This window comes from Bacillus cereus group sp. RP29 (assembly GCF_040459765.1).
Classification (GTDB): Bacteria; Bacillota; Bacilli; order Bacillales; family Bacillaceae_G; genus Bacillus_A; species Bacillus_A paranthracis.
In genome coordinates, this window is record NZ_JARVHN010000001.1 from 2479353 (window position 1) to 2537023 (window position 57671).

Here is a 57671-nt window from a genome sequence, read left to right on the forward strand (position 1 = left end):
GACAACTCTGAGAATGCGTTGTTTTTATCAATATAGTTTAAAAGCTTAAATGTTTGGTACAGTGCGAAGTAATAAGGTATTGCTGTCGCGTATAAATTGATAAATACAAGATATTTAATATATGCCATTTCGGGATATAATTCAGCAGCGAAATTCCCTATTTTAGGGACTAAAAAAATGCACATAGCAAGAACAGGGATACCCATTAGAATCACAGCTGTCTTTAAGAAAAGTGTTGATCCTTGTTTCATAAAAAGCACCTCATTTATTTAATATCTTATTAATTTACCATGAAATTTATTGTTTAACAATAAATTTTTATTTATTTTAATTGGGGATTTGTTGTTAAACAAGTTAATGATGGGAAATCTTTTTTATAAGATAGATGAACTATACCGACATGTAATGAATGAGAAAGTTACTATTGTTAGCTTTAGAAAAATTGGGAACTAATAAAACATATGTAGGCAGTCAGAATTTTGTATGTAATGAATGTGAAACTAATGGAGGCGCAATCATGTTTGTATTGGGTTTAAAGATGAAGAAGTTACTGTTAGTAGGAACGATAACACTAAGTATGTTATGTACTGAAAGTATGATGGATGATCATACGGTGGAAGCGAAAGTGAAAAAAGTAGAACGCCAACCGAAAAATGTAATCATAATGGTTATGGACGGAACAAGTTCTTCAGCAACCACATTAGCTCGCTTGTATAAAGGGAAACCACTTGCATTAGATGAAATTGTAACAGGAGGAGTTCGTACATATTCGGCGGAATCAGCTATAACAGACTCAGCTCCAGCAGCTACAGCATTAGCGACGGGGAATAAATCGAATTCAGGATATGTAGGGGTATTACCTACTATTGTGAGTTCACCTGGCTTAAAACCAATAAAAGAAGAGGACAAATTACGTCCAGTTGCCAATGTTTTAGAAGGTGCGAAACGTACTGGTCGCGCAACTGGAATTGTTGCCACAGCTGAAATTCAGCATGCTACTCCTGCTGGATTCTCCGCTCATCATGTGAATCGTAACAATTTTGAAGTGCTCGCGGAGCAACAAGTATATCAAAATATAGATGTCGTATTAGGCGGGGGAAAAGCAGCACTTCTACCTGAGACAGATAGTGGGATTCGAAAAGATGGTGAAGATTTAGTAAAAGTGATTCAAAATAAAGGCTACGACTTTATTGAAACGAAAGAGGCATTATTGAAATCTAAATCTAATAAAATTTGGGGCTCATTCTCACATATTGCCTTAGCATTTGATATGGATCGTGAAGCAATAAATCCGGAGCAACCAACACTTTCGCAAATGACGGAAAAAGCCATTCAAACGTTATCAAAAGATAAAGATGGGTTCTTTTTATTTGTGGAAGGAAGTAAGCCAGACTGGGCAGCACATGTGAATGATCCAATTGGGATGATTAGTGATGTGTTAGCATTTGATCATGCAGTTGCAGAAGCATTAAGATTTGCAAAAAAAGATGGTAATACGATGCTAATCGCCGTAGCGGACCATGGTAATAGCGGTATTTCTATTGGCAATATGAATACGACAAAAGGTTATAATACTACGCCGGTCTCTGCATATATTGATCCATTGAAAAAAGCGAAAATGACACTTGAAGGGACTATCAATAATTTGAAATCTGATCTATCCAATGTAGAAGAGGTAGCTAAATTATACGGGTTGGACAATTTAACTTATGATGAAAAAGAAAGGTTAAAAGTGGTTAAAAAGAAAATAGACGTAGGTCCAATTTTCACTACATTATTGGCTAACCGTGCGAACATAGGCTTTACAACAGGAGGTCATACTGGTGAGGATGTATTTTTATATTCATACGGCCCTCAAAAGCCAGTTGGTTTGATTCAAAACACGGACGTTGCAAAGACAATAGCGAAAGCGATGGGCTTTAATTTAGAAGAAGTAACAAACAAATTATTTGTAGAGAGTGAATTAGCCTTTAAGCAGAATGGTGCAACTGTAACAATAGATAAAACTGATGTAGCGAACCCTGTACTCATAGTAAAACATAATAATGTAACAGCTCAATTATTTGTTAACAAAAATATAATTCGTATTAAGAATAAAGATTATGAACTAGGAAGTGTTGTTGTAGAAAGTAATGGAAAGGTTTACGTACCAGAAGAAGCAATTCATCTATTTAGAAAACATTCTCGTTAAAAGATTGCCAACCACTTACCTTAATTAGGAGGAGTGGTTGGCAATTTTTTGTTTATTAAACGTAAGCAATTTGTAAGGAGTGAGTAAGAAAAAAGAGAATTTTATAGTATATAATAATATTTATTACATCTACTTTTAACACCTGATACTAATAGTATGCTATAATATGAATTAGCAACAAAAAGGAAAGGAATTAGTAAAATGACATTAGAAAATACTAAAAATTTAAAAAAACAAGTTGCTCCATATGAAAAATCAACAATTAAAAAAAGTGTGTGGCAACTTATTAACACAGTCGTGCCATTTGTTGTTTTATGGTATCTCGCTTATAAAAGTTTGTCTGTTTCTTATCTGTTAGCATTAGTTCCATCTTTGTTAGCTGCTGGTTTTATGACGCGAATTTTCATAATTTTTCATGATTGTACCCATTATTCATTCTTTAAAAGTCGACGTGCAAATAGAATAGTAGGTACATGTATGGGTGTGTTAACGTTATTCCCATTTGATCAATGGGGGCATGAGCATGCGATTCATCACGCTACAAGTGGTAATTTAGATAAGCGAGGTACAGGAGATATTTGGACGCTTACAGTCGATGAATATGTAGCTGCACCATTTAGACTTCGTTTAGCATATCGTTTATATCGCAATCCATTCGTTATGTTTGGATTAGGTCCGATTTATGTTTTCTTGCTTAAAAATAGATTTAACCGAAAAGGTGCAAGACAGAAAGAACGTATGAATACGTATTTGACGAATATTATTATCGTTGCTGTAGTAGCTATACTTTGCTGGGCAATAGGATGGCAATCGTTTCTATTAGTACATGGTACGATATTCTTAATTGCAGGTTCAGTAGGGATTTGGCTGTTTTACGTACAGCACACTTTTGAGGATTCTTATTTTGAAGAGGATAAAGATTGGGAATATGTAAAAGCGGCAGTAGAAGGAAGTTCATTTTATAAACTTCCAAAAATCTTGCAATTCTTAACTGGTAATATTGGATTTCATCATGTTCACCATTTAAGTCCAAGAGTACCTAATTATAAGCTAGAAGAGGCACACAATAATACGCTTCTGTTAAAAAATGTACCAACAATTACACTTGCTACAAGCTTACAATCACTACGTTTCCGTCTTTGGGATGAGAAAAGTAACAATTTTGTTAGCTTTAAAGAAGTCAAAAATATAATTAAAAATAATGTTTCTGTCCGGGTGAAATCGGAATTATAATTTCATCGGCTATAAAACTCCCCTTAATCATTTTCGATTTAAGGGGAGTTTTTGTTATATATAACGGATATTGAGGACGTGGAATACTCATATGTAGGTATAAATTCAAGGATATGATAATAATATTATGTAAACAAGATAAAACATCATTTTTTTTATTATTGTGAAGGATATCATACATATATAATGGAAAGCAGAAGGTGGATGAGAGTAATGATGAGAATAGAAACAACGTAATAAAATAATTCTTTCAAAAGGAAGGGGAAATGAAAGATGTTGAAATTACAAGGAAAATACAATGAAGCGAAAGTATTTACGAATAACGTTGATGAGACTGCGACAGGGCAGATTATTGATCTTTGTAACCAAGAATTTGTAAAGGATAGTCAAATTCGTATTATGCCAGATACACATGCGGGAGCAGGGTGTACGATTGGGACAACAATGACAATACAAGATAAAATTGTTCCTAATCTTGTAGGGGTAGACATTGGTTGTGGTATGGAAGTTGTTGTAATTGATAAGAAAAAAGAAGAAATTAATTTCGATTGTTTAGATGAAACAATTCGTAAATTCGTTCCAAGTGGTTTTCGTATCCGAGATAAAGAACATCGATTCTCAAAAATGATTGATTTTGATGGTGTGAGAGCTCCATTTACATTACAACGCGCTCAAAAAAGTATTGGTACACTTGGGGGAGGAAATCATTTTGTCGAATTGAATGAGGACGATAAAGGGAATGTATATATTGTCATTCATAGTGGTTCTCGTAATTTAGGTAAACAAATAGCAGAGTATTACCAAAACTTCGCATATGAACAACTCATTGATGTTACATCAATGAAAGATGAGATTATTAAGAGATTAATGAAAGAGGGGAGAGAAAAAGAAATACAAGAAACTTTACGTGGAATAAAGAAGCCTAATATTCGAAAAGAATTAGCTTATTTAGAAGGACAGGGATTCAAAGATTATATGAATGACATGAATATTGCTCAAAAGTATGCTGAGTTAAATCGTAAAGCAATGATTGATGAAATTGTTACGAAAATGGACTGGAAAGTAACCGATCAATTTACTACAATACATAACTATATAGACATAGAAAATATGATTCTACGAAAAGGTGCTATTTCAGCTCAGAAAGATGAACGAGTCATTATTCCAATTAACATGAGAGATGGTTCAATTATTGCATTTGGTAAAGGTAATCCAGACTGGAATTTTTCTGGTCCGCATGGGGCAGGACGTATCATGAGTCGTAAGAAGGCTAAAGAATTATTGAGTCTAGAGGACTTCCAAAATACGATGACAGAAGTTTGGACTACATCGGTAGCAGAGAGCACAATTGATGAGGCACCAATGGTATACAAGCCAATGAATGAAATTATCGAAAATACGAAAGAGACAATAGATATAAAGCATATTATTAAGCCGTTATATAATTTTAAAGCGAATTAGAATGATAAAAGACCGCACATAAGGTAAAAGCTATGTGCGGTCTTTTATATATAAGTATAGTATTACATAGTCTCGCTAATTTTACTTTCACTACGAGTGTTAGTAGCAAGTCTTTTCTTAACTTTAAAGTGATAGTACGTGTAGCAAAAGATGATAAATGGTACAGTGCAATAGATTCCTAGACGTTGTTCTGGGATAAAGATTAGACTGATTAATATAATGCCATACAATCCAAAACCAAGTATTGGTACAAGTGGATAAAGTGGCGTTTTGAACTTTAAGTCTTCTAATTTTCCGCCGTCTGCTACATAATGTTTACGGAAAAAGAATTGAGAGACACAAATTGACATCCAAACAATGATTGTTATAACTCCAGAAATGGAAATGAGCCATAAGTAAACCGTTTCAGCAGCTACAACGCTTGTTAAAAGAGAAAAAGCAGAAATAGCAATTGTCATAATTAAAGCGTTTAAAGGTATTCCTCGTGATGATAATTTCTTTAAAAAGGCTGGAGCCATTTCATTTTTGGATAATGACCAAAGCATACGAGTTGCCGCGTATAGTCCTGAGTTTGCGACAGAAAGAACAGCAGTAAGAATAACAAAGTTCATAATATCAGCCGCATAGGGAATACCGATATTATCAAAAACGGCAACGAACGGGCTTTTTGTTAATCCTGCTTCTTCCCAAGGAATTAAAGCAACAAGAACAAAGATTGCTAAGACGAAGAAAAACATCGTACGCCATATAATATTTCTAATAGAACGAGGTAAAGTTTTTGCTGGATCTTCACTTTCACCTGCAGCGATTCCAACAAGTTCTGTACCTTGGAAGGAATAATTGACTGTAACCATTGTTAATAGAATAGCTGCAAGTCCATTTGGAAATAAACCACCATGATTCACGAAATTTGATAATAGCGGAGCTGGTTCGTCGCCTTTTAAATCAATAAAACCGAACATAGCGGCGCCACCAAGAATAATAAAAGCGATAATGGCAGATACTTTTATACTTGAAAACCAAAATTCTGTTTCTGCATAACTACGAGCAGATAGTGCGTTAATCGTGAAGATTGTAACTCCAAATATTAAACACCAAACCCAAACAGGAATATCAGGAAACCAGCGCTGCATTGTAATGCCAGCAGTTGTAAATTCAAGGCCGGTCGTATTCGCCCAGCTTAACCAATACAACCATCCGATTGTAAAGCCAGTTGCAGGATTGATAAACTTAGTGGCATATTCCTGGAAAGACCCCGAAACAGGCATGGCTACAGCGAGTTCACCAAGACATAGCATAACGAAATACATTAATAATCCACCGGCCATAAAGGCAAGTACGGATCCACCAGGTCCAGCCTGACTTATAATAAAACCAGATCCGTTAAATAATCCCGTTCCAATCACGCCACCGAGTGCAATCATGAATAAGTGTCTACTTTTCATCGTACGTTTTAATTCATTGTTTGTATTATTTACTTGCGCCATTGTTTTCCTCACTTTCGTAGTTGATAGCATAAATTTTGATGTTTTTCCGTATTGTGGAATATATTCCGTGATGTGAAATCTTGTTATAATTTTCAGATAATTAAAAAGAAAAGTCAATATTTTTTTGTTTGCGCTTTCAAATTATTGTTCGCAACATATTTTTATTTTTAGAAAATTGAATAAATAGATTGATTTCATTTCGAATGTTTGTTAAATTGATAGGTAATTGAGCGTGCTAACATATTACAAGTGAAGTAGAGGTGAGTTATGGTACAGTCCATTGATCGAGCGATAAGTATTATAAAGTTATTAAATTCTACTAATGAAAAAGAGTATTGGGCCATTTCTGATATAGCGGACAGAACACATCTCCCAGTTAGTACAGTACATAGATTACTTAACTCTCTAATCGAGCATGGGCTAGTTACACAAATTTCAGAGACGAAACAGTACAAAATTGGACCAATGTGGATGGAAATAGGATTACGACAATTGGAGAAGGTAGACTACAGATCAGTCGCAAGAGAAGTAATGAAACGATTGGCCTATGAAGTGGAAGAAAGTGTTTATTTGAACATTCCAAATGGAACACATTCTATTATTATTGAAAGAATGGATAGCCCTTTAAAAATTCGAGTTATTGATAACTTAGGGGAACAGATTCCTCTTTCAATTGGTGCTGCAAATAAAACGATGCTTGCCAATATGAAACAGAATGAAATGGAATATATTGTTGAGCAACTACTTTCTGCTTTACCAGAACAAAAGCAAATTCTTCTTGATCAAATAAAGCAAATAAGAAACGAAGGATATGCTGTCAGTTATGGAGAAAAAACAGAAGGGACAGCTTCAGTAGCTGCACCTATTATCGGATTTAATCATAAAGTAGTAGGAGCATTAAGTGTTGGGTTAATTAGTCATCGCATTAATGATGATCGACTATCTTTTCTTATTAGTAAGGTAAAACAAGCAGCACATGAAATATCAATAAAAATCGGCAGTACATCAGAACTATAATTTTGATAACTGTCGTCATTTTTTATTCATATACTGGAATTCATTTTCATAATGCGGAAAAATAGGGGGATTTATATGTCAAAGTGGCAATCAAAAGAACAATTGATTCAATTATTAAGCGGTCTTGTTGAAATTCCTAGTATTACAGGTACAGAAGCTGAAGTGATATTGCCAGACTTCGTTGTGGAACAATTATCTGATTTACAGTACTTCAAAGAAAATCCGCACCATTTGCAAAAAAATCCGACAGGGGACGGAAGATATTTTGTTACAGCACTAGTAAAGAAAAGCGATCGTACAAAAAATACCGTAATTTTAGTAAGTCATTTTGATGTTGTAGATGTACAAGATTATGGAGTGTGGAAAGAAGATGCATTCAATCCTAAAAAGTTAACGTCTATGTTTTATTCTCATAAAGATGAATTACCAGACCATGTACGTGAAGATATAGAACATGGAGATTGGCTGTTTGGTAGAGGAACAATGGATATGAAATGCGGCCTCACGTTACAAATGGCAATGATTGAGCAAGCTTGCGAAGGAAGGTTTGATGGGAATGTTCTTTTATTGGCTGTACCAGATGAAGAAGTAAACTCTGTAGGGATGAGAGCTGCTGTCCCAAGATTATTAGATTTAGCAAGAGAACATGATTTAGATTATAAAACAGTACTAAATTCAGAGCCTATGTTTTCAAGGCATCCTGGTGACCAAAAGAAATATATTTACACTGGTTCTATTGGTAAAGTGTTACCTGGTTTTCTTTGCTACGGAAAAGAGACACATGTAGGTGAACCTTTTGCAGGTTTAAATGGGAGTTATATGGCTTCATTAATAACAGCAGAATTAGAGTTGAATACAGACCTTTGTGATATTGTAGAAGGGGAAGCGAGTCCTCCGCCAACTAACTTACTTCAAAGGGACTTAAAGGAGGAGTATTCTGTACAAATTCCGCATCGCGCAGTCACATTATTTAATTTGTTTTTACTAGAAAAATCAATGACAGATGTCGTTTCATTGCTGCGTCAAAAAGTAACGAAAGTAGCAGAAAAAATAGAAGAATCATATGAGAAGCAAGCTTATCGTTTTTCTAAATATAATCCATTTATACCACCTAACCTCAAAGTAAATGTATTAACATATGAAGAGCTTATCGCTTATGCAATTGAACAACACGGGCAAGAGAAAATAGATGATATTCAATCTAGCATTATTAAAAATAGAGAAGATAAAGATGATCGTGCGGTAACGATTGATTTAGTAGATAAACTAGCTATTTTATGTAAAGAAAAGGCGCCGATGATTGTACTTTTCTTCGCTCCGCCATATTATCCAGCTGTAAGTTCACGCAACAACCAGTTAATTAAAGAAGTAGTCGGAGAAATGGAAAGGTATGCACACTTCAATCATAATATTACATTTGAAAACCAAAACTATTTTGGAGGAATTTCAGATTTAAGCTATGTGGGCTTACAAAATCCATTACATTCAATGAGTTCACTTGTAGATAATATGCCATTATGGGATAAAGGTTACTCAATTCCACTTCAGGAACTAGAAGAATTTGACGTTCCAGTTTTAAATATGGGACCGGTAGGGAAAGATGCACATCAATGGACAGAACGTCTAGATGTAAATTACGCATTTGAAACGCTATTAGATATGTTACCGATTTGCATTGAAAAATTACTTGTTTCTAATAAAATTACACAAGCGTAGTAGAGAAGGGGAAAATGAAATTATTTTAATATAATTAACAACTAAAACGGCCAAACTCAAGTAAATTCGAGTTTGGCCGTTTATCATGTAGTGCATTTCTAATTACATTCATGTGAATTTATAGTTTTACTTTTTCGTTTGACCAGATAGTTCGACAGACTTTTGTGTACAACGTTGCATAGCTGAAATGATAGCTGTTCGTAAGCCTTTTTCCTCTAAAGTTGCTACAGCTTCTATCGTTGTTCCGCCGGGAGAACAAACCATATCTTTCAATTCACCTGGATGTATTCCTGTTTCTAGTACCATTTTTGCAGAGCCTAACACAGCTTGAGCAGCGAATTTATATGCTTGATTTCTTGGCATGCCATCTAGTACAGCAGCATCTGCCATCGCTTCTATTATCATATATACGTATGCTGGTGAAGAGCCACTTACAGATGTTACAACATCCATTAACTTTTCACTTACAATCTCTGATTGACCAAAACTATTGAAAATGTTTAGCACATCTTCTAAATCTTTTTCTGTCACCATTTCATTCGGACATAATGCTGACATTCCTTCTCCAACAAGAGCAGGGGTATTAGGCATTACTCGTACAACTTTTAATTTTTTATTAAAGGCATTTTCAGTACTTTCAATACTTTTACCAGCAGCAATCGTAACGATGATAGCATCGTTTTTTATTACTTCTTTAATTTCGTTAATTACTAATGAGTATAAGTCTGGTTTAATTGATAAAATTAAAATATCAGCATTTTTAGCGACTTCATTGTTGTCAGTAGTTATAGTTATTCCGTACTTTGTACTAGCATTTTCTAAATTCGTCGTGTTTAAATCTGAACACATGATTTTATTTGAAGACACTATCTTTTTGTTTAGCATCCCGCCAATGATAGCCATCCCCATATTTCCGCATCCGATGAATCCAATTTGTTTATCCATAATAATTCAATCTTGCTCCTTTTTTAATAAATTATATCATTTTGAAATTGTTATCTTAAAATAACAATAACATCTCCATGCAATATAAAGAAACATTCTAAGAGAATATTTTCCTTTTTGCAACACCAAAAGATAAAAAATCAATTATATTCGACATTCTGTAAATATATACACTATAATGTAAGGTATTATGTTTATGAATATGAGTTGTAGTTATATCAATTTGTATTTTCATTCAGTAGAGCAATCTTTTCATGCAAGTAACTTGCTCCTCTATTTATTTTTAAAAATACCTCTTGACACCAAATCGAACTATATCGCATAATATAAAAAAATTAAACCGAAAATCGTTGAAGGGAAATAGTACATATGTCTTCTTGCGAAAGAGAGTGGAATTCACCGGCTGAAAGATTCCTCGTATAGAATATATCGAACCTATCCCTGAGTCTTAAATGAAAGTTTAGGCGTTCGCCTGCGTTATAGGCACCAAGTGGATATCTATGTATATCAATTAAGGTGGTACCGCGGAACAATGACCGTTTCGTCCTTTTTATTTTATGAAGGGCGAAGCGGTCATTTTTATTTTGCTCTTAAATAGGCTACGTGCAGCACTCATAAGAATAGAAATCGCTGCGAGCTGTATGAATAGAAATGTAATGTATAAAAAACTTTGATTTTAGACTTGGGGGATAAAAAAGTGAAGAAACAGCGAATAGTTGTAAAGATTGGGAGCAGTTCTTTGGCGGATAGTCATGGAGGCATTTCTAAAGAACAACTTTCAGATCATGTTGCCGCATTAGCTCGATTGAAAGAGGAAGGGCATAAAGTGTTGTTAATTACATCTGGGGCCGTTGCTGCAGGTTTTTCTGCTCTAGGATACCCTAGCAGACCTGTAACAATTAAAGGGAAACAGGCTGCTGCGGCTGTCGGACAAAGTTTGTTAATGCAGGCATACACGGAGGAATTCCGTAAATACGGTATCGTTACTGCACAACTATTGCTGACGAGAAGTGATTTTTCTAGAAAAGAACAATATAGTAACGCTTACGCTACGTTAGGAGAGTTATTAAACCGTTCTGCTCTTCCAATTATTAATGAAAATGATTCCATCTCTTTAGAGGAGTTAACGTTCGGTGATAATGATATGCTGTCAGCTTTAGTAAGCGGACTTGTTTCGGCAGATATGCTTATGATTTTTACAGATGTGAACGGTTTATATGATAAAAATCCTCAAAAAAATGAGGATGCGAAAAAATATTATTTCCTTCCTGAAGTTACAGAAGAAATTGCTTCTCTTGCTGGAGATGCTGGCTCAAAACTTGGGACTGGCGGTATGAAATCAAAAATTGATGCTGCAAAGACGGCGCTATCTCTTGGGGTAAGTGTATTTATCGGTACAGGACGTGGACAAGAGAAATTTGTTGATGTTTTAAAGGGGAAAGGTGACGGGACGTATGTCGGAAATGCCCCTCAAAAAGAAATGAAGATGAACAAGCAATGGATTGCCTTGCATTCGGTTGTTAGCGGTCAAATTGAAATAGACGCCGGAGCAACTACAGCTATCATTCAGCATGGCAAGAGTCTTCTTCCTGCGGGTGTTACAAATGTGTCAGGATTTTTCAAAGTTGGCGATGTTGTAGAAGTCATGACGCAACAAGGGCGCGTAATTGGAAAAGGACAATGCACATATAGCGCAGAGGAATTAAGAGAGATAAAAGGTATGCAAAGCCAACATATTCAAGCAAGAGGCGAAAGGCATAGTTATGAAGTCATCCATAGAGATCATTGGGTTTCACTTTAAGAAGAGGGATCAAAAAGGAGGAAATAAAAATGAATGAAGTGTTAGTAAAGGGAAAAAAAGCGAAAGAAATCGCTGGAGAACTTGTGCTTAAAAATACGGATCAAAAAAACGAAGCACTTGCTGCAATTGCAAATCAATTAATAAGTGAAACAGCTTATATTTTAGAGGAAAACAAACGCGATATAGAAGAAGGTAAGGCAAAAGGATTTTCGGATTCACTCCTTGATCGTCTTATGCTAACTGAAAATCGTATTATTGATATGACAGAGGGGATTAAGCAGCTAATTGAATTACGTGATCCTGTAGGAGAATGTGTAAGTGCATGGGAAAGGCCAAATGGACTATCTATTCAGGAAATGCGTGTACCACTTGGTGTTGTTGGGATGATTTACGAGGCAAGACCGAATGTAACAGTGGATGCTGCTACTATTTGTTTGAAGACAGGAAACGCAGTCATATTACGTGGTAGTTCTTCTGCTATTCATTCTAATAAAGCCATTGTTGCCGTTATTCACAGAGCGCTCAAACAAACAAGCTTACCAGAAGAAAGTGTACAGCTTATAGAAGATACAACGCGAGATAGCGCGAAGCAGTTATTTACAATGAATGATTATTTAGACGTTCTTATTCCAAGAGGTGGCAAACAATTAATCGATACTGTTGTGAGGGAAGCGTCTGTTCCAGTACTTGAAACAGGTGCGGGGAATTGTCATATTTTCATTGATGAAACAGCGGGTAAACAAATGGCATTTGATATTATTATAAATGCAAAAACGCAGCGTCCATCTGTATGTAATGCGATTGAAACGATTGTACTTCATGAGAAGTGGGCAGAGCAATATGGTAGCGAGTTGTTTTCTTCTTTGAAGGCAAGAGGCGTGGAGCTACGTGGTGATCAAAAAGCATTGGCAATTGATTCATCAATTGTACTTGCTTCAGAAGAAGACTGGGGGACAGAATTTTTATCTCTCACGCTAGCAGTTAAATTAGTTTCTTCTATAGAAGAAGCGATTCACCACATAAATACGTATGGATCTATGCATTCTGAAGCGATTATTTCAGAAAACGAGGAAAACGTCAGCAAATTTTTCGTATCTGTTGATGCTGCTGCGCTGTATCACAATGCATCAACTCGTTTTACTGATGGATCTGAATTCGGATTCGGAGCTGAGATTGGCATCAGTACACAAAAGCTACACGTAAGGGGACCAATGGGGCTTCCTGCATTAACTTCTACAAAATACGTCATTCGTGGAAATGGACAAATTCGAAAATAAAAATAAAAGACACTCAATTCGTTTGGGTGTCTTTTATTTTAAAAATTATTTACCATACAAAAAGCCCAACAAGCATAGCGCTTAATAAGGAAACAGCCATTCCGCTCACAAGAAGCTTCCAAACATTTTTCCCGATGACTGATGATTTTTCGCCGCCAAATAATGAATTGTAAGTTCCATAAATCATACCTACTGTACTAAAGTTAGCAAAAGAAGCTAGAAATGTTGTGGCAACCGCAACCGTATGCGGTTGTAAAGACTTTAAGTTTGATTTTAAATCCATCATTGCAACAAATTCATTCGTCGTTATTTTGATCCCCATTAGTTCAGCTACATACATAGCATCACTGCCCGATAAACCGAGTAAAAAAGCGAAAGGACTAAAGATAATAGAGAAGATTTTTTGAATTGTTAAACCCGTTACAAAAAATCCTAAAATCCCATTTAAACATGCTGTTAAAGCTACATATCCAATTACCATAGCTAAAATAACGATAACCATATTCATCCCGACTAACATACTGTTGGAAATAGTAGAAAAGAAATCCTTTTTTTCATGTTTGGAAGGTGAATAAACAACATCTTCTTCTTTCGAAACTTCCACAGGATTTAATACATTGGCTAAAATTAATGCGTTAATACAGTTTAATGGGATTGCGCTGAAAATATATGTTGCTGGAACCATTGATAAATAAGCACCAAGAATGGATCCGCTGACGCTACTCATACTCATAATTCCAAAAGTCAGCAGACGATTTTCTTTTAAAACAGATAATTGATCCCGAACAACCGCAAGCGCTTCGGTGTTCCCTAAAAACATCATTTGAATCGAAAAGAAGCTTTCTAACTTTGGTAAACGAGAAATCTTTGAAATAATTGCACCTACTTTATCAATCATCCAAGTTAAGATTCCAAAGTAAGACAGAATATCAAAGAACGTGATAACAAAAATGATAGGAAGTAATGCGCTAAAGAAGAAATCAATTGTTTGATTTTCCATAGCAGAAGGAAATGCAAATCGAATTCCTTCATTCGCACATGCCAGTAGCCAACTGAAAAATGAAGCAATTTTATTAATGATAATACTGCCTAGCTTTGTGCCTAACATAAACCACGTAATAAAAAGCTCCAATATGATGAGAATTACAATTGGTCTCCATTTTATATGTTTTTTATTAGGCGAACATAAGTAAACAATTAATATGACAACGAAAATCCCTAACATATTCAATATGAAATACATGTCAACAACTCCTTGAGGCTTATTATTTGTATATAAAAAAGCTCCTATTCTCCTTAATTTAGAATGAATGTATTTCAACTAAAATTTTGTTGATTCTAAAAATATAGAAGGTAAAATTCGATAAAAATAGAATTTAATATATAGCAAACAAGGAGGGATAAAAATGGAGGTCTATCACATAACGAGTAGAAAGAGGGAAACTTATAACGTTCAAGTGAAATATTCGATACTTTTCGAATGTGCTCTTGGAATTGCAGCAATTACTCATAAGAGGTTAATTGATACACTTGAAAAGAGTCAAAATGAATGGGAAGAAATTAAGAAATCATTAACAGAAGAAATGAGAGAGCATTTACAATTTGTCAAAGAAAATAATACGTGGAAAGCATTGCTTCAGTTGTTGTATGAAGAAGATTTTCACGATGTATCGCAGTTTCACGCTAAAATTGATTCACTTTCAGAAGAAGATTTGAAGTATATATGTTTACCGTTTTTAGGAGAGAAGTACCAAGAAAAAAGAATTTTAGCGGCAAGTGGAAACGTAACTGCAATACATGAACTAATGGAACTGACACAAGAACATCAGTTTTTCTCTACTTATATTCGTTTTATATGCGATGTTGATGTACAAGTGCTAAAATCCCATTTAATTGCTGTTATGACAGGATGGTATGAGAGCGTTATTCAGAAAGAGGAAGAAGAAATACTTTCTATATTAAAACGAGATTATGAAGCAAAGAGTGAAATGAATAAAAAGATGAAACCAGAAGAGTTTGTCGAGTGGGCTACAGGTGGCGTTCATTATATGCCAGAACCAAGTGTTCATCACGTGCTTCTTATCCCGCAAATAACGTACAGACCGTGGAATATTGAGGCGGATGTTGAAGATACGAAAGTATTTCATTATCCAGTTGCAAACGAAAGTATCCATCCTGAAGATCCATATGAACCGAACTATTTTTTAGTTCAAAAACATAAAGCTCTTGGAGATGAAGCGAGGTTACGCATTGTAAAAATGTTGTTCGAAAAAGAACGAACATTGCAGGAAATTACAGAAAGATTGCAACTTAGTAAATCGACTGTACACCACCATTTGAAATTGTTACGTGCAGCGAAGTTAGTGGATATACATGATGGGAAATATGTATTAAGAAAGAAAGCAGTACAATCGTTAGCGAAAGAATTAGATGCGTTTTTAAATAGATAATATACAACAAGAATGTACATAAAGGGAGGAATATAAAAGAAAAGTTGGTGTGTGAAATTGAAAAATGTATTGAAAAATCGTTCGTTCTTTTTTATGTGGATTGGTAGTGCAATCTCAGAATTAGGAGGGGGGTTCGGAACGTTATGTAATTCAATTCTAGTATATGAGTTAACAGGATCGGAAATGGCTTTAAGTAGTATGTGGCTATTATATTTCATCCCATCACTCATACTGCAATTAATCAGTGGCCCATTTATTGATAAATGGAGTCGGAAGTGGATTATGATTTTTTCACAATGGATACGAGCGTCCGTATTCTTATTACCTTTGATAATGTTAGTTTCCGGTAGTTTAGAAGTTTGGCACATTTATGTTGTTCAAATTGTAGTGGGACTTATTACACCACTTTATACACCTGCAAGTCAAGCAATTACACCGAGCATTGTAGGGAAAGAACAACTTCAAGATGCAAATGCGTACATTGATGGAATGACTCGTCTTATGATGTTTCTTGCGCCAGTATTAGGTGGAGTAGTCATTCATTTGATTGGCACAGAACTTGCGTTATCTTTCGTATGCATTTGTTTATTTGTTAGTGGCACTTTCTTACTTTATATAAAAGAAAATAGAACGTCGCAACCTATTCGGAAAACGTGGCTAGAACAGTTTCTTCACGGTTTTACATATTTTTTCACAAAACCAATCATCGTTTGGCTCGGTATATTTCTAACTTTTGTTCAATTTGGAGTAGGAGTAACAATGGTCACAAACCTTCCTTATATAAAAGATGAGCTATCAGCGGGATATGCGGAATTTGGTTATTTTATGGCCGGATTCCCACTTGGCTATGTAGTTGGATCTATACTAGTCGGAAAAGTAACATATAAAAGCCGGCGTATACTTATGCTTGGAGGATTGTTTATAGGGGGGCTCACATACATTTCGCTAGGGTTCAATCATAGTATTATCATTGCAATAATAGTTGAAGTAATAGCAGGGATTTGTATTGCATTTTTCAATGTTCATAACACAACGATATGCCAACAGTCAGTTCCGAACAATATGATAGGACAAGTATTTTCAGTGCGATTATTTTTCATACGATCCGCTATGCCGTTAGGTGTGTTAGTAGGGGGAATATTGAGTGAAATGTGGGGAGTAAGAGCGCTATATTTAATCATCGGTGCAATTATATGTGTCACCTCTTTAATAGGAATGTTACTTCCGTATTTCAAGTTTTTAGATGAGGCGATAGAAGAGAAAACAGCATAATTCGAAAAATCTAAACTTTATAATTGAAAATAATTATCATAATCAACTATAATAGAAGTATAGTAGTATTCGTATTAGAATGAAGGAGTGGGATATATGTTTATCGAAACGAAAACATTTACAGTAAAAGAAGGTACATCAAATATAGTTGTAGAACGTTTTACTGGAGAAGGTATTATTGAAAAGTTTGAAGGTTTTATTGATTTAAGTGTTCTTGTGAAAAAAGTAAGACGCGGCGACGAAGAAGTAGTCGTTATGATTCGCTGGGAATCTGAAGAAGCATGGAAAAACTGGGAAACAAGTGAAGAGCATTTAGCAGGTCATAGAGCGAGCCGTGGTAAACCAAAACCAGATCATATTATTAATGTAGATCATGCAGTTTATTATGTAAAATCATCGAAAGCGGCTTATCAACAGTCGTAATATATATGTAAAGGTAGAGGATATTTGTTTATTAATAAACAAATATCCTCTTTTTTTGATTTATAGTAAAATATGGATGTGATAAATGTTTATTTGATAAAAGTGGTGACTTAAAAAAACTAAAAGAAATAGCTATATCTGAATTTGAAAACTATCGTGTTTCTAGCGACAAAGTGAAAGGCATTTCTCATTGGTTACAGAGTTCGTTAATTAAAATTCAATCTGCTTTGAAAGCAAATGATGAGTTAAAGGCTTCATACATAGTTCAAACTTCAACTTGGACATTGTTAGAAGGAATATGGGCTATTAATAATAAGCCAGTACCGCCAGCGGGATCTGTGTTGAAGTATATTCAAACGTTACCGAATAAGCCAATTCATTTAGATGCGTTACTTAATAAACTATTTTTAGATGATACGAAGGACCGTATTAAAGCAGCAATTGAGTTAATTGAGTGGGTGCTTCATAAATAATATTGTTGGTAAATCGATATGTTGTGTTGAATCGTCGATATATCGAGAAAATCGTTGATATAAATTTCATATACTGTATAAGTAGCAACTAAAAGAGTGTAATCTAGTTAAATTTTTAAAATGAAGTTTCATAACAAGGTCTATTTTGCAAAGGAATTGCTTATGCATAAAATAACAATAATGTATCTTAATGCAAAAAAACTAGAGAATCTAGCAGGTTTCCCATAGGGTACAGTACGAAACGATTATAAGTAGTACAGTGATATAAATAGGAGGTTATCGCTATGACATCTGAATTTAAAGAGATGGCGTTCCAGCTGAAAACGGAACGACTCGACCTGAATATGTGGGAGGAATCCGATGCAGTCTGGCTTAGAGAACTAGTTGGTGAACGTGGAGTGGAAATGCCAACCGTTGAATCTGTACGTAACGATCTTATTGAGAAGCGCAAGATAGCAGCTGAAAATGGTATTTCTCTTCTCACGATTCGTAGACGAGATGAAGGCGATTTCATCGGTTACTGTGGCTTAATTATCGGTCGTTCCACGCTTGAAGAGCCGGAGATTGCATACGAGTTGTTCCGCAGTGCTCATCGCATGGGTTATGCGACAGAGGCAGCATCAGCGGTATTGGAGGCTGCGATTGCTACGGGGCGCAAAAGACTATGGTCTACTGTAGGCGCTTGGAATACTGCGTCTTTTCGGGTGTTAGAGAAGTTAGGATTTAAGCGACATCATAGTACGTTTGGCGAACGCGGTGAGATTGTTTGGAATGTGCGCGATCTATAGATTAAATTCAAAACAATGAAAAATGTAAAAGAAAGCCCATATGTTAGATTACTCAGTAATCTAGCATATGGGCTTTTCCTTTAAATGCAATAGTTTGTTTTAATTTTTTACATCCTCATATAATTGGAGTGCCTCTTTCACATTCAACCCATTTTTCACAATCCCATGTATCGCTTGAATCATCGCAGCTGGATGTTCGGATTGCCATATGTTGCGGCCCATATCTACGCCGATTGCACCTTCTTGCAGTGCGTTATACGTAATGTTTAATGCGTCTTCAATTGAATCTAGTTTTGGGCCGCCCGCGATAACGACTGGGGCAGGGCAAGTGCTTGTGATTTTTTCGAATCCTTCGCAGTAATACGTTTTAATAATGTCAGCACCCATTTCAACGCATACACGGGAAGCAAGTGCTAAAAAGCGAGCTTCACGTTTTTGCAGTTCTTTTGCAACTGCGGTAATGCCAAGTACTGGCAGACCATAATCATGAGCTTCTGAAACTACATTTGCGAGATTTGTAACTGTTTGTGTTTCATAGTCTGATCCGACGAAAACAGATACACCGACGCCAATTGCATTTTGTTTTACTGCTTCTTTTACAGGGGTAACAATTGTTTCATTCGCTAAGTCTTTACCGACGACAGTAGCTCCGCCTGATACGCGCATAACCATCGGTGTACTGCAATTTTCAGGAATGCAGGAGTTAAGTACACCTCGCGTTAAAAAGAGGGAATCTGTGTAAGGAAGCAAGTTTTTAACTGTTTCAAGTGGTTGTTCAAGCCCGTGAATTGGTCCTAAAAAGTAGCCGTGATCTATCGCTAACATAACCGCTCTACCATCAGGTAAAATTGTATTTAATCGATTTTTAAATCCCCAAGTCATTCAAAATCACTCCTTCGTTAATGTTGGATTTTCCGTTTGAACAGTATCTTTATTTGGTAAATGTGGTGACTTTATAAAAACCGCTTTAAAAGGTTTGTCAGAATGGTTAATAAGATAGTGAGATTCATGAGGACGAACTTGCAGGACGTCACCTTGTTTCATTGGAACTCTTTCGTTATTTACATAGAAATCTATTTCACCTTCTAATGCATAAAAGACCTCTTCGCACGTCGTATGATAATGGTTTTGAAACTCCTGCCCAGGCTGAATGACAACAAGGCCAAGATCAATATTCGGACCTTGTATTAAATATTTCGGCCCGTTATCACCGAAGCGATAGGAGAAGTCATTTTCATTCGCTTTTAACATACATTCCACTCCTTTATGTAATGTGTTACAGTGCACCAGGCGCAATCCACATATGTGAAGTGAGTCCTTTATCAGCTAAAGCGAGCTGACTGTCATATACAGTTTTCCATGTTTCATAGAACTCTTTATATAGTTCGTGATTTTCAGTTACTGGTTCGAATGTTTGCTCCCACTGTACAAACTCTTCGGCAGTCTCTTCCATAGATGCATATATGCCAGCACCAACTCCTGCAGCAATTGCAGTTCCTAAAGCAGCTGCTTCTTTCACAACAGGTACTTTTACAGGAATACCAAGGACGTCTGATAGAATTTGTGGCCATAGTTTTCCTTTAGCGGCACCACCAGCAAAAACGACTTCAGAAGGGAATGTCCCTGTGAGATTTTCTATTAATTTTAAGTTTCCAAGTGTAACGAAGGCGGCATTTTCTTCAATAGCACGGAACAGTTCTTTTTTTCCACATTTGTCAGCGTCTAAACTTAAATTTAAAAAAGATGGTGCGGCATGACGCCAAGAAATGTAGTTCATAACGTTTGAAAAAGTAGGGATAATGCCATGTGAGCCGACAGGTACGTCTTTTGCTTGTTCTTCTAATAATTCATAAGCATCTACACCGAGTTTGTCAGCAAGTTTCTTTTCCTCTTGGCAAAAAGCGTCTCGAAACCAGCGCATAACGAGGCCTGGGAAAAAGGCAATCGTTTCATATTGCCATAGGTTACGTACGACGTGACAATTTATACGAATCGCAGCATGCGGATCTGGTATTGGCTCAGTAACATTCACTTCTTGTTGCCAAAAACTACCTCCGCATATTAATGTTTGATGTGGTTTCACGACTCCAGTTCCGAGTGATGCCATTTGAGCATCTCCGCCCCCGGCTACAACAGGAATTCCTTCACGTAATCCAGTTAATGCTGCACATTCTTTTGTAACATTACCAATCACAGTGCCAGCTTCATTTACTTTTGGTGAAAATGGTAAAGTTATACCACACTCTTTAGCTACATCGTTATCCCAATTTCTATTTTGTAAATCAAAGATTCCAGACGTACAACCGTTTGAAGGATCAATTTGCAGCACGCCGCTTAGTTTATATAAAATCCAATCGTTTAACATTGTAAAAGAGTGAATAGAATTATAGACGTCGGGTTCATGTTTTTTTATCCAAAGTAGGCGAGGTAAAGCACCTAATGAAAAAGTTTGACCAGACTTTGTATATAAATCTTTTTCAAGATGTGACCGAATTTCTTTTAGTTCACTAACCTCCGCGGATGCACGCCCATCAACATTTGCGCACGCCCATATTTCTTGCCCATCTTGATTATATAAAACAAATCCTTCCCGCATACTTGTAGCGCTAATAGCAAGAATAGAAGAGGCAAGAGTATTGCTTTTTTGAAGAACCTCTTTCGTGCATTCTTGTACCAGCTTCCAATTTTCTATTACATCAAAGTTCATAGAACCAGGGTAACGTGGGTCAGATTTATGAATCCATTCTTTTTGACTTACTGCAATTTGATTACCCTGTAAATCAAAAAGAACTGCTCGTATGCTTCCTGTACCAGCATCGAAAGCTAATAAATTGGACATTAACAATCACCATCCTTTCGTAATAAGGAGAGGGCAGTTTCCTCATCGGTAATTAATGTATGAATAAACTTTCCTTTTAAGGCACCATAAATTGCATCTATCTTTTCTATACCTCCAGCAACACCGACGACATGATTCATATTGCGCAAAATAGAGAGAGGCGTGCCAATTAGACGATTGTGATGCGAGAGCTCTAATAAATTGCCATTTGTATCATAAAACTGTCCTAAAATATCGCCAGCACCGTTTTGACTACGAATATATGTCATCTCACGTAATGTTAATTTTTCTTTTTTTACAATCGTAGCGTCTTGAGATAGTCCTCCAATACCGACAACAGCCGTATGAGCAAGTGAAGCGACATGAAGCATATCTTTTACACTCGGTTCTGATAGAATACTTTGTGCCATTTCGGTTGTAGACGCTAGAAACGGCGTAGGGATAATGTGAAGATCACCTTGCATGTAATGTAAATAGTTTTGTTTTCTCGGGAGATAGTGATTTACTCCGCCTGTTAACGTTACGATTGAGAGATTAATAGAACTTTCGAAATGAATGTTTTCTAGCATTTTGCTAATTGTTTCTCCCCAGCCAATACCGAGTAAATCTCCTTGCTGGAGCTGAGTTTCTAAATATTGTGCAGCAGCTTTTCCGAGAGAATCGTGATAATTGTTTACTGGGGTCGGGATAATAAAAGCATCTTTTAAGTAGAACTTTTTCATTAAGTCACGCTCAATACTTAAACAGTGCAAACCAGTCCCTTTTACGTGAAATGTAACGATACCTTCACTCCGCGCCTTATCTAATAACCGGACGACTTTATTTCTTGAAATATGAAGAAGTGAAGCGATTTCCTGTTGTGTTAATTGGTCCTTATAATAGTACCAAGCTACTTTCGTTAATAAATTCTCTTCAAAGTTCAGCTGAGTCATACTCTTCATCCCTTTCAACAATTGACCACAGCTTAAACATATGTACCATATATTTTGTTTATTCCAGTTGAAGCGATTAATAGTACGTAGAAAAAAGTGTTCTAGATATAAAAAAAGGAATATACAATGCTACAAAACAAGTAGAACAAATAATCATTTTCTCAAAAAATGTTCTGTATAAAGGCAGGTGACATCATGTGGAGAACGCACCTTTATTACAAGTAAAAAAAATGAGTAAGGCGTTTTTAAATCAACTTGTATTAAAAGAAGTGAACATTCAAGTAGAGCGCGGAGATATATACGCATTAGTTGGAGGGAATGGTGCTGGGAAATCAACATTAATGAAAATATTAACGGGGTTATATTCGTATGATGATGGAGAAATATATGTAAAAGGAACGAAGCAACAGTTTTCAAATCCGTCAGAAGCACACCGAAAAGGTATGTATTTAATACCGCAAGAACCGCTCATTTTTCCGCATATGACTATTGAAGAAAATATATGTATCGGGTTAAAAGAAAAGAAAAAGAAACTAAGAGTACAGATTGAGCAATTGATTAACAGTCTAGGGTGGGATATTGACCTTAATGAACTAGGAGGATCATTATCGATTGCGCAACAACAGTTAGTAGAAATTGTGAGAGGATTAATACGAGAAGCCGAGATTCTTATTCTAGATGAGCCAACATCGACATTAACAACTCACGAAATTAAGAGTCTTTTTGTGTTGATGAAAAGTTTACAAGAAAAAGGAATAGGGATGATTTATATTACGCATCGTTTTCCAGAAATCTTTGAAATTGCCAACAAAGTAGCAATATTACGAGATGGAATGATTGTAAGTCAAGGAGATGTATGTGACTATACATATGACATGCTGATGGAGGGGCTATTGCCAAAAGGGTATAAACAGAAAGAGAAAATAGAAGTAGTTCAAGAGACCACAAGGATGAAAAAAATATTAGAAGTGATTGATATAAATGGTCACGCATTCGAAAATATTTCATTCACTGTACATGCTGGTGAGATTGTAGGTATTGCTGGCATTGTTGGATCGGGCAGAACGGAATTAGCAGAAGCGATATTTGGATTGAAAACTGTAAAAACAGGGTCTATTTTATTAGATGGGAAATCAATTGATACATGTTCTTTGCATAAAAGGCTAGACGAAGGACTAGTTTATGTGCCAGAGGATAGGGCGAGGAATGGCATTTTCTCAATTGCTTCTGTTAAAGAAAATATTGCAGCAGCAAGTTTACAGCAAAATAATCGTTTTTTTATAAATCAAGAAAAAGAAAGCGTTTTAGTTAATTCGTTTATAGAACAGTTCCGAATTGTTGTACAGGATATGAATGAAGAAATGGCATCTTTATCAGGAGGTAATCAGCAGAAGGTCGTGCTTGCAAAGTATCTCGCATGTAATCCTAAAGTTATTATTCTTGATGAGCCGACTCGTGGAATTGATGCGAAAGCAAGGCTTGAAGTGTATGAGACGATCGAAAAAATGAAAAGGGAAGGACTCGCAATTTTATTAATCTCTTCAGATGTTGAAGAAATTGTTCAATTAGTAAACCGTGTATATGTAATGAGAAATGGACGATTTGTTTCTCATATGGAAAAAGAACAACTGAGTGTGAATGAAGTTACACGCCTTGCATACGGAGGTGTAGCGGAATGAAACGCATGCTAAAAATGCACGAAACGTCTATCATAACGTTACTACTAATTTATATAGCTATTGTAGGAATGATAAATCCTAGTTTTATCCAATTTAACTCGTTATCTTTAATGGTGAAATCAAGCGTTATTTTAGTCGTGTTAGCAATTGGCCAGTCGTTCGTCTTATTTACGAAAAATATAGATGTATCAGTTGGTTCAAGCATGGGGCTAAGTGCAGTAGTTTGCGGAATGTTGTTAACTGATGGATATCATGCATCTCTGTCCATACTTGCTGCTATTATACTTGGCGCTATTCTCGGTTTTATAAATGGAATTGGTGTTGCAAAGTTTCGGGTACCGGCCATTATTATGACATTAGGCATGTTAGGAATTATTAGGGGTGCCATGTTAATTTTTACAGGCGGGAAGTGGATTGAAGATATTCCAAACGATTTTAAGCAGCTGTCATCTATCGTCATTTTTGGTTTACCTATAACTGTATGGTTCGTTCTTATTATTTTACTACTACTATACTTCTTTTTAAGGAAAGTGCCATTTGGAAGATACTTTTATGCGGTAGGTGATAATGAAGATGGCGCGAGACTTATTGGTATACCTGTTAATAAAGTGAAAATATGTGCGTTTATGATTTCAGGCATAAGTGCTGCGCTCGCTGGTTGCATATTTGTTATGAATATCGGATTCGTTCCTAATCAAACAGGAACTGGGATAGAACTACAGGTTATCGCAGCTGCTGTACTAGGGGGGGTTCATTTAAAAGGAGGAACAGGTTCTATAGTTGGAGCTGCATTAGGAGCGATATTTTTAGAGGCGATAAGCAGTTCACTCGTCTTTTTAAAAATACCAGCATTTTGGAATAATGCTATTTCAGGTTTCTTATTATTGCTAATCGTCATATTAGATAGCGTTATGAAAAAGTGGAAGGCAGAAAGGAGGATGAATCTATGAAGTATGTATACAGATGGGAAGGTGTTCTAATTGTATTGCTTCTTATAGAATTCATTCTCTTTAGTTTAATCAATAGTGATTTCTTAAATATTAGTAATCTCCTTTTTAGTACAAATGATTTCCTATTTATCGCAATTGCGGCGATACCAATGACTTTCGTTATAGTAACAGGAGGAATTGATGTATCGGTCGGCTCAATAATGGGTCTCACTTCGATCTTGATCGGTGTACTTTGGATGAACGGAATATCTATTTTGTTTGCTGTCATAATAGCCCTAATAATTAGTTGTTTAGCAGGCGCTATAAATGGACTTATTATAAAAATGACAGATGTAGAACCACTCGTCGTTACACTCGGCACGATGTTTTTATACGGAGGAATTGCACTCGTCATTTCAGGAGGAGCAGGTGCTTCTGGGTACGAAGGAATAAGCGGTTTACCTGACACATTTGTACAACTGGCAAACGGTAGTTTTATAGGAATACCGAATTTATTATGGCTACTGATCGTATTAACAGTTTTATGTACTGTATTATTTCACCGAACTATATACGGGCGCCATGTAAAATTAACAGGTGCGAACGAAAATACAGCAAAATACACCGGGATTAAAACGAAAAAAGTAGTCATAATCGCTTACATGCTTTCCGGGTTAGGAGGTGGATTAGGGGGGACTTTCTTAACTGCCTATTTCGGTTCTGCACGTGCTGATATGGGAAGTGAAACAATTTTACCAATCATTACGGCAGTCGTATTAGGCGGGACACTTATTACAGGGGGAAAAGGAAGCATTATCGGTACTGTACTGGCGAGTATTTTCATTGGACTCATGCAGTATGGCTTGCAAATGACGGGTTTAACAAATGAACAATCCAACGTAGTAATTGGTATTATCCTTATTCTTTCAGTTATTATGAGACATTTCAAATTACATCAATTCACACTGGGGAAAAGAAAGAATTTGCATAAGGAGGAAATGTCATGAAGAGAAAACTAGGGATTGTATTCATTGTATGTATGTGTTTAATCGGTTTAATCGCCTGTTCTAGTCAAACCGCAGATAAGAAAAAAGCGGATGATGTGAAATTTGCATTTATCCCGAAATTAACAGGAGTTGGATTCTTTACATCAGGTGGTGAAGGAGCAAAAGAGATGGGAGATAAACTAGGCGTACAAGTGAAATATGATGGACCGTCTGAAGCAAGTGTATCTGGGCAAGTAAAATATATAAACAATTTCATTAACCAAAACTATGATGCACTTATGGTTTCTTCAACGTCAGTTGATGGTTTATCGCAATCACTGCAACGTGCTAAGAAAAAAGGGATGACGGTGTTAACATGGGATTCCGATGTGAATCCGAAAGATCGTTCCTTTTATATAAGCCAAGGAACACCAGACCAACTTGCTAATTTATTAATAGAAATGACTTCCAAGCAAATTGGAGATAAAGGGAAAGTAGCATTTTTTTATTCTAGCCCAACAGTAACAGATCAAAACCAATGGGTAACGAAAGCAAAAGAAATTATTAAAGAAAAATATCCGAACTGGGAAATTGTAACGACGCAGTACGGTGAAAATAATGCGCAAAAGTCTCTGTCAGTAGGGGAGAATATTTTAAAAACGTACCCTGATATTAATGCGGTCATTTGTCCAGATGCAACGGCACTTCCGGCAATGGCACAAGCAGCTGAAAATTTAAAAATGGATAAAAAGGTTGTCGTAACTGGCTTCTCTACACCAAACGTTATGCGTGATTACGTAAAACGAGGAACTGTACAACAATTCGGATTATGGGACGTAAAACAACAAGGTGCACTCGCAACGTATGTAGCAAATGAAATTGTTGTAAAAGGGAAGAAGTTAAAAGTAGGGGATAGCTTCGAAGTAAAAGGAATTGGAAAAGTGAAAGTAGAGCCAAACTCCATTCAAGGATATGATTATGAGGCAGAAGGAAACGGAATTATCGTATTGCCAGAGCGAGTTGTATTTACAAAGGATAATATTGAAAAATATAATTTCTAGTAACGAAAAAACGTCCGAATGTATCGGACGTTTTTATTTCTTCATTAATTATGAACTGTTTCTTTTTCATTTAATCCAAGGGTACGACCTGTAGAAGTGTGAAGGTCTTGGAATAATCTTGGATTTTCTGTTAATGAAATGCCGTAAGAAGGAATCATTTCTTTTATTTTTCCTTCCCATTCTACCATTCGACTTGGGAAACATTTTTCTAATACTTCAAGCATAACATGAACGGCAGTAGAAGCACCCGGTGAAGCACCTAGTAATGCTGCGATTGATCCATCAGCCGCACTAACAACTTCTGTACCGAATTGAAGTGTTCCTTTACCGCCAGCATCAGTATCTTTAATTACTTGTACACGCTGACCAGCAACTACAATATCCCAATCTTCACTTTTTGCGTTCGGAATGAATTCGCGTAATTCTTCCATACGTTTTTCGTGTGATAACATAACTTGCTGAATTAAGTATTTTGTTAGTCCTATTTCTTTTACACCAGCAGCTAACATCGTTAAGACGTTATTTGGTTTTACAGAACCAATTAAGTCAAGGTTTGAACCAGTTTTTAAGAACTTAGGAGAGAACCCTGCGAATGGTCCGAACAGTAAAGCTTTTTTGTTGTCTATATATCTCGTATCTAGATGAGGTACAGACATTGGCGGAGCGCCAACTTTAGCTTTACCGTATACTTTCGCATGATGTTGCTCTACAACTTTTTGGTTTTTACATACCATAAATAGTCCACTTACCGGGAATCCACCAATATGTTTTGATTCAGGGATACCAGTCTTTTGAAGTAGGGGTAGGCTACCGCCACCGCCGCCGATAAAGACGAATTTAGCAGTGTGATGCTCAATTTTACCACTATTCATATCGTGTACTTTCACTTCCCACAAACCATTTTTCGTGCGTTTAATGTTTTCGACACTATGTTTGTAGTTTAGCTCGACATTTTTCGTTTTTAAGTAATCAAACAACATTCGTGTTAATGCACCAAAATTAACATCTGTTCCAGAGTCAATTTTCGTTGCCGCCATAGGCTCATTAGATGTACGACCTTCCATAATGAGTGGAAGCCATTTTTTTAATGTTTCAGGAGAATCGGAAAACTCCATTCCTTGAAACAGCGGATTTTTTGAAAGCGCTTCAAAACGGTTTTTTAGAAACTGCACATTTTTTTCACCTTGTACTAAACTCATATGAGGTAGAGGCATAATAAAATCTTGTGGATTACGAATTAATTTGCTTTTTACAAGATATGCCCAAAATTGTCTTGAAAGCTGGAATTGCTCATTCACTTTTACAGCCTTACTAATATCTATAGATCCGTCAGATTTTTCGGAAGTATAGTTCAGTTCGCATAGCGCAGAATGCCCTGTACCTGCATTATTCCATTCATTAGAGCTTTCTTCCCCGGCACTTGCGAGTTTTTCAAAAACTTTAATTTCCCATTCTGGTGCTAATTCTTTTAGCAATGAGCCTAACGTTGCACTCATAATTCCTGCACCAATTAAGATAACGTCTGTTTTTTGCTGCATGTTGCTCATGATAATCTCTCCATCCCCTATATTGGCAAAAAAGAGTAGGTGTTTACTGTGTCTAAGCCGTAAAAAGAAAACACCGCCTAGGCCCCACCTAGGTATTTACCTTTTTTGTCTCAATTATATAACCATCTCATACTCTATTATAATAATTAATAGACTAAAATATCTAGTGTTATCTGATAATTTTAAACTATTTAACGTTTTATTCGCCAAAAATCTTATTTAACAAGCTCTTTTAAGGTGATAAATAGAAAAAAATTACAGTTTGAAATTATCTCGAAAAAGCTTACGTATCCAAAAGTGGGTAGAAAGGATACCTTTTTATGGGACTTTTTTCAAAACCTATTGTATGATTATTCTGAAAGTTAAAAGGAGGGATACACATGCGTACACAAGAACAAATCGCAAACTTATTTCGAAATTTTTCAATAAAGGAATGTAAAGGGTCAAGTGACTTATATGAATATTTATCAATGAAAATTGCTGAAGATGAGGAAGTACTTACACTATCGTCCTATGCTCAGGTAGGTCAACCAGTCCCAAACTTATTATTAGGTGCAGTACATTATTTATTGTTAGCAGGGAAAGAACATCATGTAAAAACGTATTATAGTAGCTTAGTTGAACATGCTAATACGGATTTAGATCAAGCTTTTAATCATTTTAAAGATTTCTGTAAAATGTACAGAGAAGAAATGATTAATTTATTACAAACGAAACTCGTTCAAACGAATGAAGTAAGACGATGTGCGTACTTATATCCAAGTTTCAGTTACATATTTAACAAAGTGAATAAACCGTTGGCGTTAATAGAAATTGGGACAAGTTCTGGATTACAATTATTTTGGGACCAATATAGCTATTCGTACGGTACAGATGAAACATACGGAAATATAAACTCGAATGTACATGTAACTTCTGAAATAAGAGGGGAGAATGTGCCTCATTTATTAAAAGAAAGTCCACCTGTCGTAGAAAGAATTGGACTAGATTTACATGTAAACGATTTACATAGTGATGAAGATTATTTATGGCTACGTGCACTCATTTGGCCAGAACATAAAGAAAGGCTTGAACTGTTTGACAAAGCTGCATCTTTAGTAAAAAATAAATCTGTTCAATTAATAGAAGGAGACGGTGTAGAGTTATTACCATCTATTATTGAACAAATAAGTGAAGATGCTGTTATCTGCATTTTCCATACACACGTCGCCAATCAAATACCAGAACAAGTAAAACGTAAGCTGGAAAAACAAATCCAAGAAATCGGTGCAAAGCGTGATGTATTCCATCTTTATAACAACATGTGGGACCGGGACCTTCATATTGATTATTATATTAACGGAAACGAATATCGTGAAACGGTTGGAGAAACAGAAGGGCATGGGAGATGGTTTAGCTGGAAACTTGGGAATGAGATGCTTTGTTAATATTTGAGAAATTTTTATTTTCAAGAAATTAGATAATGAAATTCCAGAAAATGAAAGTGACTAGTTACTTTCATTTTTCTTTTGTGATAATATGTTAGTAATTACTTACTTACATATTGAATGGAGGAATAAAAATGGGGAAATTAACAGCACGAGAAAAAGTTATGGAAGCTGCTACGCTATTATTCGGGGAAAAGGGGTATACAGCGACAACCATTCGTGAAGTGGCAGAAAAAGCAGGAGTAAGCGAATTAACGATATTCCGTAATTTTAAAAATAAGGAAAATCTTTTTAGGGAGAGTATTATTTTACGGACGACACCAGTTGCTTTGCTAGAGGAAATAGAAGAGCAATTTACTGGTGATTTACATAAGGACCTTACGAAAGTGGCGGAAACATATATTCAAACCAATTTACCAAAGCTAAATTATATTTGGGCTGCGTTAATAGAATCAAGACAAAATAGTGAAATGAAAGCATTACTACATGAGTTGAATTCACATCTAGTGAATCACTTAGAAAGATATTTAAAGCAACTTGGTGAGAAGGGACACATTTCCAACTGTAATTACCGTTTGATAGCGAATATGTTTTATGGACAACTGTTTTTATACATTATGAATGTAAGTATATCGGAAGAAGAAATTCAATTAGAAGAGTATATAGAGACATGTGTAAATTTATTTATGAATGGGATTTTAAATAAATAAAACGAATAAGGGTGGCAGAAATGAGGAATATATTTGCATTAATAGCTTTAATTGCAGGTTTTTTTATGGCAATTTTAGATTCGAATATTGTGAATATTGCATTACCAGAAATGACAAAGACATTTCATACTTCAATTGATACAATTTCTTGGGTTGCTAATAGTTATAATGTTGCCTTTGTATCGTTTGTATTAATTGCAGCACGCCTGGCGGATCAGTTTGGTCGCAAGAAACTGTATATTATTGGTTTATTGGGGTTTTCTGTTAGTTCATTTATGTGTGGTATAGCCAATTCTTTTCATATATTAGTAGCTTTTAGGATAATACAAGGAATTTCCGCCGCAGTTATCGTACCAGTTGCTATGCCATTAGGCCTTAATTTAGTACCGAAAGAGAAACAAGGTATGATAGGAGGCATCATGGGAGCTTTTGGGGGATTAGCAGCGGCAATTGGCCCTTCACTTGGAGGTGTTTTAACTGACAAATTAAATTGGAGTTGGGTGTTTTTTATTAATATACCAGTGGGTATATTATCTTTCATCTTCGTGATTCTTTGTATTAAGGAATCGTATGATCATGCTACAAGCTCTAAAATAGATTGGGCAGGGATGATTACTTCTGCATCTGCACTATGCTTACTCGTATATGCACTCATACAAGTAAATACAAATCATTTAAGCACGATAAGATTAATACTTCTTTTTATGCTCTCATTCATAGGTTTTATATTATTTTTTATCATTGAAAAGAAAAGTGAAAATCCAATGTTGCCATTAAGAATATTCACAAATAAAGAGTTCTCAATCTCGAATTTTTCTTTATTCTTTGTTGGAATGGGACTAATGAACTTTTTATTTATACTTGCTTTTTATTTTGTTCAAGTAGAAGGTATGTCTGAATTACAGTCAGGTTTAATAATTAGCACGCTAGCGATTGTTTCGATGCTTGTTACAGCAATAGTAACACCACTTGCAGCAAAGCGGGGAAGTTCATTAATAGGTAGTATAGGGCTATTAACATTTATCGTAGCGTCATATTTATTTAGTCAAATAGATTCAAACTTTACTACATGGGATTATATTTGGAGGCTAATAATCGTTGGAATTGGAACTGGGTGCACATTAGCACCATATACAACAACGGCAGTTTTAAGTGTGCCTATTGAAAAGTCAGGTGTTGCTGCAAGTATTTGTAATATTTCAAGAACAGTTGGAAGTATTGTTGGGGTTGCGATACTTGTGATGTTTCTGAATCATCAATTGTTAGTTGAAAAAGAGAAGGTAAATAGGGAAGTAGTAACTGTGATTAAAAAAAGTGATTTGTCAAATTTAGAAAGGGGGGAAGTACTGCAAGCGGTAAATAAAAAACAGCAAATCATCTTAAAATCTGATGGAGAGCGAAAAATTTACAAACAAGTAAAGGAGGAATATCAGCAAGGAATAATTCGTAGTTATAATTTAGCATTTTTAATGGGCGCAACTATATTTTTTATCGCATTTATTTTTAATATAGGAAGAGTCTTATTAGAGAAGAAAAGAAGAGGATCGTTTGAATAAAGAAAAAGGCTGTGCGTCATATAGAGCACAGCCTTTTTATAGTGATATGTATTTAATCAAAACCCAGGTAATCCATCAACCTCACAAATTTTCTTGGATGTAAAACTTATATTTAGTAAAATTTTGCGCGAGGGGATGTTGTTCGGACCAATAATTACAATATAGTTTTGGCATAGTATTCCTCCAAACTAAAATTTTTTTTGGTCGTCAGAAAAGATTGTCTTTAACACTATTACTTACACTACCATAACCGTTGTTTTCAGTAAAACACGCTCCATCTAATGTAAGATTCCCTGAATGTTGTAATGTATTAAAAGTTCATTGGTACGCTCATTACTAAGTCGTAACATGTCATATATGTATTTTTGGCTATATTGAGGATAGGTTGGTTTTATATATGTTTTAGTAATTGAAAGAAAACTATTAAGTATGAAGAAGGGGATAAAACGTTTATAGGGGATATAGAAAGTTATAATATATAGAATTAGAAATAAGAATTTGATAGTATTGGAGTAAGGAGTTTTAATAACAGTATATTAAGTCGTATTAATATATCTGTTGCGAATGCTTTCATTAAATCTCTTATTTTAATGGGAGTATTTGATAGAATTCAAAAAATATAATGGAGGTTAATATGAAAAAAGTAATTGGCGCAGCAACAGCAACTGTTTTCGGATTGGGAGCATTTACTACAACTGCTACTGCAGAAACGATCGTAACAGCAGATGTACTCAACGTACGTGAAAAACCGACTACAGAATCAAAAGTGGTCGAAAAAGTAAAAAACGGGGAAGAGTTAAAAGTCATCAATACCGAAGATGGCTGGTCAAAAATTGAGTTAAATGGTAAAGAAGTATTTGTAAGCTCGGAGTTTACGAAAGATATTTACCATGTAACAGCAGATTTGTTAAATGTACGTTTTGAATCAAACACAGAATCAAAAATTCTTGGCAGACTGAAAAAAGATGATGTAATTGAATCAACGAAGCAAGTAAAAGACGGATGGCTACAATTTGAGTATAAGGGAAAAACAGCTTATGTAAATGCTTCTTTCTTATCAAGTAAAGCACCAATTGAAAAAAAGGCTGACGAGAAAACGAAGCAAGTAGCGAAAGTACAAAAATCGGTGAAAGCTAAGGAAGAAGCTAAAACACAGAAGATAACAAAGGCAAAAGAAACAATAAAACCTAAGGAAGAAGTGAAAGTGCAAGAAGTAGCGAAACCTAAGGAAGAAGTGAAAGTGCAAGAAGTAGCGAAACCTAAGGAAGAAGTGAAAGTGCAAGAAGTAGCGAAACCTAAGGAAGAAGTGAAAGTGCAAGAAGTAGCGAAACCTAAGGAAGAAGTGAAAGTGCAAGAAGTAGCGAAACCTAAGGAAGAAATGAAAGTACAAGAAGTAGTAAAACCTAAGGAAGAAATGAAAGTACAAGAAGTAGCGAAACCTAAGGAAGAAGTGAAAGTGCAAGAAGTAGTAAAACCTAAGGAAGAAGCAAAAGTGCAAGAGATAGCCAAAGCTAAGGAAGAAGCAAAAGTGCAAGAGATAGCCAAAGCTAAGGAAGAAGCAAAGGCACAAGAGATAGCAAAGGCTAAGGAAGAAGCAAAAGCGCAAGAAATAGCCAAAGCTAAGGAAGAGGCGAAAGCACGAGAAATAGCAAAGGCTAAGGAAGAAGCGAAAGCACGAGAAATAGCAAAGGCTAAGGAAGAAGCAAAAGCGCAAGAAATAGCCAAAGCTAAGGAAGAGGCGAAAGCACGAGAAATAGCAAAGGCTAAGGAAGAAGCGAAAGCACGAGAAGCACTAAAGGCAAAAGAAGAGTCTAAAAATAACGCGCAGTCTGCTAAACGTGAATTAACGGTGGTGGCGACAGCATATACTGCTGATCCGAGTGAGAATGGTACATATGGTGGACGCGTTTTAACTGCGATGGGGCATGATTTAACGGCTAATCCAAATATGAGAATTATCGCAGTAGATCCGAAAGTAATCCCATTAGGATCTAAAGTATGGGTAGAAGGTTATGGAGAAGCAATCGCTGGAGATACCGGAAGTGCAATTAAAGGTAATCGCATTGATGTATTAATGGGTTCAAAAAGTAAAGCGATGAATTGGGGAAGACAAACAGTTAAAGTGAAGATTTTATAATAAATCTAGAATATAACATAATGAAAATAAGACTGACATATTCTGTCGGTCTTATTTTCATACCATCACATCATTAAGAATTGCATCAAATATATCTTTTTGTGTGAAGTTATCTGTAAAAATAGTTTCTCTAGTAACTTCAATTGTATCGTGCGGATTATACCATTTTTGTAGGGAGTCCTCACCAAATTCATGCCGCTTTTCCCTTGTGTTATGTCGTCGAATCGTTTCTTTTAACGATAAATCAAAGTAATATGTATACGCGTTTCCTTCAAAAAAATGTATTAATTCTTTCAGCATATCACCGTATCTACGACTGTTTAAAATACCTTCTAAAATAACAAACTCACATTTCCCTTTTCCGTACTTTGTAATTTCAAATAGTAAATTGTGTGATAAATTACCGATCGTGTCGTGTACTCTAAGCATATCTCTACGTACAACATCCTGTGATACTAAAAGTGTGCCTTGTCCGAAATGTTCTTGTAGTTGCTTTGCGATTGTTGTTTTACCACTTGCGGAGTTTCCTCTAAGGATGATTAATGTTGATTTTATAGGATTAGACATAATGTATTCCCCCAACGTGAATGATTATATAGAAAATTTTAACAAATGAAACGTAGAAAGTGTATAATTAATATGATGTAAATAAAAAAGGTGGGGCGAAATGGAAGCGAATTTAAATAAGGCGCAACCAATTTGGAAACGAACATGGTTTCGCTATCTTGGGGTATTTATAATTTTACAATTGTTGTTTATTATTTGTGAAGTAACTGCATGGGCACCAAACTTTAGACCTGGCGGAGAATTTTTTAATAGAGTATTAAATTCTCAATTTTTCACAGAATGGTTCACTCCATATGAAATTCCTCATTTTAATGTGTTTACAGCATTTTTTGCGATTACATTGTTACCATACGCACTAATAGGTGCAATGAAAGATTTCACTACAAGAAAAATATAAAGAATTAAAAAGAGGTACTATATGCTATTTCAAAAAGATAATGTATCGGTTAGGTACGTAGTAGAAGAGGATGCACCAATCATTTCAAAATGGTTAACAGACCAAGAAGTACTTCAATATTATGAAGGACGAGATAACCCGCAATCAGTAGAAATGGTACTGGATCATTTTATACATAATCCAAATAGTCATGAAAAAAGATGCTTAATAGAGTTTGATGGTGTGCCGATCGGTTATATTCAAATGTATCCAGTTGATTCGGAGTGGAAAACTTTATATGGCTATGAAGCATCACAAAATGTATGGGGGATGGATCAATTTATTGGAGAACCAACTTATTGGGGAAAAGGAATTGGAACAAAATTTGTTAAGGCCGCAATTACATACATTTTGAGCGAAATAGGAGCAGAAGCAATCGCAATGGACCCGAAAGTAAATAATGAACGTGCAATAAAGTGTTATGAAAAATGTGGATTTAAAAAGGTGAAGATTTTAAAGGAACATGAACTACATGAAGGGGTATTAGAAGATTGTTGGATGATGGAATATAAATAAAAGGGAGCGGCGCAATATGAAAAAAGCATTATTAGTAATTGATGTACAAGCAGGTATGTATACAGCAGGAATGCCAGTACATAATGGGGAAAAGTTTTTAGAGACATTACAAGAGCTTATTGGGGAATGCCGTTTAAATGATATACCGGTTATTTATGTACAACATAACGGACCAAAAGATCATCCGTTAGAAAAAGGTACAGATGGCTGGAAGATCCATGTGGAAATTGCACCACAAGAAGGGGACAGTATCGTTGAAAAAACGACCCCAGATTCATTCCACAAGACGAACCTAAAAGAAGTATTGCAAGACAAGGGAATCGATCATGTTATCATTTCAGGAATGCAAACGGAGTACTGTGTGGATACGACAACGCGCAGAGCGTTTAGTGAAGGGTATAAAGTAACGTTAGTGAGCGATGCACATAGTACGTTTGATACAGAGGTGTTACTTGCTGAAGACATTGTGAAGCATCATAACGTAGTGTTTGGAGCGTTTGCTAATGTTGTTACGTTAAAAGATTTGAAAGAAACTGTCTCTAAATAAGAGGCAGTTTTTTATTAGAGGAAATCGTGTCAAATAATGTCGGTAAGTCGATATCCTTTGTTGAAACGTCGATATATTGCAATAATCGTTGATATATTTGAAAAATCGTTCATATAATTTCACGTACCATAATAAAAACACAAAAAAGAGCACCACATAATTAAAAAGGGCGCTCCTGTATCAAAATATTACTTCTTCTTATCTTTATCCAATATATTCTGTTCTTCCGCAAACTCCGTACCATATGCGAAGCGACGATTAATACGAATATTATCGTTGTGGTGCTTTGTGTGAGAGTTAGAGAAGCGATGAACGATTACTTCTGATAATGTGAAGACAATTGCGGAAAGGATGCTTCCCCATGCAATTTGCATATAGTTGTCTAATAAAATATTACCGAAAATCCATACGCTTAAATACGTTAGTAAGAAATCCGACATAATGGCACCGGTATTACCGATTCGATTTAATATGATTTTATCAACGAACATATAAGATACGATTGTAACAAAGAGACTGAACGAAATAATTTGGACGAACGTTGCTGGGAAAAATAAAGCGAGTCCGATACTAAATGCGATAATGCACGATATAAACTTGATAAGCACTACTGTGAAATCATTCAAAATTTACACCTCCGTTTTATCCATAGTTTTGCAATAAATATAGGAGTTCATACATTGTAACGAATATATTTACATAAAACTTTTTCATGTCAATTATTTGTCTAAATATTAAAAAAACAAAAGGAAAATGTTATAGTAAAATGAGAGTATATGACATTTTTAGGTAAGGGGGAATCCTCGGTGTGGATTACTTCAGAAGTAGAAATTCCAGACGAGTTAATTGATCATCTTGAAAAAGGAAAGTTAGTGCTATTTGTTGGAGCGGGAGTTTCTATGAAAGGGAAATCAAACTTACCAAATTTTGATGATTTAGTTGATGAAATTGCAAAAACGTTATATGTCGAAAAACGTGAAATTACAGAACCGCATGATTATTATCTTGGTAAAATTGCGAAAACAAAAGATGTACACCAAGTTGCAAGAGATTTAGTTCATATTGAAAAGTCAAAGCCGAATCCGCTTCATTATGCGATTCCGAGGTTGTTTCCTTTAGATACAGAAGTCCGCATTGTAACAACAAATTTTGATCGACATTTTACAACTGCGATAAAAGAAATGAATAGAGAATTAAACGTATATTACGCACCTGCGTTACCTACAGGTAGAGCGTTTAAAGGACTTGCTTACATACATGGCAATATAGAACAAGAAAAAGAAGCGTTAATTTTAACAGATGGTGATTTTGGAAGGGCTTACTTGACAGAAGGATGGGCAAGAAGGTTTTTAGTTGATTTATTCTCGAATTATACCGTTTTATTCGTTGGATATAGCCATAATGACCCAGTAATGAAATATTTAGCAACTGGTTTACCACCAAGTACAAGACGTTATGCATTTGTCGCACAAGGGGAAAATACGTACCACTGGGAGCATTTAGGAATACGGCCGATTGTATATCCGAATAAAGGTAATAATCATCAATCTCTCGTTAAAGCAGTAAAACGATGGGCGGAGTTAATGGGGGATAATTATATTACAAAACGAATGCGAATTCGTGACATAGTAACAGTACCGCCGTCAGTAGAGCAGGAACAATTATCATACATAAAACAATCTATAAAAAAAATTGAAACAGTCCGCTACTTCGTTGAATTTGCTCACGATTATGAATGGGTGGAATGGCTTGAAGCGGAAGGGAAATTACAAAATTTATTTTTAATTACATCAAACTATAATGAGGTAGATGAATTACTTGCAAAATGGTTAGTGGAACAATTTCTTTTTAGTCATCAAAAAGAATTATTTCAATTGATTTTTAAAAATCATTCTAAACTATCTCCGTTATTATGGAGAACAATTTGTAGCTACTTAAACGAAACGAAAATGAAAATGGACCCGTTGTTGTTTGCAAGGTGGACACTGCTTTTATTAGAAACAGCTGAAAAAGATAGTAAATCGATCGAAACAATTGCTTACTTACTGCAAAAATGTTCTTTTCCTGAGCATAAAGAAATCGCTTTATTGTTACTAACGTTTATTTTGGACGGCAAACTTAAGTTGAAGCGTGAAAGAAAGTGGGGAAATGATACCGGGGAATCAATAGAACTTGAGGAATCGAGTCGTTTACCCGTGTCTACATTTTCTTTTGTGGAGCAAATTTGGAATGAAAAGATGAAACCGCATATTTCCTATTATGCCGTTCCAATTATGATGATGGGAATAGAGAAGATGCGGATGTTATCACTAAGGCAAGCGGCACTGAAAAAAAGGGATAAGGAAAATGTGGAAAAAGAGTTTCAGCAAAATGATCTAGCGTTTTTAATTCAAATTGTAAAAGAATGTTTAACCTATCTATGTGAAAACGATGAGAAAAAAGCAAATTATTATATTACAGAAATGATAGAAGCAAACAGCGTACTTCAAAATCGAATTGCAATTGATGCGATGAATAAAAATGTATTTGTTAGCGCCGATGAGAAAATGAAATGGTTGTTACAGGAAGGAATTCTTTTAGACGTCACGTATAAACACGAAGTTTTTCAACTTATAAAAAATCATTACGCACTCTCTTTAGAAAAAACAAAGGAAGAAGTCATTCAAATTGTATTAAAGGACCTTGCGGAGGAAAGAGCATTTGATGTTTGTTTCGTGTTGGATTTATTATTCACTTGTGATTCGAATAGTCCATCTACGGCAAAAGGTTACGAGTTAATGAAGCAAAAACATCCTCATTTTCATTCTGAGCGATACAGTGTACAAAAGAAAGAGGCGGCAGAACAAAGTATTACTTGTAATGTGACAGCTGATGGATTATTGCAACTAAAAGACGATGAAATTATGAAGCAAGTTCAGCAATTTTCTCAAGATGGTGTTTTTGAACAACGTCATTTTTTAGAGATGTTATCGAAAGCATGTAAATTGAATACAGAATGGAGTATTTCATTTGCATATCAATTAGTTGGAATGCACGAAATAAGTAATGAAGTATGGTTTGTTTGTATTAGGGAGTGGCGAAATAACCGAGGACTGACAAATGAACAAATACAAAAAGTTATTCCTCTATTACAGAAATTCGTTAGAAATACAGCTTTTCATTGGTTAATTAGTAGCTTTCTATATGAAATTAGTAATCGATTAGAAGAGTTAGAGGAAAATAGTATACGCAATGTAAAGCGGTTTGCTTTTTCGGTATTCCCTCAAGTCATGAAAAGTGACACGGATTTTAAGCTGGCAAAACAAGATTTTTACAATGAATCGATTCAGCATCCTGTTGGGAAAATGACAGCAGTATTATTAAAACTGTTATCATATGATCATTTATACGATCGTAATGTGTATGAATATTTATTTTTGTTTGAAGAACAAGTAAGAATTAGTACAGAACGAACAAATTTTATGATAGCTCGTTTAGTAGCAGATATTACATTTCTTTATCATATTGAGAAGCAATGGTGCCGAAAATATTTGTTACCGTACTTAGAGTTAAAGAAGGAAAATGAGATTACGAAATATGCATGGGCTGGCCTATGTTACACACAAATCAATTTACCTTTATTTACAGAAATGAAGCGATTTATTAAGTATGCGGTAGAACATTTGAAAGTATTACATCCGCATACGAGGGAAGCTTTCTTAAAATGGCTCAGTTTTGTATTTATTAAATGTGTACTGTATTGGGAACAAAAAACAGACTGGTTATACCCTTTACTTATACGAGAAAATGAAGAAAATAAAATTAAATTTATGCAGTTCTTATGCTATTATGTCAAAACGTTAAGTGCAAAAGAACAACAAAAATTTTGGGCAGCTTGGCTCAGTATATTTTTGCGAGAGCGACCGAAAATGGGGGGAATCACAGCTAGAGAATATGTAATGCTTTTACGTATTATTTTATTTATGGATGAAATAGTAGAAAGAGGATTATCTATCATTTGTAAAACATTTTTGGACGTGGGTGGAAAAGGGAATCAAACGGAGTTAAAACAGTTATTTCATGAAATACTTGAGAAAACAGAGAGTATAAAAATGTATAAAGAGTTGTATGCAAACGTATTTTTCACTTTACTGCAAACGCTTCAGGAAGCTAATTTACTTGAAACGGAAATCATTCAAATAAAAGAATTATTAATTGGATATAGAGTAGAAAAATGTGTAATAAATGCAATAGATAATGAGATAATTCGCATCGGAATTGTTCTGGAGAATTTACAAGAAGAAATGTAGGGCAAAAATGTAATTTAAAAAAATATATAAAAAGTTGTTGACAGTGTTTTGAAAAGCGTTCTATAATACGAATCATACTTATTCAATTTCAAAAAACATTTGAATAAACAAAGTGCAATGAAGAGATCACAGTAGTGGTTAGTCTTACTGTAACAGAGAGCTGGTGGTTGGTGTGAACCAGTACAGAGATAATCATGAATTACAGTCTTGGAGCATCTTTTTCGTAGTAAAGATAGTATTGTCTTTATGAAGAAAAAGCGGTCAATTGATCGTTAACAGTGAAGAGAGGTAGACGGAAAGTTAGTCTACAACTAGGGTGGTACCGCGATAAATATCGTCCCTACTGATTTATTCAGTAGGGACTTTTTGTATTTTAGTGGCCCAACTTGAAAATTAAATATGTATGCGTTGAAAGGAAAAGCAGTAGTTGTTGTTTCCCTGTAACAGAGAGCTGGTGGTCGGTGTGAACCAGTACAAAAACAAGAGCGAATTACAGTCCTAGAGCATCTTTTTTGTAGTAAAGATAGTATATATCTTTATGAAGGGAAAGACGGTCAGATGATCGTTAACAATGAAGAGAGGTAGACGAAAGAAGTCTACAACTAGGGTGGTACCGCGATAAATATCGTCCCTACTGATTGCATCAGTAGGGATTTTTTGTACAAAAAAAGTGGGTTTTTAACTAGTAGAGAGTGTCTTTGTACGAATGATTAGTTTAAAATAAGAAGAGGTATCGATTCCACTTTAAATTTGTATAATTGACCAGTTCAGAAAATAGAGAATTTTTCATTCTCTTACTATACTTTTAAAACATTAGAGGAGGATTTCCAAATGGCAAATCATGAATTAGATCAATTACGTAAACAGGTAGATGAAATTAACTTACAACTATTACACCTTTTAAACAAACGTGGTGAAATCGTTCAAAAAATTGGGGAGCAAAAGCAAGTACAAGGTACGAAACGTTTTGATCCAGTACGTGAGCGTGAAGTACTTGATATGATCGCTGAGAATAACGAAGGACCATTCGAAACGTCAACGGTTCAACATATTTTCAAAACAATCTTCAAAGCTAGCTTAGAATTACAAGAAGATGATAACCGTAAAGCATTACTAGTATCACGTAAAAAGAAACAAGAAAACACAATCGTTGATGTGAAAGGTGAATTGATTGGTAACGGCACACAAACGTTCATCATGGGACCTTGTGCGGTAGAAAGCTTAGAACAAGTTCGCCAAGTAGGGCAAGCGATGAAAGACCAAGGCTTAAAATTAATGCGCGGTGGTGCTTTCAAACCGAGAACATCGCCATACGATTTCCAAGGTTTAGGAGTAGAAGGATTACAAATTTTACGCCAAGTAGCAGATGAATTCGACTTAGCAATCATTAGTGAAATTTTAAATCCAAATGATGTTGAAATGGCATTAGACTACGTTGATGTAATTCAAGTTGGTGCACGTAACATGCAAAACTTCGATTTACTACGAGCTGTAGGTAAAGTTAACAAGCCAGTATTATTAAAACGTGGATTAGCAGCAACAATTGATGAGTTCATTAATGCAGCAGAATACATCATTGCACAAGGTAACGACCAAATTATTCTATGTGAGCGTGGTATCCGCACATACGAAAGAGCAACACGTAACACATTAGACATTTCAGCAGTACCGATTTTAAAGAAAGAAACACATTTACCAGTTGTTGTTGACGTAACGCATTCAACTGGACGTAGAGATTTATTATTACCAACAGCGAAAGCGGCTCTTGCAATTGGCGCAGATGCAGTAATGGCTGAAGTACATCCAGACCCTGCAGTTGCATTATCAGATTCTGCACAACAAATGGATATTCCAGAATTCCATAAATTCATGGAAGAGTTAAAAGGATTCAAAAATAAATTATCTTAATTCCATATCATATATGCGCTGAAGAGGAAACAGTAGTGCTTATCTCACTGTTAAAGAGAGCTGATGGTTGGTGTGAATCAGTACAAAGGTAAGCATGAATTACAGCCTTGGAGCATCTTTTTCGTCAAGTTTTGATGGGAAAGACGGTCTAATGATCGTTAAAGAAGAAGAGAGGTAGACGAAAGAAGTCTACAACTAGGGTGGTACCGCGATGAACATCGTCCCTACTGAGCGCTCAGTAGGGACTTTTTTGTACAAAAAAATAGTAAAGGGGCAAGAGAAATGAGATACATTACAGCTGGAGAATCACATGGACCGCAGTTAACAGTTATTTTAGAAGGTGTACCAGCAGGTTTAACGCTGGCGGCGGAACATATTAATAAAGAATTATTAAGAAGACAAAAAGGGCACGGACGCGGAAGACGTATGCAAATTGAAACAGATACAGTTGAAATTGTAAGTGGTGTTCGTCATGGGATGACACTTGGCTCACCCATTACGTTAATCGTAAAAAATGATGATTTCAAACATTGGACGAAAGTAATGGGTGCAGAGCCAATTTCGGAAAAAGAAAGTAAAGAAATGAAACGTACAATTACGAAACCACGTCCAGGACATGCGGATTTAAACGGGGCAATTAAATACGGTCACCGTGATATAAGAAACGTACTAGAGCGCTCATCTGCAAGAGAAACGACAGTTCGTGTAGCTGCTGGTGCAGTTGCAAAACAAATTTTAAAAGAATTAGGCGTAGAAATAGCAGGGCATGTACTTGAAATTGGTGGAGTAAAAGCAAAACATATTTCAAACTTGTCAATTGAAGAAATTCAAACAATTACTGAAAATTCACCAGTTCGATGTTTAGATAAAACAGTAGAACAAGAGATGATGGATGCGATTGATAACGCAAAAAGTAGCGGAGATTCAATCGGTGGTATAGTTGAAGTTATTGCAGAAGGTATGCCAATTGGCGTCGGTAGTTACGTTCATTACGATCGTAAATTAGATGCAAAACTTGCTGGTGCGATTATGAGTATTAATGCATTTAAAGGTGCTGAAATTGGCGTTGGTTTTGAAGCGGCAAGACAGCCAGGAAGTAAAGTGCATGATGAAATTTTATGGGATGAAGAACAAGGATACACGAGAAAAACGAATAATGCCGGCGGTTTAGAAGGCGGTATGACAACGGGAATGCCAATTGTCGTAAGAGGTGTAATGAAACCAATACCTACATTATACAAACCGTTAGCAAGCGTTGACATTGATACGAAAGAAGCATTCCAAGCGAGTATTGAAAGATCTGATAGCTGTGCAGTACCAGCAGCAGGTGTAGTAGCTGAATCTGTTGTAGCATGGGAACTTGCACATGCATTAGTCGAACAATTCGGAAAAGATCGTATGGAATTAATTCAACAAAACATTACGCAACATAATAAATACGCAAAAGAATTTTAATAAAAAGGTGGTTTTAACATGCAAGTAAAAGAGCAACTATCATCATTACAACCATATAAACCAGGTAAATCACTTGAACAAATGAAAGAAGTGTACGGAGATCATTCGTTTGTTAAATTAGCATCGAATGAAAATCCATTCGGCTGTTCACCACGAGTTTTAGATGAGTTGCAAAAATCGTGGTTGGATCATGCTTTATATCCTGACGGAGGTGCTACAACGCTCCGTCAAACAATTGCAAATAAGTTACATGTGCAAATGGAACAAGTACTTTGCGGTAGTGGTTTAGATGAAGTCATTCAAATAATAAGCCGTGCAGTACTAAAAGTAGGTGATAACATCGTAACGGCTGGAGCAACATTCCCGCAGTACCGTCATCATGCAATTATAGAAGGTTGCGAAGTGAAGGAAGTTGCGTTAAATAACGGTGTATACGACTTAGACGAAATTTCTTCAGTAGTAGATAACAATACAAAAATCGTATGGATTTGTAATCCAAATAACCCGACAGGCACATATGTGAATGACCGAAAATTGACTCAATTTATTGAAGGCATTAGTGAAAATACGTTAATTGTCATTGATGAAGCGTACTATGAATACGTAACAGCAAAAGATTTTCCAGAGACATTACCGCTTTTAGAAAAACATAAAAATATTCTTGTACTTAGAACGTTTTCTAAAGCGTACGGATTAGCTTCTTACCGCGTTGGATATGCGGTTGGACATGAAGAGTTAATCGAAAAATTAAATGTCGTACGTTTGCCATTTAACGTATCTTCATTAGCACAAAAAGCAGCGACGATTGCTTTTGGTGATGAGGAGTTTATTGAGGAAATAGTTCGTGTAAATACAGAGGGATTACAACAATACGAGAGCTTTTGTAAGGAACATGATATTCCATTTTATCCATCGCAAACAAATTTCATCTTTTTGCCAGTTGAGAATGCTGGAGAGATTTATGAAGCTTGTGCACACGCAGGATTTATTATTCGTCCGTTCCCAAATGGCGTCCGTATTACAGTCGGAACAAGGGAGCAAAATGAAGGGGTGATTTCAGTGTTACAACAACACTTTGAAAATAAAAAAAGAAAGTCTCGAGATGAGGCAAATGCATAAGAAGGTAGTATTAATTGGAACTGGTTTAATCGGAGGCTCTCTCGCATTAGCAATTAAGAAAGAGCACGATGTAACGATAACAGGTTATGATATATTTCCAGAACAAGTAGAGCGTGCAAAAGAATTACACGTAGTAGATGAAATAGCAGTAAATTTACAACATGCATGTGAAGAGGCACATTTAATTGTTTTTGCTTCACCAGTTGAAGAAACGAAGAAGTTATTACACAAATTAGCGTCATTTCGTTTACGAAAAGATGTTATTGTAACCGATGTTGGTAGCACAAAAGGAACAATTATGAATGAAGCGGAAGCTTTATTTTCAAAGGAAATTTCTTTCATTGGTGGACATCCGATGGCAGGTTCTCATAAAACGGGAGTTGAAAGTGCAAAAGCGCATTTATTTGAAAATGCATTTTATATTTTAACGCCAATGAATCATGTGCCAAATGAACCTGTGGAAGAGTTAAAAGATTGGTTAAAAGGAACAGGGTCACATTTCCTTGTTTTAAATACAGAAGAACATGATTATGTAACAGGGATCGTTAGTCATTTCCCGCATCTTATTGCCGCTGGATTAGTAAAGCAAGTGGAGAAACATGCAGGAGATAATCCACTTATCCATCAGCTAGCTGCTGGAGGTTTCAAAGACATTACACGTATCGCATCTAGTAGTCCGAAAATGTGGAGTGATATTGTTAAGCAAAATCGAGAGCATTTAATGGTATTATTAAAAGAGTGGATCTCTGAAATGGAAGATTTATATGATACAGTTTCTAGCGGAGATGCAGGCGAGATTCAAAACTATTTTGCGGATGCGAAAGAATACCGTGACTCTTTACCGGTAAGAAAGAGAGGGGCGATTCCTGCCTATCACGACTTATACGTCGATGTTTTAGATAAAGTAGGGGCATTGGCTCACATTACAAGTATTTTAGCGCGCGAAGAAATTAGTATTACGAACTTGCAAATATTAGAAGCACGTGAAGGATTGCTTGGGGTATTACGTATTAGCTTCCAACGAGAAGAAGATCGTATGAAAGCAAAGCTAGCGCTTGGAGAAGAAAAATACCAAACGTATGAAACAATTTAAATGAGAAGGTGAAAACGTGAAGGAAAGAACAATACAACCTGTTAATAACGGATTAAATGGCAACATTACAATTCCAGGAGATAAATCGATTTCTCACCGCGCTGTCATGTTCGGTGCGATTGCAGAAGGAAAAACAACAATTAAAGGTTTCTTGCCTGGTGCAGACTGTTTAAGTACGATTTCTTGTTTTAAAGAAATGGGAGTAGACATCGTACAAAACGGTGATGAAGTCACTGTAGTTGGTAAAGGATTAGAAGGTTTACAAGAACCGAAAGCTGTATTAGATGTTGGTAATTCTGGTACAACTATACGTTTAATGTCAGGAATTTTGGCAAATACACCATTTTTCTCTTGCGTACAAGGTGATGCGTCTATTGCAAAAAGACCGATGAAACGTGTAACAAATCCATTAAAACAAATGGGTGCAAACATTGATGGCCGCGAAGAAGGAACGTTTACACCGCTAACAATACGTGGTGGGGATTTAAAAGCAATTGAATACACTTCCCCGGTAGCAAGCGCACAAGTGAAATCAGCTATTTTACTTGCAGGACTTCGTGCAGAAGGTGTAACAGCTGTTACAGAACCACATATTTCTCGCGATCATACGGAAAGAATGCTTGAAGCATTTGGCGTCAAAGTAACTCGCGAAGGAAAGACAGTGAAACTAGCAGGTGGACAAAAGTTAACAGCGACGGATGTTCAAGTACCAGGTGACGTATCATCAGCTGCCTTTTTCTTAGTAGCAGGTGCAATTATTCCAAATAGTAAACTAGTATTACAAAATGTAGGTATGAATCCAACACGTACAGGTATTATTGATGTTTTAGAGAAAATGGGTGCTACGTTCACTGTAGAGCCAATTAACGAAGGAGCATCAGAACCAGCTGCAAACATTACAATTGAAACATCTTCATTAAAAGGAATCGAAATCGGCGGAGATATTATCCCTAGATTAATTGATGAAATTCCTGTAATCGCATTAGCGGCAACGCAAGCAGAAGGAATTACAGTAATTAAAGATGCACACGAATTAAAAGTAAAAGAAACAAACCGTATTGATACAGTCGTAGCGGAATTAACGAAACTAGGTGCTCGCATAGAAGCAACTGAAGACGGGATGATTATTTACGGGAAATCAGTTTTAAAAGGAAATACAGTTAATAGTTATGGTGATCACCGCATCGGAATGATGCTTGCGATTGCCGGCTGTCTAGCAGAAGGAAAAACAACAATTGAAGACGCAGAAGCAGTAGGCGTATCATACCCTACATTCTTCGAAGAACTTCAAAGGTTAACTAAATAAATGGATGAGAAGCAGATACAGGATGTATCTGCTTTTTTATATTGAATTTGTGTCGTTAAGTCTATATAATTTCATTCACCGCACTGTAATATTTTAAATTATGGTACAATTCAAATAAAGAAGGGGGAAAATTTATGAACGTTATACGATTAAAAGAAGATAAATTTAGAGAAGCATTACGCTTATCAGAATACGCTTTTCAATATAAAGTTGAAGAAGAACGAATGCAGCAGCAACTTACAAGAATGAAGGAAAGTCATGAAGTATACGGTATTATGGAAGGTAATGACTTAGCTGCAAAACTACACCTTATTCCGTTTCATATATACATAGGAAAAGAAAAATTTAAAATGGGTGGCGTTGCAGGGGTAGCGACGTATCCAGAATACAGAAGAAGCGGATATGTGAAAGAATTGCTTCAACATTCTCTTCAAACGATGAAAAAAGACGGATATACAGTATCAATGTTACATCCATTTGCTGTTACATTTTACCGTAAATACGGCTGGGAACTTTGTGCGAATCTTCTCGTATGTCATTTGACAAAGAGTGATTTAGTTATGAAAAAACAAGTGAATGGTACTGTGAAACGTTTCAATAAAGAAAATCACCCAGAAGAAGTCGAGAAGCTTTATGAAACATTTGCAGAACGTTTTTCTGGTATGCTTGTTCGCAATGAAAAATGGTGGTTACAAGCTGTTTATGAGGATTTAACATTAGCAATTTACTACGATGAAAATAAAACTGCAGCAGGTTACATGTTATATAAAATAGAAAAATCTAAAATGACTGTAGAAGAATTCGTACCACTGCATAATGAAGCTCGAAATGGTCTATGGAACTTTATTTGCCAACATGATTCTATGATTAAAGAACTTGAAATGACAGTAAGTGAAAACGAACAGTTGTTATATACATTGCAAGAACCACGTGTGAAAACAGAAATAAAACCATATTTTATGGGAAGAATTGTAGATGTAGAGCATTTCTTAAAACAGTATGAGTTAAACTGGAACAATGTACAACAAGAAGTCATTCTACACATTACAGATTCATTTGCACCGTGGAATAATGTATCAGTGAGACTTGCAAATTATGAAATAACAATTATAGAAGAAACGATGGATAAAGGGATCAAGCTAGATATAAATGCACTATCTACAATATTGCTTGGATACAAACACCCATTAGAACTAAATGAATTAGAATTAATTAGCGGAAGCGAAGAGGAAATACGGGCATTTGAGAATGTAGTACCAGTGCACAAGCCGTTTATTTATGATTTCTTTTAATCTGCATATTTGAAATCGGGCTATTCTAAAATTTCATTTGGAATAGCTTCTTCAAATGTTGTCAGTTTTTGTCGGTAAGTCGATATATTTTGAAAATCGCTGATATAATTAGAGATGCGCCGATATATCCTGAAAATCGCTGATATATTTTAATAATCGCTGATATAAATTTTTTCACAAAACAAGGGATTAAAAACGCAATGATACTTGTCACACACTTGACTTTTAACCGATGTAATTTATAATTAAAAACGGAATGAATTTTCATTCCTGAAATTGAGGTGAAAAAATGGCTAAAAATAAACAAGAAGACATTTTTGATGCGGCAATACAACTTTTTGCAGAACGAGGTTATGATGGTACAACAATTCCGATGATTGCTGAAAAAGCAAAAGTAGGTGCTGGTACCATTTATCGTTATTTTGAAAATAAAGAAGCACTTGTTAATTCTTTATTTACGAAAAGTGTTTTACAGCTATCAGAGTTAATAAAAACCGACTTTCCAGTCAATGCAAATATTCGTGAACAGTTTAGCCATACATACAACCGTTTATTTGAATTTGCAAGACAAAATGCAGATGCTTTTCTTTTTACGAATTCTCACTGTGATAGTTATTTTCTCGATGAACATAGTAATGAAATATTCGAGGATTTTATGGGTTTCTTTATGGACTTGATTGAGGATGGAATCGAAAAAGGTTTTCTCCGTCCATTACCACCAATTGCGTTAATTATCATTGTATATCAACCGATTGAAAAATTAATTAAAGTAATGGAAACAGGCCAATTAGAATATACAGAAGAATTGGTAAAAGAACTGGAAGAAAGCTGTTGGAATGCTATTAGAATCATTTGATTCTATAGCGTTATAAGGATAGGAATGAACATTCATTCCGAAATCCATAGTTTAATAGAGCTAAAAAGTAAATTAATAGAACGAGAGGAATGAACGTTCATTCCGAAAGGGTGTTTTCAAAATAATAGGAATGAATATTCATTCCGTAACTAACGTAAAATTTTAATCGTGGGAGATGATGCAAATGAGCAAGCTGAGAAATTGGAGAAGTTTATCTTTTCTATTGTGGATAGTTATTACCATTACAATGATCGTTACGATGCCTAATATGGATAAATTAGTGAAAGAAAAAGGGCACATTACGATTCCTAATACAGAACAAAGTAGTATTGCTGACAAAATGATAAAAGAAATGAATAAAGACGGGACAGAAAAGTATGAGATTATAGCAGTTTTTAATAGTGGTAGTAAAACAGCTTTAACGACTGAACAAAAAGAGGAAATAACAAAAACAATCAATGCTTTGCAAAATGAAAAAGAACAATTAGGAATTAAAGAAGTTGTTTCACATTTAGATAATAAAGAATTAGAGAAACAATTAGTTTCTAAAGATAATACGACTATTTTAACGCAAATATCGATAGATAAAAAACATGGTGAAATATCGAAAGTTTCAAATAATCTTCATAATAAAGTGAAAACGAAAGGGGTAAAAACGTACTTAACAGGAAGTGACTTAGTAGCAGGTGATTTTCTTACATCTTCTCAAGAGGGAGTGAAAAAGACTGAAGTTATTTCTATCATTTTCATTCTTGTAGTATTAATCATTGTATTCCGTTCACCTGTTGTTCCGATTATTTCACTTCTTACAGTTGGTGTATCGTACTTAGTTTCAATGGGGGTTATTGCCCATCTTGTAGATCAATTTAATTTCCCGTTTTCAAACTTTACGCAAGTCTTTGTAGTTGTTGTCCTGTTTGGGGTTGGAACAGACTATAACATTTTATTATTTACGAGATTTAAAGAAGAATTAAGTAAACAAGAAAACTCATTTTTGGCTACGAAAGAAACATTTAAATCGGCAGGGAAAACCGTTTTATATAGCGGGATAGCAGTACTAATTGGTTTTGCATCTCTTGCTTTAGCGAGCTTTAAATTATATCAATCTACTTCAGCGGTAGCAATTGGTGTTGCAGTATTATTACTCGTATTAACTACGTTAAATCCATTTTTCATGGTGCTTCTAGGAAAAGGGATGTTTTATCCAGTTAAAACATTTAAAGGCCATGAAGATAGTCGTCTATGGGGATTCTTTGCGAAAAATTCAGTTGCAAGACCGTTTGTCGCTTTAATTATTGTATTCGTGATATCGATTCCTTTCGTATTAAAGTATTCTAATACACTTAATTACAACGATTTATTTGAAGTAGACAATAAATATGAGTCGAAAATGGGGATTAACGTAATAGAAGAACATTTTCCACCTGGTTTTTCTTCACCAAGTACGTTAGTCATTCAATCGAATAATAAGTTAGATGAGGCGAGTTCGCTTCAAACTTTAGATGAACTAACTGAAAAGATTTTGAAAGTGAAAGGTGTTTCAGAAGTATATGCACCGACACGTCCAACTGGTGAAAGAATTAAAGAACTATATATAAATAAACAAGCGGGTGAACTAAATACAGGTTTAGGAGATGCCAATGGTGGTATAAAGGAAATTAATGATGGATTAACTACTGCGAAAGATAAAATGGGTAGTAAGGATTCAAATAGTCTTGCAAACGTTCAAAAGTTAATTGATGGAACAAATGAAGCGAAAAATGGTGTATTGGCATTAGGAACAGCTTTAAATCAACTATCAAATGGCATAAATGACGGAGCAAAAGGTGCGCAGCAAATTGAGAGTGGGTTAACTTCAGTAAATGAAAATATAAGTGTATTATCTCATGCAACTTCACAACTTCATGCTGGCTATACGCAGTTAGAAAAAGGTTTAAGTTCTTACGATCAATACTTCGGAAGTATTTCTCAAGCGATTGACGGTGCGAAGAAAGGTTATGAACAAATTGAAATGTTAATGACCAATTTCATTCAAACGAAACCAGAATTAGCAAATGATCCTAACATTCTGCAGACGATAGGAATTGCTAAAGAGGCTCAAAAGCAATTAGGTGGGCTGTCAAATGAATTAAATCAATTAGCAGCGCAGCACAATGCGGCGATGGGATCATTTAAAGAAGCGAATCAATCGTTATTGAAAGTGGATAACGGCTTAAAAGAAATGAGCAATGGAGTTACTAAGTTACAAAAAGGAGCAGCTGATCTTAAAAATGGATTAAATGAAGGAGCAACAGGTTCAAAACAAATTGCAAACAAGTCATCTGAGTTACAAACCGGATTAACGAAAATAAACGATGGGCAAGGTCAGCTATTAACCGGACTGAAAGACTTGCAAGAACAGATGGGACAATTACAATCAGGACTATCTAAAAGTACAGAAGGCCTTGAAAAGGTAAGTAACGGCCTAGGGGATGCTCAGAAATATTTAGGAGAACTAAATGAATCAAAAAGCTCTGAGAAATTTTATATTCCAAAAGAAGTTTTGGAGGGAGAAGATTTCCAAAAAGCTTTGAATACGTACATGTCACATGATAGAAAGACTGCTAAAATGACAATCATTTTAGACGTAAATCCGTATTCAAAAGAAGCCATGCCAATTATTCAAGAAATCAATAAAACGATAGATGGTACTTTGAAGGGGACGGAATTAAATCATGCGAAAACAGCAATTGGAGGAACAACAGCTAGAAACGTTGATTTAAAAGAAGTAACAGGGCAAGACTTCTTACGTACAGCTACAATTATGTTAATTGGAATTGCAATCGTATTAATCGTGATTACACGTTCATTATTAAACACAATCTTTATTATTGGATCTTTAATATTAGCTTATTTTGCATCACTTGGTATAAGTGAACAAATTAGTACACACTTACTAAACGTAGATTCACTAAGCTGGAATGTTCCATTCTTTAGTTTCATAATGATTGTCGCTTTAGGAGTGGATTATAGTATTTTTGTAATGATGAGATACAATGAGTTAGAAGAGGACCCAGCGACGAAAATTGTAACTGCTTCTCGTCATATCGGAGGAGTCGTATTATCAGCGGCACTTATTTTAGGTGGTACATTTGCTGCATTAATCCCTTCAGGTGTATTAACGCTTATACAAGTAGCATCCGTTGTTGGTGTTGCATTGTTACTATTAGCTATTATTGTGATGCCGATATTGCTACCTGCTTTAATAGGCTTAACGAGTAAAATGAAGAATTATGCAAAGAAATTAAGTGAAAGGAAATAAAAGAATCGCCTTTTAAAAGTAACTGTTTCAGTTATGGGAGAGAACATATAAAATAACACACAAATTAGGGATGTAAATCACATATGATTTAGCATCCCTTTTTTAATTGGTATTACATTGTTTAAGTACTTTTATATAGTAAAATTGCAAAGGAAGAGAAAAAGAAAACAGTAAAAACAGCAGCGCAACGATTGGGGATTACTGACAAAGTATTTGGTTTAAAAGATAAATGGAAAATTTATGTTAAAATAATGGTAGAGATTGTGAAAAAATGTTCTTAAACTAACGGTCAGGATACTTTAAGAAGGATTTTTCAAAGGAAATGGTGAATATCATATTTTGAAGGAGTGATTGCAGTGGAGTAATTAATTTTTTAAATCTTGGTTAAATACTTTGAAGGAAGGGATTTATAAATATGAATGCAAAACTAATAATAGTAGAAGGTTTACCTGGATTCGGAAAATCGACCACTGCAAAGCTAATAAATGAAATTCTAAGCCAAAATAAAATTGAAGTTGAACTATTTTTAGAGGGGAATTTGAACCACCCCGCCGACTATGATGGTGTATCTTGTTTTAATAAATTTGAATTCGATAGATTAGTATCTAACAGTGGAGATTTTAAAGAAGTGCTTCTTAAAAGAGTTTTAAAAAAAGGAAGCAATTATTTATTACCATACAGAAAGATAAAAAATGAGTTTGGTGACCAGTTTTCGGACGAATTATGTAACGATATTTCAAGAAACGATATATATGAATTACCATTAGATAAAAATGTTGAATTAATTGCTGACAAATGGAATGACTTTGCTGAAATTGCTCTAGAAGATGATAAGGTTTATATTTTTGAATGTTGTTTCATACAAAATCCATTAACGATTGGGATGATTAAATACGGTGAACAAAAAGAAAAAATAATAAATTATGTAATGAAAGTTGCAAAAATCATAGAGAATCTAAATCCAATGTTATTCTATGTAGAACAAGATAATCTTGAACTTTCATTTAGGAAGGCATTAAAAGAAAGAACTCCAGAATGGTCTACAGGATTTGTCGACTATTACACGAACCAAGGCTATGGGAAAGAACATAACCATTCAGGTGTAGAAGGAACGATAAAAGTTCTTGAAGCTAGAAGGAATTTAGAGTTAGAAATATTTGATATGTTAAAAATGAACAAAGAAAAAATCAATAATACAAAATATGAAATTGACTCGTATAGGTCAATGTTAAAAGATAAGTTAATAATACAAATGGTGAAATAGCTTTTTACACTACCTGGTGCTTTAGTTTGCTATTTATAATGCGAAATGCATACAAATTATTGTGTTATTTCAATTGATAAACATAATACTCCAATTATAAATGTTTTTTCAAAATGAATCCTCTTTAAAACGTGTATGTAACTTTAATATAATTAAAAACAAAGGTTTTATTCAAGTTTGGAAAGAAAGGAATAGCAATCAACCGTTGCTATTCATCCAGCTTCTACTATATAATAACTATAGTCTACAATAATTGAGTCGTAATATGCGATTTTTTAAGACAATCGGTGAGAAAACGCTGAAATAAGCGGTATTAGTAGGAGGACACAAATGATTACAGTAAGTAACGTTAGTTTGCGTTTCGCGGATCGCAAATTGTTTGAAGATGTTAACATAAAATTCACGCCAGGTAACTGCTACGGTTTAATCGGAGCAAACGGTGCTGGTAAATCAACATTTCTAAAGATTTTATCTGGAGAAATCGAACCATCAACAGGTGACATACATATTACGCCAGGTGAGCGTCTTGCAGTATTAAAACAGAACCACTTCGAATACGAAGAGTTCCCAGTATTAGAAACTGTAATTATGGGTCATACTCGTCTTTACAAAGTAATGCAAGAGAAAAATGCCATTTATATGAAAGAAGATTTTAGTGATGAAGATGGTATGCGTGCTGCTGAACTTGAAGGTGAGTTTGCTGAGCTGAACGGTTGGGAAGCTGAGTCAGAAGCTGCAATTCTTCTTAAAGGTTTAGGTATTGGTGAAGACCTTCATGATAAGAAAATGTCAGAATTAACTGGGGCAGAGAAAGTAAAAGTATTACTTGCTCAAGCTTTATTCGGTCAACCTGATATTCTATTACTAGATGAGCCTACCAACCACTTGGACTTAAAAGCGATTCAATGGTTAGAAAACTTCTTAATGAACTTTGAAAATACAGTTATCGTTGTATCCCATGACCGTCACTTCTTAAATAAAGTATGTACGCACATGGCTGATCTTGATTTCGGTAAAATTCAACTTTATGTTGGTAACTATGACTTCTGGTATGAGTCAAGCCAATTAGCTTTAAAATTAACACAAGATGCTAATAAGAAAAAAGAAGAGAAAGTAAAAGAGTTACAGAACTTCATTGCGCGCTTTAGCTCAAACGCATCTAAAGCGAAACAAGCAACTTCTCGTAAAAAATTATTAGATAAAATTACATTAGATGATATTAAGCCATCATCTCGTCGTTACCCATTCGTTGGCTTCACACCAGAACGTGAAGTAGGAAATGACTTATTAACTGTTGAAGGTCTTTCTAAAACAATTGATGGTGAAAAAGTGTTAGATAATGTGTACTTCACTTTAAATAAAGGTGATAAAGTTGCATTTATCGGTCGTAACGATATTGCGATGACGACATTATTTAAAATCCTTATGGGTGAAATGGAGCCAGATAGTGGTTCATTTAAATGGGGCGTTACAACATCTCAATCGTACTTCCCAAGAGATAACTCTAAATACTTTGAGAACAGTGACTACAACTTAGTTGAATGGTTACGTCAATTCTCTCCACAAGATGAGTCAGAAAGCTTCTTACGTGGTTTCTTAGGCCGTATGTTATTCTCAGGCGAAGAAGTTAAGAAGAACGTTTCAGTACTATCTGGAGGCGAAAAAGTTCGTTGTATGTTATCTAAAATGATGTTAAGTGGTGCAAACGTTATTACACTTGACGACCCAACGAACCACTTAGACCTTGAGTCTATCACTGCATTAAACAATGGTTTAATTGCATTTAAAGGTACAATTTTATTCACATCACATGACCATCAGTTCGTACAAACAATTGCAAACCGCATTATCGAAGTAACGCCAAACGGTGTAATCGATAAAGAGGCTACTTACGATGAGTTCTTAGAAAATGAAGAACTTCAAAAACAAGTAGATGCAATGTACAAAGGTCAATAATAAATGATGAAAACCCTCGCTCTCGTTTTGAGAGCGAGGGTTTTTTTATAAATTGTATTTTATGGATTGTGAATAATTATTCAAAAATAATTTTATTGAAGGAAAGAGATTTGAATGTTGTACATAGAAGAATGGCTGAAGCATAAATAACTGACGAAATATAATATACATAAAAAAATAAATGTTATCTATTGTGAATTTAATTATATTACATTAATGTTCCAGAACTGGAGACATATTTATTTGCGAAGTAGGGAATAAAGGTATATAGTATGTGATGTCATAATTAGTGGATGAATCTTGGGAGAAAACAGAAAATGTTACAAATTTATTTTGTTAAATAGAAACCAAGGTCAAAATGTATAGAAAGAAATAGTTGAATAAATACTAGCTTCAAATTATAATTACTAGTATTCTTCATATAGTTAAATAAATAGAATCTATTTGAAGATAAAAAATTGAATAGAGAGACAGACTTATAAAAAAATAAGCCTTGGATGATCAAAAGAGGTGGAGAAATGAAACAATTCTTATTAAAGAGCAAAAGCGTGCTAAGCAATCATTTTGGATTCTTTCTGTTTGCCGTTATTTTATTTTGGCTCAAAACATATGCGGCTTATGTAACAGAATTTAATTTAGGTATTTCAAATACAATCCAAAAATTCTTGCTGTTTTTCAACCCGCTTAGTTCAGCAGTTCTATTTTTAGGACTTGCATTATTTGCAAAAGGGAAACGATCTTATATTTGGTTAATTGTTATCAACTTGTTATTGTCGATTCTTTTATATGCAAACGTCGTATACTATCGCTTTTTCAGTGACTTTATTACGTTCCCGACGTTGACACAAACGAATAACTTTGGAGATTTAGGTGGTAGTATTGTTGCGTTGCTACATCTTTATGATCCGCTATACTTCTTAGATACAATTATTTTAATTGTGTTAGTTGCAACGAAATTTGCAAATCCAAAACCAATTCGTGTTGCGAAGCATAAAGTATCACTAGTATTTGTAGCAGGTATTTTATTATTCAGTGTTAACTTAGGACTTGCAGAATCTGACCGTCCTGAATTATTAACAAGAACGTTTGACCGAAATTATATTGTGAAATATTTAGGGGCGTATAACTACACAATTTATGATGGAATTCAAAGTGCGAAGGCATCAACGGAAAGAGCGTTAGCTGATGGAGATAATATGACAGAAGTAAGAAATTATTTAACATCAACTTATGCTAGTCCGAATCCTGAGTATTTCGGTAAAGGTAAGGGAATGAACGTAATTTATATTCATTTAGAGTCATTCCAAAACTTCTTAATTGATTATAAATTAAACGGTCAAGAAGTTACGCCGTTCTTAAACTCATTTACAAAAGATGCGAATACGCTTTACTTTGATAACTTCTTCCATCAAACAGGACAAGGGAAAAC

The 57671-nt window shown here is 35.2% G+C and carries 45 protein-coding genes, 2 pseudogenes and 4 other annotated features (2 of these 51 cut by a window edge); of the genes and pseudogenes, 35 read left to right on the forward strand and 12 right to left on the reverse strand.

Annotation, left to right across the window (positions count from 1 at the left end; translation table 11 throughout):
* On the reverse strand, positions 1-251 hold the 5' portion of the coding sequence (locus QCI47_RS13200) for a DUF2975 domain-containing protein (protein WP_076874392.1). 232 nt of this gene lie to the left of the window's left edge; the window shows 251 of its 483 coding nt (coding positions 1-251); it begins with the start codon at positions 249-251; its stop codon lies off the left edge, out of view.
* 266 nt (positions 252-517) lie between these two features.
* Here QCI47_RS13200 and QCI47_RS13205 point away from each other — a divergent pair, with 266 nt between their 5' ends.
* The 3 genes from QCI47_RS13205 (at position 518) to QCI47_RS13215 (ending at position 4885) form a co-directional block, all read left to right on the forward strand.
* The gene (locus tag QCI47_RS13205) at positions 518-2191 is read left to right on the forward strand and encodes an alkaline phosphatase (RefSeq protein ID WP_309423179.1); all 1674 of its coding nucleotides are present in this window, start codon (positions 518-520) and stop codon (positions 2189-2191) included.
* 201 nt (positions 2192-2392) lie between these two features.
* On the forward strand, positions 2393-3424 hold the full coding sequence (gene desA, locus QCI47_RS13210; protein WP_061130956.1) for a Delta(5) desaturase DesA: 1032 nt from the start codon (positions 2393-2395) through the stop codon (positions 3422-3424).
* A 273-nt stretch (positions 3425-3697) separates the two neighbouring features.
* Complete coding sequence (locus tag QCI47_RS13215) at positions 3698-4885, forward strand: RtcB family protein (RefSeq protein ID WP_061130957.1); 1188 nt, start codon at positions 3698-3700, stop codon at positions 4883-4885.
* Positions 4886-4947: 62 nt separating this feature from the next.
* On the opposite strand, the gene QCI47_RS13220 is transcribed toward QCI47_RS13215, so the two are convergent.
* Positions 4948-6372 carry an amino acid permease gene (locus QCI47_RS13220; protein ID WP_000079973.1) on the reverse strand — a complete coding sequence of 475 codons (1425 nt, stop codon included), beginning with the start codon at positions 6370-6372 and terminating at the stop codon, positions 4948-4950.
* Positions 6373-6639: 267 nt separating this feature from the next.
* On the opposite strand from QCI47_RS13220, the gene QCI47_RS13225 reads away from it, so the two are divergent.
* Both QCI47_RS13225 and QCI47_RS13230 read left to right on the forward strand, forming a co-directional pair.
* Positions 6640-7389 (forward strand): IclR family transcriptional regulator, encoded by a 750-nt coding sequence (locus QCI47_RS13225; RefSeq protein ID WP_000250772.1) that lies wholly within the window; start codon positions 6640-6642, stop codon positions 7387-7389.
* 75 nt (positions 7390-7464) lie between these two features.
* On the forward strand, positions 7465-9105 hold the full coding sequence (locus tag QCI47_RS13230) for a M20/M25/M40 family metallo-hydrolase (protein ID WP_061130958.1): 1641 nt from the start codon (positions 7465-7467) through the stop codon (positions 9103-9105).
* 126 nt (positions 9106-9231) lie between these two features.
* Here QCI47_RS13230 and proC read toward each other — a convergent pair whose 3' ends face one another.
* Complete coding sequence (gene proC, locus QCI47_RS13235) at positions 9232-10050, reverse strand: pyrroline-5-carboxylate reductase (RefSeq protein WP_046199270.1); 819 nt, start codon at positions 10048-10050, stop codon at positions 9232-9234.
* A 341-nt stretch (positions 10051-10391) separates the two neighbouring features.
* Positions 10392-10602: a binding site (T-box leader), on the forward strand.
* A gap of 145 nt (positions 10603-10747) precedes the next feature.
* On the opposite strand from proC, the gene proB reads away from it, so the two are divergent.
* Both proB and proA read left to right on the forward strand, forming a co-directional pair.
* Entirely contained in the window at positions 10748-11851 is a 1104-nt protein-coding gene (gene proB / locus QCI47_RS13240) for a glutamate 5-kinase (protein WP_309423175.1), read from the forward strand.
* A 29-nt stretch (positions 11852-11880) separates the two neighbouring features.
* Positions 11881-13128: a gamma-glutamyl phosphate reductase gene (gene proA, locus QCI47_RS13245; RefSeq protein ID WP_001006729.1), complete on the forward strand. Its 1248-nt coding sequence runs from the start codon at positions 11881-11883 to the stop codon at positions 13126-13128.
* Positions 13129-13177: 49 nt separating this feature from the next.
* Here the strand turns inward: proA and QCI47_RS13250 are convergent, their stop codons facing one another.
* Positions 13178-14371, reverse strand: a complete 1194-nt coding sequence (locus QCI47_RS13250; RefSeq protein ID WP_309423171.1) for a NupC/NupG family nucleoside CNT transporter — start codon at positions 14369-14371, stop codon at positions 13178-13180.
* Between the two features lie 163 nt (positions 14372-14534).
* Here QCI47_RS13250 and QCI47_RS13255 point away from each other — a divergent pair, with 163 nt between their 5' ends.
* From QCI47_RS13255 to QCI47_RS13275, 5 genes and pseudogenes are all read left to right on the forward strand, one after another.
* Complete coding sequence (locus tag QCI47_RS13255) at positions 14535-15578, forward strand: ArsR/SmtB family transcription factor (protein WP_061130961.1); 1044 nt, start codon at positions 14535-14537, stop codon at positions 15576-15578.
* Between the two features lie 51 nt (positions 15579-15629).
* The gene (locus QCI47_RS13260; RefSeq protein ID WP_025991647.1) at positions 15630-16850 is read left to right on the forward strand and encodes an MFS transporter; all 1221 of its coding nucleotides are present in this window, start codon (positions 15630-15632) and stop codon (positions 16848-16850) included.
* A gap of 96 nt (positions 16851-16946) precedes the next feature.
* Positions 16947-17273 carry a heme-degrading monooxygenase HmoA gene (gene hmoA, locus QCI47_RS13265; protein WP_000469503.1) on the forward strand — a complete coding sequence of 109 codons (327 nt, stop codon included), beginning with the start codon at positions 16947-16949 and terminating at the stop codon, positions 17271-17273.
* An 89-nt stretch (positions 17274-17362) separates the two neighbouring features.
* Positions 17363-17746: pseudogene (locus QCI47_RS13270) on the forward strand (DNA polymerase subunit beta); the annotation flags it as partial.
* 284 nt (positions 17747-18030) lie between these two features.
* Positions 18031-18534, forward strand: a complete 504-nt coding sequence (locus QCI47_RS13275) for a GNAT family N-acetyltransferase (protein WP_061130962.1) — start codon at positions 18031-18033, stop codon at positions 18532-18534.
* Between the two features lie 99 nt (positions 18535-18633).
* On the opposite strand, the gene lsrF is transcribed toward QCI47_RS13275, so the two are convergent.
* From lsrF to QCI47_RS13295, 4 genes are read right to left on the reverse strand one after another with little or no spacing between them, the layout of a single operon-like run.
* Positions 18634-19416, reverse strand: a complete 783-nt coding sequence (lsrF, locus tag QCI47_RS13280) for a 3-hydroxy-5-phosphonooxypentane-2,4-dione thiolase (RefSeq protein WP_000219760.1) — start codon at positions 19414-19416, stop codon at positions 18634-18636.
* A 6-nt stretch (positions 19417-19422) separates the two neighbouring features.
* Positions 19423-19785 carry a cupin domain-containing protein gene (locus QCI47_RS13285; protein WP_000909989.1) on the reverse strand — a complete coding sequence of 121 codons (363 nt, stop codon included), beginning with the start codon at positions 19783-19785 and terminating at the stop codon, positions 19423-19425.
* Positions 19786-19810: 25 nt separating this feature from the next.
* The gene (lsrK, locus tag QCI47_RS13290) at positions 19811-21373 is read right to left on the reverse strand and encodes an autoinducer-2 kinase (protein ID WP_000067324.1); all 1563 of its coding nucleotides are present in this window, start codon (positions 21371-21373) and stop codon (positions 19811-19813) included.
* On the reverse strand, positions 21373-22305 hold the full coding sequence (locus QCI47_RS13295; protein WP_000192720.1) for a sugar-binding transcriptional regulator: 933 nt from the start codon (positions 22303-22305) through the stop codon (positions 21373-21375). The genes lsrK and QCI47_RS13295 overlap by 1 nt, the downstream gene beginning before the upstream one ends.
* Positions 22306-22502: 197 nt before the next feature.
* Here QCI47_RS13295 and QCI47_RS13300 point away from each other — a divergent pair, with 197 nt between their 5' ends.
* Genes QCI47_RS13300 through lsrB form a run of 4 tightly spaced genes read left to right on the forward strand, consistent with a single transcriptional unit; the run spans position 22503 to position 26960 of the window.
* Positions 22503-23984 (forward strand): sugar ABC transporter ATP-binding protein, encoded by a 1482-nt coding sequence (locus tag QCI47_RS13300; protein WP_074543294.1) that lies wholly within the window; start codon positions 22503-22505, stop codon positions 23982-23984.
* Positions 23981-24934 (forward strand): ABC transporter permease subunit, encoded by a 954-nt coding sequence (locus QCI47_RS13305; protein WP_074543295.1) that lies wholly within the window; start codon positions 23981-23983, stop codon positions 24932-24934. The genes QCI47_RS13300 and QCI47_RS13305 overlap by 4 nt, the downstream gene beginning before the upstream one ends.
* Positions 24931-25920 carry an ABC transporter permease gene (locus QCI47_RS13310; RefSeq protein WP_242276921.1) on the forward strand — a complete coding sequence of 330 codons (990 nt, stop codon included), beginning with the start codon at positions 24931-24933 and terminating at the stop codon, positions 25918-25920. Before QCI47_RS13305 ends, QCI47_RS13310 begins: the two co-directional genes overlap by 4 nt.
* The gene (gene lsrB / locus QCI47_RS13315) at positions 25917-26960 is read left to right on the forward strand and encodes an autoinducer 2 ABC transporter substrate-binding protein LsrB (RefSeq protein WP_000823641.1); all 1044 of its coding nucleotides are present in this window, start codon (positions 25917-25919) and stop codon (positions 26958-26960) included. The genes QCI47_RS13310 and lsrB overlap by 4 nt, the downstream gene beginning before the upstream one ends.
* Before the next feature lie 44 nt (positions 26961-27004).
* Here lsrB and QCI47_RS13320 read toward each other — a convergent pair whose 3' ends face one another.
* Positions 27005-28507 carry a malate:quinone oxidoreductase gene (locus QCI47_RS13320; RefSeq protein WP_309423167.1) on the reverse strand — a complete coding sequence of 501 codons (1503 nt, stop codon included), beginning with the start codon at positions 28505-28507 and terminating at the stop codon, positions 27005-27007.
* A gap of 380 nt (positions 28508-28887) precedes the next feature.
* On the opposite strand from QCI47_RS13320, the gene QCI47_RS13325 reads away from it, so the two are divergent.
* The 3 genes from QCI47_RS13325 (at position 28888) to QCI47_RS13335 (ending at position 32200) form a co-directional block, all read left to right on the forward strand.
* Positions 28888-29934 (forward strand): DUF2332 domain-containing protein, encoded by a 1047-nt coding sequence (locus QCI47_RS13325; protein WP_001260255.1) that lies wholly within the window; start codon positions 28888-28890, stop codon positions 29932-29934.
* Positions 29935-30068: 134 nt separating this feature from the next.
* Positions 30069-30644 carry a TetR/AcrR family transcriptional regulator gene (locus tag QCI47_RS13330; RefSeq protein ID WP_048557974.1) on the forward strand — a complete coding sequence of 192 codons (576 nt, stop codon included), beginning with the start codon at positions 30069-30071 and terminating at the stop codon, positions 30642-30644.
* 20 nt (positions 30645-30664) lie between these two features.
* On the forward strand, positions 30665-32200 hold the full coding sequence (locus QCI47_RS13335) for an MFS transporter (RefSeq protein WP_001244248.1): 1536 nt from the start codon (positions 30665-30667) through the stop codon (positions 32198-32200).
* Positions 32201-32256: 56 nt separating this feature from the next.
* On the opposite strand, the pseudogene QCI47_RS13340 reads toward QCI47_RS13335, so the two are convergent.
* Positions 32257-32355 (reverse strand): annotated as a pseudogene (locus tag QCI47_RS13340) (GNAT family N-acetyltransferase); the annotation flags it as partial.
* Positions 32356-32834: 479 nt separating this feature from the next.
* On the opposite strand from QCI47_RS13340, the gene entB reads away from it, so the two are divergent.
* Entirely contained in the window at positions 32835-34337 is a 1503-nt protein-coding gene (gene entB, locus QCI47_RS13345) for a cell wall-binding protein EntB (protein ID WP_353811818.1), read from the forward strand.
* 57 nt (positions 34338-34394) lie between these two features.
* Here entB and QCI47_RS13350 read toward each other — a convergent pair whose 3' ends face one another.
* The gene (locus tag QCI47_RS13350) at positions 34395-34904 is read right to left on the reverse strand and encodes a kinase (protein WP_000070097.1); all 510 of its coding nucleotides are present in this window, start codon (positions 34902-34904) and stop codon (positions 34395-34397) included.
* A 100-nt stretch (positions 34905-35004) separates the two neighbouring features.
* Here QCI47_RS13350 and QCI47_RS13355 point away from each other — a divergent pair, with 100 nt between their 5' ends.
* Genes QCI47_RS13355 through QCI47_RS13365 form a run of 3 tightly spaced genes read left to right on the forward strand, consistent with a single transcriptional unit; the run spans position 35005 to position 36403 of the window.
* On the forward strand, positions 35005-35301 hold the full coding sequence (locus QCI47_RS13355) for a YfzA family protein (RefSeq protein WP_061130972.1): 297 nt from the start codon (positions 35005-35007) through the stop codon (positions 35299-35301).
* A 21-nt stretch (positions 35302-35322) separates the two neighbouring features.
* Entirely contained in the window at positions 35323-35856 is a 534-nt protein-coding gene (locus QCI47_RS13360) for a GNAT family N-acetyltransferase (protein ID WP_061130973.1), read from the forward strand.
* A gap of 16 nt (positions 35857-35872) precedes the next feature.
* On the forward strand, positions 35873-36403 hold the full coding sequence (locus tag QCI47_RS13365) for a cysteine hydrolase family protein (RefSeq protein WP_309423161.1): 531 nt from the start codon (positions 35873-35875) through the stop codon (positions 36401-36403).
* Positions 36404-36591: 188 nt separating this feature from the next.
* Here the strand turns inward: QCI47_RS13365 and QCI47_RS13370 are convergent, their stop codons facing one another.
* A complete protein-coding gene (locus QCI47_RS13370) occupies positions 36592-37029 on the reverse strand; it encodes a YndM family protein (RefSeq protein WP_000997701.1) in 438 nt (145 codons plus the stop codon).
* Positions 37030-37179: 150 nt separating this feature from the next.
* Between QCI47_RS13370 and QCI47_RS13375 the strand changes: the two genes are divergently transcribed.
* The 12 genes from QCI47_RS13375 to ltaS all read left to right on the forward strand — a co-directional run.
* Positions 37180-40692: a DUF4020 domain-containing protein gene (locus QCI47_RS13375; protein WP_080012511.1), complete on the forward strand. Its 3513-nt coding sequence runs from the start codon at positions 37180-37182 to the stop codon at positions 40690-40692.
* A gap of 108 nt (positions 40693-40800) precedes the next feature.
* Positions 40801-41037, forward strand: a binding site (T-box leader).
* A gap of 54 nt (positions 41038-41091) precedes the next feature.
* Positions 41092-41328 (forward strand) — a binding site (T-box leader).
* A 195-nt stretch (positions 41329-41523) separates the two neighbouring features.
* On the forward strand, positions 41524-42600 hold the full coding sequence (locus QCI47_RS13380; RefSeq protein WP_001273581.1) for a bifunctional 3-deoxy-7-phosphoheptulonate synthase/chorismate mutase: 1077 nt from the start codon (positions 41524-41526) through the stop codon (positions 42598-42600).
* A gap of 9 nt (positions 42601-42609) precedes the next feature.
* Positions 42610-42829: a binding site (T-box leader), on the forward strand.
* Between the two features lie 53 nt (positions 42830-42882).
* The gene (aroC, locus tag QCI47_RS13385) at positions 42883-44055 is read left to right on the forward strand and encodes a chorismate synthase (protein ID WP_001269408.1); all 1173 of its coding nucleotides are present in this window, start codon (positions 42883-42885) and stop codon (positions 44053-44055) included.
* An 18-nt stretch (positions 44056-44073) separates the two neighbouring features.
* Positions 44074-45174, forward strand: a complete 1101-nt coding sequence (gene hisC / locus QCI47_RS13390) for a histidinol-phosphate transaminase (protein ID WP_309423156.1) — start codon at positions 44074-44076, stop codon at positions 45172-45174.
* Positions 45167-46267 carry a prephenate dehydrogenase gene (tyrA, locus tag QCI47_RS13395; RefSeq protein WP_309423154.1) on the forward strand — a complete coding sequence of 367 codons (1101 nt, stop codon included), beginning with the start codon at positions 45167-45169 and terminating at the stop codon, positions 46265-46267. Before hisC ends, tyrA begins: the two co-directional genes overlap by 8 nt.
* Before the next feature lie 16 nt (positions 46268-46283).
* Positions 46284-47573 carry a 3-phosphoshikimate 1-carboxyvinyltransferase gene (gene aroA, locus QCI47_RS13400; protein ID WP_000664611.1) on the forward strand — a complete coding sequence of 430 codons (1290 nt, stop codon included), beginning with the start codon at positions 46284-46286 and terminating at the stop codon, positions 47571-47573.
* A 134-nt stretch (positions 47574-47707) separates the two neighbouring features.
* Complete coding sequence (locus QCI47_RS13405; RefSeq protein ID WP_353811820.1) at positions 47708-48865, forward strand: GNAT family N-acetyltransferase; 1158 nt, start codon at positions 47708-47710, stop codon at positions 48863-48865.
* A 289-nt stretch (positions 48866-49154) separates the two neighbouring features.
* Positions 49155-49721 carry a TetR family transcriptional regulator gene (locus tag QCI47_RS13410; RefSeq protein ID WP_001107293.1) on the forward strand — a complete coding sequence of 189 codons (567 nt, stop codon included), beginning with the start codon at positions 49155-49157 and terminating at the stop codon, positions 49719-49721.
* A 184-nt stretch (positions 49722-49905) separates the two neighbouring features.
* The gene (locus tag QCI47_RS13415; RefSeq protein WP_000040977.1) at positions 49906-53022 is read left to right on the forward strand and encodes an MMPL family transporter; all 3117 of its coding nucleotides are present in this window, start codon (positions 49906-49908) and stop codon (positions 53020-53022) included.
* A gap of 415 nt (positions 53023-53437) precedes the next feature.
* The gene (locus QCI47_RS13420) at positions 53438-54286 is read left to right on the forward strand and encodes a P-loop NTPase family protein (RefSeq protein WP_353811821.1); all 849 of its coding nucleotides are present in this window, start codon (positions 53438-53440) and stop codon (positions 54284-54286) included.
* A gap of 330 nt (positions 54287-54616) precedes the next feature.
* Entirely contained in the window at positions 54617-56242 is a 1626-nt protein-coding gene (locus QCI47_RS13425; RefSeq protein WP_000633868.1) for an ABC-F family ATP-binding cassette domain-containing protein, read from the forward strand.
* Between the two features lie 518 nt (positions 56243-56760).
* Positions 56761-57671, forward strand: the start of a protein-coding gene (gene ltaS / locus QCI47_RS13430; RefSeq protein ID WP_074543304.1) for a lipoteichoic acid synthase. 1063 nt of this gene lie beyond the right edge of the window; 911 of the gene's 1974 nt are visible here — the first part of the coding sequence; the start codon lies at positions 56761-56763; its stop codon lies off the right edge, out of view.

What these genes read in the sequence shown, in the direction of transcription:
- QCI47_RS13205 (WP_309423179.1), top strand. Translation starts at nt 518, where the DNA reads ATGTTTGTATTGGGTTTAAAGATGAAGAAGTTACTGTTAGTAGGAACG.
- desA (WP_061130956.1), top strand. Translation starts at nt 2,393, where the DNA reads ATGACATTAGAAAATACTAAAAATTTAAAAAAACAAGTTGCTCCATAT.
- QCI47_RS13215 (WP_061130957.1), top strand. Translation starts at nt 3,698, where the DNA reads ATGTTGAAATTACAAGGAAAATACAATGAAGCGAAAGTATTTACGAAT.
- QCI47_RS13220 (WP_000079973.1), bottom strand. Translation starts at nt 6,372, where the DNA reads ATGGCGCAAGTAAATAATACAAACAATGAATTAAAACGTACGATGAAA.
- QCI47_RS13225 (WP_000250772.1), top strand. Translation starts at nt 6,640, where the DNA reads ATGGTACAGTCCATTGATCGAGCGATAAGTATTATAAAGTTATTAAAT.
- QCI47_RS13230 (WP_061130958.1), top strand. Translation starts at nt 7,465, where the DNA reads ATGTCAAAGTGGCAATCAAAAGAACAATTGATTCAATTATTAAGCGGT.
- proC (WP_046199270.1), bottom strand. Translation starts at nt 10,050, where the DNA reads ATGGATAAACAAATTGGATTCATCGGATGCGGAAATATGGGGATGGCT.
- proA (WP_001006729.1), top strand. Translation starts at nt 11,881, where the DNA reads ATGAATGAAGTGTTAGTAAAGGGAAAAAAAGCGAAAGAAATCGCTGGA.
- QCI47_RS13250 (WP_309423171.1), bottom strand. Translation starts at nt 14,371, where the DNA reads ATGTATTTCATATTGAATATGTTAGGGATTTTCGTTGTCATATTAATT.
- QCI47_RS13255 (WP_061130961.1), top strand. Translation starts at nt 14,535, where the DNA reads ATGGAGGTCTATCACATAACGAGTAGAAAGAGGGAAACTTATAACGTT.
- hmoA (WP_000469503.1), top strand. Translation starts at nt 16,947, where the DNA reads ATGTTTATCGAAACGAAAACATTTACAGTAAAAGAAGGTACATCAAAT.
- QCI47_RS13275 (WP_061130962.1), top strand. Translation starts at nt 18,031, where the DNA reads ATGACATCTGAATTTAAAGAGATGGCGTTCCAGCTGAAAACGGAACGA.
- lsrF (WP_000219760.1), bottom strand. Translation starts at nt 19,416, where the DNA reads ATGACTTGGGGATTTAAAAATCGATTAAATACAATTTTACCTGATGGT.
- QCI47_RS13285 (WP_000909989.1), bottom strand. Translation starts at nt 19,785, where the DNA reads ATGTTAAAAGCGAATGAAAATGACTTCTCCTATCGCTTCGGTGATAAC.
- lsrK (WP_000067324.1), bottom strand. Translation starts at nt 21,373, where the DNA reads ATGTCCAATTTATTAGCTTTCGATGCTGGTACAGGAAGCATACGAGCA.
- QCI47_RS13295 (WP_000192720.1), bottom strand. Translation starts at nt 22,305, where the DNA reads ATGACTCAGCTGAACTTTGAAGAGAATTTATTAACGAAAGTAGCTTGG.
- QCI47_RS13305 (WP_074543295.1), top strand. Translation starts at nt 23,981, where the DNA reads ATGAAACGCATGCTAAAAATGCACGAAACGTCTATCATAACGTTACTA.
- QCI47_RS13310 (WP_242276921.1), top strand. Translation starts at nt 24,931, where the DNA reads ATGAAGTATGTATACAGATGGGAAGGTGTTCTAATTGTATTGCTTCTT.
- lsrB (WP_000823641.1), top strand. Translation starts at nt 25,917, where the DNA reads ATGAAGAGAAAACTAGGGATTGTATTCATTGTATGTATGTGTTTAATC.
- QCI47_RS13320 (WP_309423167.1), bottom strand. Translation starts at nt 28,507, where the DNA reads ATGAGCAACATGCAGCAAAAAACAGACGTTATCTTAATTGGTGCAGGA.
- QCI47_RS13325 (WP_001260255.1), top strand. Translation starts at nt 28,888, where the DNA reads ATGCGTACACAAGAACAAATCGCAAACTTATTTCGAAATTTTTCAATA.
- QCI47_RS13330 (WP_048557974.1), top strand. Translation starts at nt 30,069, where the DNA reads ATGGGGAAATTAACAGCACGAGAAAAAGTTATGGAAGCTGCTACGCTA.
- QCI47_RS13335 (WP_001244248.1), top strand. Translation starts at nt 30,665, where the DNA reads ATGAGGAATATATTTGCATTAATAGCTTTAATTGCAGGTTTTTTTATG.
- entB (WP_353811818.1), top strand. Translation starts at nt 32,835, where the DNA reads ATGAAAAAAGTAATTGGCGCAGCAACAGCAACTGTTTTCGGATTGGGA.
- QCI47_RS13350 (WP_000070097.1), bottom strand. Translation starts at nt 34,904, where the DNA reads ATGTCTAATCCTATAAAATCAACATTAATCATCCTTAGAGGAAACTCC.
- QCI47_RS13355 (WP_061130972.1), top strand. Translation starts at nt 35,005, where the DNA reads ATGGAAGCGAATTTAAATAAGGCGCAACCAATTTGGAAACGAACATGG.
- QCI47_RS13360 (WP_061130973.1), top strand. Translation starts at nt 35,323, where the DNA reads ATGCTATTTCAAAAAGATAATGTATCGGTTAGGTACGTAGTAGAAGAG.
- QCI47_RS13365 (WP_309423161.1), top strand. Translation starts at nt 35,873, where the DNA reads ATGAAAAAAGCATTATTAGTAATTGATGTACAAGCAGGTATGTATACA.
- QCI47_RS13375 (WP_080012511.1), top strand. Translation starts at nt 37,180, where the DNA reads ATGACATTTTTAGGTAAGGGGGAATCCTCGGTGTGGATTACTTCAGAA.
- QCI47_RS13380 (WP_001273581.1), top strand. Translation starts at nt 41,524, where the DNA reads ATGGCAAATCATGAATTAGATCAATTACGTAAACAGGTAGATGAAATT.
- aroC (WP_001269408.1), top strand. Translation starts at nt 42,883, where the DNA reads ATGAGATACATTACAGCTGGAGAATCACATGGACCGCAGTTAACAGTT.
- hisC (WP_309423156.1), top strand. Translation starts at nt 44,074, where the DNA reads ATGCAAGTAAAAGAGCAACTATCATCATTACAACCATATAAACCAGGT.
- tyrA (WP_309423154.1), top strand. Translation starts at nt 45,167, where the DNA reads ATGCATAAGAAGGTAGTATTAATTGGAACTGGTTTAATCGGAGGCTCT.
- QCI47_RS13405 (WP_353811820.1), top strand. Translation starts at nt 47,708, where the DNA reads ATGAACGTTATACGATTAAAAGAAGATAAATTTAGAGAAGCATTACGC.
- QCI47_RS13410 (WP_001107293.1), top strand. Translation starts at nt 49,155, where the DNA reads ATGGCTAAAAATAAACAAGAAGACATTTTTGATGCGGCAATACAACTT.
- QCI47_RS13415 (WP_000040977.1), top strand. Translation starts at nt 49,906, where the DNA reads ATGAGCAAGCTGAGAAATTGGAGAAGTTTATCTTTTCTATTGTGGATA.
- QCI47_RS13420 (WP_353811821.1), top strand. Translation starts at nt 53,438, where the DNA reads ATGAATGCAAAACTAATAATAGTAGAAGGTTTACCTGGATTCGGAAAA.
- QCI47_RS13425 (WP_000633868.1), top strand. Translation starts at nt 54,617, where the DNA reads ATGATTACAGTAAGTAACGTTAGTTTGCGTTTCGCGGATCGCAAATTG.